Source organism: Actinophytocola sp., from assembly GCF_036555685.1.
Classification (GTDB): domain Bacteria; phylum Actinomycetota; class Actinomycetes; order Mycobacteriales; family Pseudonocardiaceae; genus Actinophytocola.
Window position 1 is genome coordinate 1 of record NZ_DATBKY010000104.1, and the last position, 48,444, is coordinate 48,444.

Sequence of the window (48,444 nt, forward strand, 5' to 3'; positions counted from 1 at the left end):
ATCATCAACGACGGGGTCAACGACGGGCCCGACGACGGGGCCGACGACGGGGCCCCCGCGAACGCCGCGAAGGGCAGCGGCAACGGGATCACGAACCTCTCCGAGCGCGTGGCCGCCATGCACGGCGAGATCTGCGTGGAACGGTTGCCGGGCGACAGGTTCCGCCTGCACGCGAGCATGCCGCTGGCGCACGAGGGCGGCGGCGGCTCGGCTACAACCAGCCAGCGTCCTTGGCGATTCGGATCGCATCGACACGGTTCCGCGCGTTGAGCTTGGACACCACGGACGTCAGGTAGTTGCGCACCGTTCCGGCCGACAGGCACAGGCGGCCGGCGATGTCCCCCGGATCGGCCCCCTGCTCGGTCAGCCGCAGCACCTCCAGCTCCCGGCTGGTGAGCGGGCACGCCTCGGAGTCCCATGCCGCGAGGGCGAGCTCGGCGTCGACCACCCGCAGGCCGACCGACACCTCCCGGACGGCCTTCGCCAGCTTGTCGGCGGGCGCGTCCTTGAGCAGGAACCCGTTGACCCGGGCGCTGAGCGCTCGGCGCAGCGTGCCGGGTCGGCCGAGGCTGGTCAGGATCAGCGTGCGGCAGCTCGGCACCCGCTCGTGCACCTCCGCGGCGGCCGTGAGCCCGTCCATGCCGGGCAGGTCGATGTCGATGACGGCGACGTCCGGCCGGTGCTCGAGCACGGCCGGCACGATCGCGGTGCCCGACGCCACCTCCGCGACGACCTTGATGTCGGGCTCGTACGCGAGCAGAGCGACCAGCGCCCCCCGGACCATGTGCATGTCCTCGGCCAGCAGAACCTTGATCACGCCGAGCCTTCCGGCCACCGGCGTCCAAGGTGAAGATCCCAGGCAGTGTGGCTCAACTCGTGGATCACCTCCGCGTACGAACCGTCCCCGCTGGCCTGAGGATCTCAAAGACCGGGGCGAAGCGCCGCCGCCGCGACGCCTCGCCCGAGCGAGGTGCGAGTGCCGCCCGACGCGGGTGCGCGGTGCCGCACGGCGCCCGCCGGTCCCGGGCTCGGGTGCCCGGGAGCCGGCGGCGGTTCACGCGGCCGGCACTACTTCGCGGGCTTGCGCAGCAGGAACATGTAGCAGCCGAGGTGCTCGCGGAAGAAGGTGCGGACCAACGGCATCACGTAGTCCATCTCACCGACGAGCTCCGGCCCGTACCGGTCGACGATCTCGTCGTGCCGGTCGGCGTAGAGCAGCCCCATCACCTCGCCGCTGAACGCGCAGTTCTGCGTCATGTTGTCGACCTTGACCAGCTCGAACCCGGCGTCGGCCGCCAGCTCCATCGTCTTCGCCGGCGTGGTCGGCGGCATGCAGTGCCAGGTCTGCAGGTACGCGGTGAGCAGCTCTTCGGACGGGGTCCCGCGGAGGGTGAACTCGGTGACCAGGAAGTGGCCACCCGGCCGGAGCACGCGGGCGGCCTCGGCGAAACCCTGCCGGCGGTCGGACAGGTGCGCGAACACCTCGATCGCCATGGCGGCGTCGAACGACTCGTCCGCGAAGTCCAGGGCCATGGCGTTGCCGTAGCCGAAGGACACGCGGTCGGCGACGTCCGCCGACTTGGCCCGCTCGACGGCCTTGTCGAGCTGGACCTGGCTGACGTTGATCCCGGTGACCCGCGCGCCGCTGCGCTGGGCGATCCGGACCGCCGGCGCGCCGGCGCCGCAGCCGATGTCCAGCAGGTGGTCGCCGGCCTGCACCCCGAGGGTCTCGAGGTGGTAGTCGGTCTGCTGCTCCTGCGCCCTGTTGGACAGGTCGAGGAGCGTGGACGCGGGCTCGCGGTCGCCGGGCGGGGACCACAGGCCGATGTGCAGGCTGATGTCGCTGGCGATCAGTTCGTGCAGGTCGGCGAACTGGTCGTAGTTGACACCGATGTCTTCCGGGCTCGGCGCGGTGATTCCTTCGGCGACCTGGTCAGTAGTGTCAGTCACTTTTCGCAGCTCCCTTTGCACGATCCGTAATGTACGAAATGCCAAGTTAACAATTCGGGCATGGACGGCAGAAGGGAGAAATTCACGTCTTGCCCATGACCTCGTCCCTGGCACCACCGGCGTCGAGCACATGGCAGGGACCCCCGGTGCGGAGTCGAGCCGGGTTCCGCACCGGGGGCCGCCGTGGCGTCACGAGCCTCGCGACGTCAGGTGATGTTGCAGACGGAGGCGATGTCGCAGAGCTCGAATCCGGTCTGGACGTAATACGCGTTGCTGTCCAGGAGCCGGACCTCCTTGGTGAACCGGCCGAGGTCGCCGCCCGCGTCCGTGTTCTGCTGGGCCGGAACCGCGGCCCGGCCGCAGATCTCGTTCCAGCTCGGATACGGGTAGTTGTTGTCGATCTCGAGCATCCACGAGCCGTCGGCCTGCTTGTCCGCGTACAGCTGGGCGCAGTACTTGCCCGAGGTGAGCGTCATCCCGCCGCTCTCGCGGGATTTCGCGAACGGGTACTCGTCGCAGCTTTGCCCGTCCGCGTTGGGGTTGGGATGCCATTCGGCCACGGCACGATCGCACATCTTGCCCCGGTTCTCGTCGGCCTTGGCGTCGTCGGCGAGGCGGTGCAGTGGCTTGTCGTACTTCTCGCTGCCCGGGTGCGATGCCAGCTTCTCCATGAGCACCCAGTAGTACGAGGCCGCGGCGGGGTACTTCTCGGTGTTGAGCTGCAGCGTCGGGGTGTACTTCGGGAACACGCAGCCGGTGTTGCCGCCGACCTTGTTGTCGCACCGGACGTCGAACCCGTTGTTCTTCCACTCCGGAAGGGCCTCGGTCGTGGCGTCCGGCGTGGACCAGCTCGTGTTCCAGGTGAAGTCGAGGACCTGCTCACCGCTGGTGATCTTGTTCCAGGTGTAGGTGTTGGTGCGCGTGGCGACGTGCGTGTCGCCCGCCGTCCACGTGGTGCTGCCGGTCCAGGCGCCGTTGCTCTCGGTGCAGCCGGTGGTCGGCCAGCAGTCCTCCAGGAACGACGTCATCGTGGTGGAGCTGATGCCCGTCATGTTGACCAGGGACAGCTCGGTCCACGTGGTGAACTGGTTCGACGTGGGGTTGAGGTTGATCTCCTGGATGACCTTGATGGTCGCGTTGCCGACGGGAACGCCGTCGCGTGTCGCGCTGAGCGGGAGGAGCCCGCGCAGGCAACCCTGCGTCCGCGACTGCATGGCGGCGCCGCTGACGTCCTTGCACCACCCGACCGGGCCCGCCGCGGGGGCGGCCGACGAGGGCTTCGCGTCCTTGCCCTTGAACGGCCGGTACGAGGCGCACAGGGTGATGCCGTCACCGCCGGTCGAGCACGACTCCCTGCCGCTGAGCGGCGCCGGAGAGCTGACCTCCTTCGGCTTCTGCACGGCGACGAAGTCGACGTCGGGTGCGTTCGGGTCCGCCTCGGGGAACGTGATGTCGTTCAGGCCGTCATGGTCGCCGGGCACGAACGCGACGGCGTCGAAGGCGATGTCCGCGGTGCCGTCGCCGCCGTTGAAGTTGTCCAGGCTCACCTGTGGTGTCGTGTCGTTGAACCGGTAGGCGCCCAGCGACACCCACTTGTTGGACTGGTTGTCCGCCTGGGAGATCTTCTTGGTGACGGTGCCGAACGCCGTCTCGATCCGGTAGTCGGCCGCGCTCGTCTGCGCGCCGTGGTCCGGGATGTGCGCGAACACCTCGGCCTGGCCGCCGAACGCGGTGATCTTGCTGCCCAGCTTCCACGTGCCGGTGACCTTCATCCGGTCGCCCGGCGGCGGGTAGGACTCCGGCGAGCGGGTGTGGGTGAACCAGAAGTGGTTGCCGTAGCCGGCACCGATCTGATGGGTGTCGATCTTGCCGGGGTAGGTGGTGATGGTCTGCCCGGTATCGGAGTCGACGATCTCGGAAGGCTGGTACGTCAGCGTGAACGTGCCGTCCGACTGCGCCGCGCCGCATCCTCGCGAGCCGGCGCCCGCCGGCGTCGTCCCGTCCGGGATGTCGTCGACGATCAGCGCGTTCGACGGGAGACCGGTCGAGCAGCGCGGCGGGTAGGAGTTGGCGTCGGCCTGCTCCGGGTAGCTGGTGTTGAAGCGGTGCACCTGGTGGCCGCACTCGGCCTGCTCCTCGCAGTTCTTCCACTGGGCCGACTTGTCCCACCAGCAATGCAACCAGTGCGGGTTGGTGTCGCTGTCGCCGGAGTCGAGGGTGCAGGCGCCCATGCCGGGATCGTTGGAGTCGTCGTCGCCGATCTTGGACGGATCGCAGGAGTTGCTGCTGTCGCAGAACAGGTCGATCGGTGGCTTGACCGCCGTGCGTTCGGCGTTGCTGTTCCACCACGCGGGAAGGTAGCCGGGCTTGAAGTCGCCGGGCCCGAACATGGCCGAGATGGGGCGTGCGGCCCAGCCCATGACCTTCTCCTCGTACGGCCAGTCCTGCGGGTGTGCCGCGTCGCTGTAGTCGTCACCGCCGGCCTCGTCCTCGAGGAACAAGGTGCGGTTGGCCTTCCACAGCGGGTTGGCCGGGTTGTTGGTCCAGCCCAGTCCCTTGTGGCCCGCGGAGTCCGGCGTGTTGTAGAAGCCGGAGTTGTAGGCCCACAGCGCGAAGAACCAGTTCTCGATCCACTGTGGATGGCCGCCGTTGATCTTCATCCCGGCGTAGTACGTGTCGTTCCACTTGTGGGAGAGGATCTGCACGCCGTAGGCGATGTTGGTGGCGTAGTCCAGCGCGACGGCCTCCTGCGTGCCCGCGGGCAGGGCGGTCTCGCCCGGCTTCTCCTTGCCCGCCAGGCGCATGCCGTCGGTGGCCTGGGTGATGCCGTAGCCGCAGTCCGCCTCGGAGAAGTTGATGCGCCAGGGGTCGGCCTGGGTTCCGTCGGAGGCGTACTGGGTGCCGTAGTAGTTGCCGATGAGGCTGTTGGCCGTCACGCCGGGGACGGCGAAGCGGGTGGCCTGCCACATGTTGGACTCCTGCGCGGTGATGCCGAGCATCACCTGCGATGGGATGTGCCACCGGTCGGTGACGTCGGGGTCCTCGTTGTCGAGGGTGCCGTTGGGGTCGCCGGCCAGCACGACCGGCGGGAACAGCCCGTTGGGGCTGTAGCCGTCCATGCCGGTGTTCTTCCAGTTCGCCGGACGGTCGAAGCGCAGCTCACCGACGACGGCCTGGTCCACGGCCCATTCGACCTGGCGTGGGGTCGGCTGGAACGCCTGCTTCTTCACGTCGTTGCGGGCGACCGCGCAGTACCGCTCGTCGGTGCCCTCGCTGGGGCCGCTCGCGGACGCCAGGATGCCGGCCTTCCTGGCGGAGTTCTCCGGCTGGACCACGAGAGCGGGTGACGGCTTCGTGCCGGTGTGGACGTTCTCGCCGGTGGCCGCCGGCTTGGCGTCCAGGGTGACGGATCTGCCGGTGGCCAGCACGCGCAGGGTGGTGCGCGCGGTCCGGGCCGCGTCGTCCGGAGTGGTCGGGCTCGTCCTGCCGTCCGCCCAGGTGGTGGTGACGGCGGCGTGCCCGAGGCTGGACATGCGGGCGCCCATGGGCAGGTGGCCGGGGTTGGCGACGGTCTCGGGCGGTTCGCCCTTGCTGGCGGCCGTTCCGGTGATGAACACCCTTCCCGCGGGGGTGCGCGTCAGGTCCCAGTCGGTCAGTTTTCCGGCGGCCACGGTGACCGCGGTGGTCTTCTTCCCGCCGCGGACGCCGGCCGGGGTGAGGTACTGCGCCCAGCTCGCCGTCTTCTCGGACGACTCCTTGTCGGCCTCGCGGTCGATGAAGGCGACGCCGCCGGCGGCGTCGGCGGTGAGCTGGAACGGCGCGTGGCGGGTCACCGCCAGCTCCGCTTCGCCGCCGTCATCGATGCGGACGAGCTCGTTGCCGTGGGCGGCGACGATGCCGTTCTCCGTGGGGATGGCGGAGGTGACCTCGCCGGGACGCGTGATCGGCTTGCCCTGCTTGCCGGTGCGCGTGTCGACGGTCAGCAGCCGGGTGCGCTGGACCTTGTCGCCCTCGTGGGACAGCTGCGTGAACACGGCCGTCTCGCCGTTGCCGCAGCCGGGGCTGAAGTAGGCGAGCGACGCGGTGAAGGGCAGTTTGGTGACCTTGCCGGAGGTGAGGTCGACGACGGCGGCGAACGCGCCGCGTGCCATCAGCTCGGGCCGGTTGGTGAACGTGCGCGGCGCGTACGCGACGGCCGCGTGGTCGCCGGAGGCGGTCAGGCAGGCGTTGCCGATCCAGGTGTCGGCGTCGAAGCCGTCCTCGCGGAGCGTGGCGGCCGTCCGCCACTCGTACCCGGCCGCCTCGTCGGCGGCCAGCAGGTGGAAACCGGTGGCATCGCCGCTGGTGGTGAACGCGGTGTCGGTCGACGTGTGGTAGCTGGAGCCCAGGGTGCGGGCGCGGTCCGCGACGGGAATCGCGGACGGCATGCCCGAGGCCTTCTCCCGCGTGTTCGTGGGCGGGGCGGGGGCGGCCGCGGCCGGCTGGACGAGGGTCAGTGCGAGCGCCGTGGCGGCTGCCCCTGCCACCACAGCGAACATTCGCTTGCTGTGTCTCATTGTTCCTTCTCGGTTGTCGGTGGGAAGGGGCACCAGTCGGTGCGCGGACGTCGAGTCCCGCACCGCAGCGGGTGCGGGACTCGACGAAAGGGGACGGGGCCTAGTTGCAGGCGCCCACCGTGTGGATGGAGTCGACCAGCACCGTGCCGCTGCTGTTCTCCATGTAGGCGTAGGCCGTGCCGCAGTAACCACGGTTCTGGTAGACCGGGCCGGCGTACGAGGAGTAGGTGCCGAAGTCTTCCTTGGCCGGGTCGGCCGTGTAGTTCGACTTCAGCCGCACCCCCATGTAGCGGCTGACGCCGGTGTCGTTGAAGAAGACCGCGCAGATCGGCTTGTCGTAGTAGCTCGGCCCGCTCGTCTTGCCGTTCGTCCAGGTGTAGAGGCTGCCGTAGTCCGTGGTCGTGGAGGGCAGGCGCCACGCACCGGTGGAGATCGTGTAGCCCGCGCCGCACACGTTCGCCGCGGCCACGGCGGCGCTCGCGTCGTTCTCGATGACGTCGATGGTCTGCTTGTCCGCCTTGGCGTCGACGGACAACCCGTCGGCGCCCTCGACGCGGACGGTCGCCGACTGCGGCACGGGCATGTGCTCCTCGGCGGCGGCCGAGGAAACCGTGCCGAGCACACCGATAGTGGCCGCCGCGGTCGCGACGAGCGGCACTAAGATGATCTTTCGCACCCCTGTGGTCCTCTCGTGAGTTCGAGCGCCTGTTGCGCGCCCGTGATCACGAGAGTCACGCCGGGGTATGTAGCCGTTCTGTAGGTAACCTGTACTGCGGGTGGGTGGGGCATGCCTCCACCGGACCCGACCGGTCCTGGGGGTGGGCATGCGGTTCCGGGTCCTCGGCCCGATGGAGTTCCTCGACACCACAGGATGGCGCCGGATCGGGGCGGCCAAGTGGCGAACCCTGCTGGCCGTGCTGCTCATCGAGGCGGACCGGGTGGTGTCCGGCGACCACCTCGCCGCGGAGCTGTGGGGAGACAGCCCGCCGAAGACGGTGGAGAACCAGATTCACGGCTACGTGGCCCGGCTGCGCCGGCTGCTCGGCGCCGGGCGCGGACAGCTGCTGGTGACGCAGGCGCCCGGCTACCGGCTGCGGGTGGGCCCCGAGGACAGCGACCTGGGCCGGTTCACCACGTTGGCCGATCGCGGCCGGTCGGCGCTGCGTGCCGGTGACGTGGACGCGGCGGCGCGCGACCTGAACGACGCGCTGGCGCTGTGGCGCGGAGACGCGTTCGAGGACGTGCCGGCCACGCCGACGGTGCAGGCCACGACCGCACGCCTCGCCGAGGCGCGGACAGACGCGACGGAGGACCTGGCCGAGGTCCGGTTGCTGCGCGGCGAGCACGGCGCGGTGGTGGCCGAGCTGGCCGACCTGGTCCCCCGGCACCCGTTCCGGGAGCGGCTTCGCCAACTGCAGATGCTCGCCCTGTACCGGCAGGGCCGGCAGGCCGATGCGCTCACCGCGTACGGCGAACTGCGCACGCTGCTGGCCGACGAGCTCGGCGTGGACCCGAGCCGGGACGTGCAGCAGCTGTACGAGCAGATCCTGCGCGCCGATCCCGCGCTCCTCGTCGCCGGCACCCGGGACGCGGTCCCGGCCGGCCTGGTGTTGCCGGTGCACCAGCTCCCGCCCGACGTGCCGGACTTCACCGACCGCACCGAGGCACTGTCGACCGTGCTCGAGACGCTGGCCGCGCGGTCGGACAGCGGGCCGCCGCCGGTGGCGGTCGTGGTCGGCGGGCCGGGGGTCGGCAAGTCGAGCCTGGCGGTGCACTCCGCCCACACCGCGAACGAGCAGTTCCCGGACGGGCAGCTCTACCTGGACCTGGCCGGAACGACCACGCGGCCGAGAGACCCCGCCGAGCTGCTCGCCGAGATGCTCGCGGCGCTCGGCGTGAGCGGGAGGGGTATTCCCGACGATCTTTCCGCGCGCGCGTCGCTGTACCGCTCGATGCTGGCGGGCCGCCGCATCCTGCTCGTGCTCGACGACGCCGCGCACACGGGCCAGGTGCGCCCGCTGCTGCCGTCCACGGGCAGCTGCGCGGTGGTGATCACCACTCGCCGGCAGGTGACCGACCTCGTCGGTGCGCGGCACATCGAGCTGGACATGCTGGGACCGGCCGCGGCCCGCGAGCTGTTCACCGCCATCGTGGGTGAGCAACGCGTGGCCGCGGAAGCCGACGACGCCGACGCGATCCTGCGATCCTGCGGATATCTGCCGCTGGCGATCCGGATCTCCGGCGGCAAGCTCGCGGGCCGCACCCGGTGGCCGTTACGGGTCATGCGGGAACGCCTGGAGGACGAGTCGCGGCGGCTGAACGAGCTGCGCATCGGGGAGCTGGGCGTGCGCGCGAGCTTCGACCTGAGCCTGCAGATGCTGCCCGACGTGGCGGTCGAGGCGTTCGCGTTCCTGGGCCTGCTCGGTGCGCAGCCGGTGCCGGCCTGGGTGCTGAACCCGTTGCTCGACCGGCACGACGCCGACGAGGTCCTCGACGCCCTGCTGGACGCCAACCTGATCCAGGTGACGGGCACCGACGCGATCGGCCAGCCCCGGTACCGGCTGCACGACCTGCTGCGCACCTATGCCGTCGAGGCCACCGGCGGCTATCCGCGGGACTCGCGCCGGGCAGCCGTCGAGCGGCTCCTCGCGACCTGGCTGCACCTCGCGGAACACGCGTCGAAGCTCCTGCCGCCCAGCCTCTTCCGGCCGACTCCGGGCGGCGCACCCCGCCGGCCACTACCGCCCGACCTCGTCCCACGGGTCGCCGCGGATCCCCTGGCGTGGTTCGACGCCGAACGCGCCACCCTGCAGGGCGCCGTGGCCCTGGCCGCCGAGTGGGACATGGACGAGCTGGCATGGGAGCTCGCCGCCACGCTGGTCCCCTACTACGACCTGCGCAGCCTGCACCACGAGTGGCAACGCAGCCACCACATAGCACTCGGACCCAACCGCGGCGCGGGCAACGAACGCGGCGAGGCCGTCCTGCTGAACGGGCTCGCGCAGGTGCAGGTCTACCGCGACGACTTCGACAGCGCCCGCCCGAACCTGCAGCGGTCCTTGCAGCTGTACCGCCAGATCGGCGACAAGCGCGGAGAAGCACTCGCCACCGCCAGCCTCGCCACCATCGAACACGTTCTCGGTGACTTCGACCAGGCCCTCGCGCACGCCATGAACGCGCTCGACCTGGTGACCGTGACCGGTGACCGGCACATCGAAGCCCAGCTACGCAACGGCGTCGCCGCGATCCACCTCGCACAGCACCAACTGGACGAAGCGCAGACGCGGTTCCACGAGGCGCTCGAGCTGTCCCGGCAACTGGGCGACATCCACCGCGAAGCGGTCGTACTCCGCGAAATGAGCCAACTGCACTGGAAACGCGGCGAAACGGCGGAGGCACTCGAGCACCTCCGCCGCGCCCTGACGATCTTCGACACGCTGCACGACGAACGGTGCATGGCCTACACGCTCCTGCGCATGGGCCGCGCACACGCGACCCGGCAGGAGAAAGCGCAGGCCTCGACCGCCCTGACCCGTGCCGCCGAACTGTTCAAGCGGTACGGCGACCGCATGGAGGAGGCAACCTGCTGGCAACTTCTCGGCGAGCTGAATTCCGAACACCAGGACCACCCCGCGGCACGCGTCTACCTGACGCACGCACTCAACATCTGGCAAATGTTCGGCGCGGAACAACAGGCCAGCGCGATAACGGCCAAACTCCAGCAGCTGACCAACTGATCGGCTCGGTCGCGGCCGGGTGATCACCCGGCTGGCGGCTGCCTTCGCCTGATACCGGCAGGCATGGTGGCGGGGAGAGGCTGTCGGCGTGCAGTTCCGGACCGAAAGACAACCGTCATCCCGGATTCGTCCGGAGGTCCGCGCTTTTGTCGAGGCAGCGTTTTGTGCGACACTCCCTGACGACCGAGGTCGTCTGTTCCTGGTTCGGTGATCGCGGAGGCTTCGTCTCCGGATTGGCCGTGGAGGCACAGGCGCTCCTTCTTCGCTGCGCGGAGGAGATATGCGCATGGCTGCGTTGGCTGAATTCGCCGCGCTCGTCCCGGCAAGTGGCGTCATCATCTTTCTCATCATCGGATACGCCCGCACGAAATTCCAGCTGTCGGCGGTCCCGTGGCACACAGGACGATACGAACACGACGCCACAATGCCGGTCCTGGCCGGCGCGGCATACCGGGCCGCCGCGAATCAGTCGGATGCGGGAATACCGCCGGCAAGCCCGGTCCACCGGGCGCTGTTCGTCGTCGACATCGAGAACTCGACAGCCAAGCCCGACCCCGTGAAAGCACGGCTGCGCCGCGTTCTCTATCACCTGCTGGGGGAGGCCTTGCGCACGAGCGGAATATCTCCGGACGACTGCGACCGCCTCGTCGACCGAGGCGATGGTGTCCTGATACTCATCAAGCCGGCCGACCACATACCGAAGCTGACTCTGTTCACGGTCCTCGTCCCGACGCTGGAAGATCTCGTCGAGCGACACAACAGGGACAATCCCGAACTGGTCCTCCGGCTGAGGATGGCGGTGCACGCCGGCGAGGTCCACCATGACGAGCAAGGACCATTCGGCGAAGCGGTCGATCTGACCTGCCGCCTGCTCGACGCACCGGAGCTCAAAGCCGCACTCAAGCATGCGAGCTCATCAACCGTCCTCGCGGTGTCTCAGCATCTCTACGAGGTGATCATCGTCCATCACTACGACGGGATCGACGCGACGATGTATTCGCCGCTCATCCGCGTCGAGCTGGTCGGCACGCCGCGGCAGGGCTGGCTGCGCACGACGGCCGGTCCGAGCTGACCGCCTGCGTCCCCACACGCGCTGACGCCCGCCCCGCGGTTCGGCGAGACCTCCAGCCCGCGGTCGAGCCCCGCCGTGCAGGGCGACCACGCGCTGCCGACCGACTCGCTCGCCCGCTCATCCCCACGACGAACACACGGAGGCCCGATCCGACAGGGCTCTGCGCTCGCAACTCATCACCCGTCGTCATGTTCCGCCGTGATGTTCCACCGTCATGTTCCACCGTCATGTTCCAACGCCATGTTTAGCACCCCGGCGAAACAGCAACCCTTGTCGACAAAGGCACCGAGCGAGAGCGAGGTCGTTGTGGCATCCGGGGCTCAGGCGCGCACGCATCACACGGTCGGTGCGAGCTGGGGATGCCGGAAGGCTCGACGCCCCGGCGTGCCAGGTCGGAAGGCCACGACATGACCGAGGAGGGGCAGCTGCTCGCTGGGCGTTACCGGCTGATCCGGCGGATCGGGACGGGCGCGATGGGCGTCGTCTGGCAGGGCCACGACGAGCGGCTGCACCGGTCGGTCGCGATCAAGAAGCTGCTGCTGCGGCCCGATCTCCCGCAAGACAAGGCCGCTGAGGCCCTGGCTCGCTGCCTGCGTGAGGGCCGCATCGCCGCACGGCTGCAGCATCCCAACGCGATCACGGTGTTCGACGTGGTCGACGAGGACGGCGTGCCCAACCTCGTCATGGAGTACGTACCGTCGCGCAGCATGGCGACGGCCATCGCCGAGGACGGGCCGCTGGCGCCGGGTGACGCGGCCGCCATCGGCGCCCACGTAGCCACCGCGCTCGCCGCCGCGCACGACGCCGGCATCGTGCACCGCGACATCACGCCGGGAAACGTCCTCCTCGGCGAGGACGGCTCGGTGAAGCTGACCGACTTCGGCATCTCCCAGGCCGCCGACGACGCCGCGATGACCAAGACGGGCCTGGTCGCCGGCACCCCCGCGTACCTGGCGCCCGAGGTGGCGCACGGCGGTGCCCCCACGCCGGCCTCGGACGTCTTCTCGCTGGGCGCGACGCTCTACACCGCGGTCGAGGGCGCACCCCCGTTCGGCAAGGCCCCGAACGTTCTCGCTCTGCTACACGCGGTGGCCGGCGGCGAGATCAACCCGCCGCGGCGGTCCGGCCCGCTCACCGACGTACTGCTCGCCCTGCTCGCGGCCGACCCGCAAGCCCGGCCCACCGCGGCGCAGGCGCACGACCTCCTCGACGCCGCCGCCCGGCGCGCGGCCTCGGACGAGCAGGTGCCGGCCCCTGTCGTCGCGACCACAGCGGACGCCGAGGAAGCAGCGGACGTGGACGCCGCCCTCATCGCCGCGCCCACCGAGCTGGTCCGCCCGCAGCCCGCCCCGCCACGGACCAAGCCCGCTGCCACCGGCCGTTCGCACAAGGCGATGGCGGCAGCGGGAGTCCTCGTCGTCGCGCTGGCCGCGGTGGGCCTCTGGCTCCTGGGTGGCCACAACAGCGTGACGCCGGCCCAGGACCGGACCCCGGCGGAAGGGAACGAGCACAGCCACACCACGCGGACCTCGGGTCCCGCCCCGGTGGCGCCGGCCGGAGAGCCCGTCAAGGCCGACCAGACGCGTTCGACCACCACGACACCGACATCCCGCGGGGAGGCACCGGCGGCACCGACCTCCGAGGCGGTGGCGCCGGCGGCGGACAACACGACAACGGCACCACCGGCACCACCGACGACGACGGACAACGCCGAGGAGCCGACGCCGAGCGTCCCGACAACCACGCCACCGCCCACCAGCGAGGCCGCGACCACGGCACCGGACTCGGTCGAAGGACCCTGATGAGAAAAGCGGCGCTCGAGACCTGACGCGGGCGCCGCGAACCATGCGCGCCGAGCACCACCGCGGCCCGGTTCGACCGGCTCGACCTGCCGACCGTGCTCTACGCCGTGCTCAGCCTCACCGTCGTGCGCATGGTCCCGTCGCGCTGGCCACGCTGGGCTCCGGCCTTGGACCGCGGCACGGTCCTGTTCGTCGGCTGGTTCGGTCCACGCGGCCTCGCCTCACTCTTGTTCGCCCTGCTCGCCCTCGAGGAGCTCGGCACGCCGGCCGACGAAGCCGTCGCCGTCGTCGCGCGGACCGTCCTGCTGAGCGTCGTCGCGCACGGGCTCACCGCGGCCCCGCTCGCCACACGCTACGGCCGGCTCGAGGGTCACCGGGGACCCGAACCCGGCCGCCCAGTCACGGAGATCCCGATCCGCGGCCTGCCACGCAGGCGGCCGGCGGAGTCCCCGTAGCCGCCCCGGCAGGTCCACAAAGGCCGATGCTCAACGTGTTCCCGGGCCGGCTTCTCGTGACCTCGCCGCCAGGTGGCGGCGCTCGGCCGGGCTGGTCGCCAGGTTCGCCGCTTCCTCGTACGCGACGGCCGCCTCGCCGGTTCGGCCGAGGCGGTGGAGCAGATCGGCGCGGGTGGCGTGGAAGGCGTGATAGCCCGCCAGGTCGAGGCGGTCGAGGAGGTCGAGGGCCGCCTGGGGGCCGTGTACCTCACCGACCACGACCGCGCGGTTGAGTGCCACGACCGGGGTGGGAGCCACCGCGAGGAGCTGGTCGTACAGCGCGAGGATCTGGTGCCAGTCGGTCGTCGCCACGGAGTCCGCGTCGGTGTGCACGGCGTTGATCGCGGCCTGCAGCTGGTACGGCCCGGGCTCGTCGCGGCGCAGGCAGGCGCGGACGAGCCGGCGGCCCTCGGCGATGAGCTCACTGTCCCAGGCAGACCGGTCTTGGTCCCGGAGGAGCACGAGGGTGCCGTCGCCTCCGGTGCGGGTGGCGAAGCGGGCCTCGGTGAGCAGCAGCAACGCGAGCAGGCCGGTCACCTCGGGCTCGTCGGGCAGTAGGCCGGTGAGCAGGCGGGCGAGGCGGATCGCCTCGGCGCGAAGCTCAGCGGTGGAAGGCGGGGCACCTGGCTCCGCACCCGCGTTGTAGATCAGGTAGAGCACGGCGAGCACCGCACGTAACCGCCCGGGCAGCTCGGTCGCCCCCGGCACCCGGTACGGGATGCGGGCCAGCCGGACCTTCCGCTTCGCGCGCACCAGCCGCTGGGCCATCGTCGGCTCGGCGACGAGGAACGCGCGGGCCACCTCGTCGGTGCGCAGCCCACCGAGCAGCCGCAACGTGAGCGCCACCCGCGCCTCGGGAGCAAGAGCCGGATGACAGCACGTGAAGATCAGCCGCAGCCGGTCGTCGGGCACCGCGCCCACCCCCTCTCGCGCCGGTTCGTGCTCGAGTAGCGCGACCTCGCCGAGCAGCTGACGACCGCGGACGTCACGACGCAACCGGTCGATCGCGCAGCGCCGCGCGGTCGTGGTGATCCAGCCACCCGGGTTCGGCGGCAGCCCGTCGCGCGCCCACACCGTCAGGGCGAGCTCGAACGCGTCCTGGACGGCGTCCTCGGCGAGGTCCAGCTGCCCGAAGACGCGGACCAGGGTGGCCACCGACCGGCCGGACTCCGCGCGGAAGACCCGGCCGATCGCGGCCTCCGCCGGACCTGTCACGCGCTGGTGTCCCAGAACGGGCGTACCTCGATGGGCTGCCCGATGATCGCCGAGGTGCGGGCCGCCCAGCGCAGCGCGTCGTCCAGGTCGTCGGCCTCGACGACGTAGAAGCCGCCGAGATGCTCCTTGGACTCCACGAACGGCCCGTCCGTGGTCAGCGTCTCGCCCTCGGTCGCGCGGACCACGGTGGCCACCTCGGGACCGGTCAGCCGGCCGGAGAACAGCCACGCCCCGGTCTCCTTCATCTCCTGCTCCATCGCCTGCATCTCGGCGATCCGGTCGGGTGTCATGGCGTTGCCGGTCGTGTCGGGACTGGTGTGTACGGACAGCAGGTACTGAGCCATGACGACGCTCCTTCCGGGCGAGTACCTCTCGCCTGCCCTACTACGAACGGGCCCGGCCCGGATCGACACCTCGCGCCGGCTTCTTCCTGACCTTGGGCGGCAGGGCACCGACGTATGTCAGTGCCTTCAGCGTCCACTGCTGACAATCCGCGGCGGACAGGCCGGCCGGCAGCGTCGCGTAGCCGCCCATCGGACGTTCGGCGGGCCCGAACGGTCCCGCACCCGGCTGTGCGAGCAGTTCCGCGAGGTCGCCGTCGGGAAGCTTCACGCCGACGTCGGCGCCGAACAGGCCCATGAACATGTTGCCGTTGACGAACGCGCCGAGGTTGCCGAACATCGGCTTCACCTCCACCCGCGAGTCGTCGGGCACCAGGGCGGTGAACCGCTCCTTGTCGGCCTCGGTCGGCTTGGGCATCCTCATCGCGCTCTCCTCACGCGTTCGGGTCCGGTCCGGGGTCGCCACCGCCGACCACCACACCGAGCCGGTCCAGGTAGAGCTCCCAGCCCTTGCGGTGGTGCACCTGCTGCTCGTCGTCGGGCAGGCCGTGGTGGCGCAGCAGAACCCGCGTGCCGCCCTCCTCCTCGGCCAGGGTCACCTCGACGCGGGTCGATCCGGGCGCGACGGCGTGGTCGTGGGTCCAGCCCCAGGTGAAGACGACCCGCCGCGGCGCGTCGATCTCGACGAACCGGCCGGACGCCTGCACACCGCCGCGCAGGCTGACGCGGTACCGGCCGCCCGGCATCGGCTCGAGCTCCGCGACGCTGCCCATCCACTGGGCGTAGCGCCCCGGGTCCACGAAGTACGGGAACACCGTCTCGGGAGTCGCCGCGATGAAGACGCTGACCTCGAGGGCAGCGGAGTCCGTCATGTTCGGTCCTTGCGCTTCTGCTCGTTCTCGGCCAGATCCTTGACCCGCCCCAGCCCCCCGCGCCAGTGCTCCTCGACAACCGACCGCAGCGAGCCCAGTGCCGCCTGGTCGGCTCGGTAGTACCGGCTGGTGCCCTCCCGCCGCTCGCGGACGAACCCCGCTTCCTTGAGCACGGTCAGGTGCTGGCTGATCGCCGACCAGGTCACGTCGAACTCGGCGGCGATCTCCCGGGCGGCGAGCTCCCGGTCCCAGACCAGCTGGAGGATGCGCAGCCGGCGCGGCGCGGCGATGACTCGCAACGGATCCACGATCGACCTCCCTTGCCCAGCGGCCCGGTCGTAGTGTAGACCTATCTTAATTTAGAAAGTTCTAAATAAGGAGGAGAACCCGATGACCCGATCCATCACCCTCGCCGTCGACGTGCCCGCCGATCCGGCGGCCGTGTTCGCGACCCTGTCCACCACCGAGGGCCAGCGCGCGTTCTGGACCGCCGACTGCGACGTCACGCCCGACCGCGCCCGGTTCGGCTTCGCGGCGGCGCCGGTCGACCTCGAGGTCGAGGTGAGCACCGAGCCGGGCAAGCTGGTCCGCATGCACGTCACGTCCGGCTTCCCGTTCTGGGACGGCTCGACCTGGGAGTGGGAGCTCGGCGCCCCGGCCCGCGCCGAGACGGGGACCGGCGTGCTGTTCCGGCACTACGGCTTCGGCGAGGGCTACCCGGAGACCGACCTCGGCCAGACCGCGCACACCTGGTCCTCGATCCTCGACCGGCTCGTCGCCTACCACGCCACCGGCACCGCGCAGCCGTTCTTCCCCACGCCGGCCTGACTCGACAAGAGGGAGCACGGCTCATGGCAGTCGACGTCAAACCGTGCGTGCTCGTGCACCGCGCCCCCGGTGAGGTCGCCGAGTTCATGTTCGATCCCGCCAACGACCTGCGCTGGACCGGCGGCATAACGTCGAGCACGCCGGCGCGGCCCGGCCCGCTCGTGACGGGCGCGACCGTCGAGCGCACCGCGAAGTTCCTCGGCCGCGCCTTCACCTACGGCTACGTCGTCACCAGGCACGAACCCGACCGCCTCCTGGAGATGAAGGTCGACCGCCCCTTCCCGATGACGGTCCGCTACGAGCTCACCGGACACCCGGACGGCACGACGGTGGCCATCCACGCCACCGGCACGCCGGGCCGGTTCTTCTGGTGGGCCACCCCGCTGCTGGCCCGCCAGGTCCGCGCCAGCATCACCGGCGACCTGCACAGGCTGCGCAACTGCCTGGAGGCGAACTGAGCACTGACCGCGTAGGCTCGTCCGAACCGGACACGAGGTCATGACGCATGTACCGAAACCCAGACGTGGACCGCTGGTTCGACGAAGCCGAACATCCGATGGACGCCACGATGCGGCGGGCCCGTGACATCATCCTCGGCGCCGACGACCGCGTCACCGAGTCCATCAAGTGGAAGACGCCCACGTTCGCCTACCGGGGCAACATCGCGAGCTTCAACCCGTCGAAGCGCTTCGTGAGCCTGCTGTTCCACCGTGGCGCCGAGATTCCCGGCGACCATCCGCGACTCGTCGGCGACGGCAAGCTCACCCGCACGATGCGCTTCGCCGACGTCGACGAGCTGGAGAACGGCCGCGCCGATCTCGAGGCGGTGATCCGCGCCTGGTGTGACAGCAGGCAGCCCTGACCCGTGCCCCTCGTCATCACGAGGAGACGTCGGGTGTCCGGGATGTCGAGGCTGCCTCAGGCGGGTGCCCGGGTGGGCGTCGCGCGGTCGCGCGTGCGCAGGCGGAGCAGCGGCACGAGGGTCACCGCGAGGTAGAGGCAGCCGGCGAGCAGGATCGCGGGGTCGAGACCGAGAGCGGCGACCGCGAGGCCGCCGAGGACGCCGCCGACCGGCAGGCCGGCGTAGCAGATGGCGGTCGCCAACCCGAAGACCCTGGTCTGCAGGTCGGTGGGGATCCGTTCGTATTGGAGCGCACCGAGAATCGGGTTGAGCGATGCCATCGCCACGCCACAGCAGAACGTCACCACGAGCACCAGCGGCAGGTTGTGGCTGAGCAGCACCAGGAGTTGCGGGGATCCGCCGACGGCGAGCGCGATCACGAACGTCGCTCGTTGCGGGAGTGCGGGCGCGAGCGCCGTGAACAGGATGCTGCCCAGCACCGCGCCGCCGGCGAACGCGCCGAGGACCGTGCCGAGCAAGGCGGGGGTGCCGACCACATCGGACACCCAGATCGGCACGAACACCGCCGTGCCGGCCTGAGCGAAGACGTTGGCGAGGAAGACCATCGCCAGCAGGCCGAGCAACACCCGATCGTGCCGCAGGTAGCGGGCGCCCCCGCGCAGCGCCCGCAGGTACGGCTCCGCCACGGGTGCCACGTCCGGTCCCGCCGGCGGCCGCACCAGCGCGGCGACGATCGCCGCACACACGCCGAACGACACGGCGTCCACCCAGATCGCGCCCTGCGCGCCGAACCAGTAGATCAGCAACCCGCCGAGCGGGGCGCCGACCAGCATCGCGCCGCGGGCCGACCCTTCGTACGCGGCGGTCACCCGCACCATCCGTGCGCCGGCGGCCTCCGCCAGCGGGCGCAGCAGCACATGCTTGGCCCGATCGCCGACGCCGCGCAACGCGCCCGCGACCGCCGCCAAACCGACGATCGCGGGAAACCCGATCCCCGGGATAGCGGCGATCGCCGCCATCGCCAGCGCGCTGCCGACATCGGTGGCGATCGACGCGGTCCGCAGCCCGAACCGGTCGGCGAGCGGGGTCGCGAGCACCCCGGCCAGCAGGTAGGGCAGCAACTGGCCGACCGCGACCAGCCCCATCCTGGCCGGGCTCCCGGTGGTCACCAGCACCAGCCAGGGAATGGCCACAATGGACATACGGTTGCCGAGCGCGGAGACGATCTCCGCGACGAACAGTGCGATGAACCCGACGCGCGGCCTCACACCGAGGTGCCGATCGGGTCGGCCGCCGCGCCGTGCTCGGCGGCGTACCTGGCCCGCAACGCCTTCGTGTTGACCTTGCCGATACCGGTCAGCGGGAGGGAGTCGACGAACTGGATACGGTGTGGCACCCACACCGGGGTCAGCTCCTGGCGCACCAGCTCGGTGAGCTCGCCGGCGGTGACCGTCGCATCCGGATCCGGCACCACGAACGCGTGCACCGCCTCGCCGAGCTCGGTGTCCGGCACGCCGATGACCGCCGCGGCGCGCACCTTCGGGTGGGTGACGAGCACGTCCTCGATCGGCCTGGGGTAGATGCACCGGGAACCGGGCCCGGTGATGATCGTGTCCTGCACGCGGCCGACGAGGTGGAGGTATCCGTCGGCGTCGACGTACCCGAGGTCGCGGGTGCGGAGCCAGCCGTCGACGAGGGTCTCGGCGGTCAGCTCCGGCTGACCCCAGTAGCCGGCGAAGTTCATCCGGCTGGCCACCCACACCTCGCCGACCTGACCGGTGCCGAGCACGCTGCCGGTCTCGCCGCGGATCTCCACCCGCACGTCGCCGTACGGCTTGCCGCACGAGCGAAGGCGTTGCGGGTGCTCGGGCTCGTCGCCGACGCCGGGCAGAGCCGAGATGAACGGGCATTCGCTGAGCCCGTAGGTGATGCGCAGGATCGGACCGAACCGCGCGACGCCTTGGCGCAGCCGGTCCGGCGCGGCCGCGGAACTGCCGACGGAGAGCAGGTTCAGGCTGCTCAGGTCCGCGCCGTCCAGGGCGGGATGATCGAGCAGCTGGTAGAGCATCGGCGGCGAGATGAACACCGAGCTCACCCGTTCCCGCTCGATGGTGGCGCAGAATTCTCCGACGTCGAACTTCTCCATGATCACCAGCAGCCCGCCGCTGAACAGGTAGAGCAGCGCGGAGATCTGGCCGGCCGGATGCCACAGCGGGGTCTGGGTGAGGTGGTGGACGTTCCGCTCCCCCGCGTCGAGCAGTTCCTGGGCGAGGACGTCCAGTTGCCGGTAGAGAGCCTGCCGATGATGCACGGATTTCGGCACCCCGGTCGTGCCGCTGGTCTGGAACACCGACTGCGGCTCGTCCGCGCCGAGGAGATCGGCGATGCTCGGCGCGTCCGGCTGCGGCGTGAGGAGGTTCGGTCCCTGCCCGCCGGCGCCGAGGCACAGCAGCGGCACGCCGAGCCGGGCACCGAGCTGCGCGGCCTGCTCCTCGTGCGTGCTCGGGTCGTAGATCAGCACGTCCGGCGGCACCAGGCGCAGGTAGTCGTCGACCTCCCGGCGCAGCGCGGCGGGATCGATCCACACCGAACGGCTGCCGATAAGGTGCATCGCGAGCTGGAGGGTGGGCGCCTCCGGCGGGTGCGCGACGAGCACCCCGACCGCCATGCCGGACCGGACTCCGTTCGCCCGCAGAGCCGCGGCGACCGACAGCACGCCGGCCGCGAGGTCCGCGTAGGTCAATCGGCGACCCCGGCCGACGATCGCTTCCCGGTCACCGTATTCAGCGAAGCGTTCCAGCGCCCGTAACACGTAATTCCGCTGGCTCGGCGACTGGTTTTCCACTGCGCCCTCCACATTGGCCCGTCGCGAGGTCGGCAACAACCTACTCGCGGCCGGGCGGCAAACCAAGACTCTCCGGCTCGATCGGTGCGACGCCGAGGATCGCCCATCCGTCGGCAAGATCGGCAAGCTCGGCCGAGCCCAAGGCCGGCTGATCGAACCTGGTCGACCCCGGTCAGTCCCGCCTCCCGGCGATCTCCGCCAGAGGCGTGCCCTTGGTTGGCGGGACTGTCTCGCCCTGCCGTAACAGGATCGTGTTCGTAAACGTCAGTACGAATTGAATAAGTAGTGGGATAATTACTCACCGTACCGGAAAGGAGTCAATATGAGCCGACCACATGCCAGCCCGTCGCGACGACGCCGGGGCCCACTGAGCGCCATCGCCCTGTTGCTCGCGACGATCATGGCTACGGCGATGTTCACGTTCGTCGAGACCCCGACCGCCAGCGCCTGCTGCGTCGTGCCCGAGCATGCGATCATCGTGTGCCAGAGCGCCAGCTTCTACGGCAACTACAACTCCTCGACCGGACCGGTCGACTTCAAGCGCACGCTCTACTACGGGGACAAGGTCGGCCACACCCGTGGCGCGCATCCGGTCTACAACGGCTGGGCCGCGACGTTCGACTTCGGACCCAACGACTGGGGTTACGTCCGCTACGAGTGTCTGGGCGGGTGGGGATCGTGGTAGCCCGCCGGCTCCTGACCGCCGGCCTCAGCGCGCTCGCCCTCGCCGCCGCGGTGGTCGTCGCTCCTTCGTCCGCGCAGGCGGACGTGACCGTAGCCGCCTGCAGCAATGCCGTCGTGGGGTACCGCCAGGTGGTCTGCGCGCAAACGCTCGCGGTCCGCACGGCGCCCGGAGGCGCCTGGATGGGCGAGCTGACCCAGGGCCAGAGCTTCCAGGTCGAGCAGGTCAGCGGGAGCTGGGTCTACGGCTTCGCCTACGGCCACATCAACCGGCACGGCTGGGTGCAGAACGGCTGGTTCTACGCGCCCTGACATGGCCATGACCACGCTGCCCGGCGCCGGCGGCGCCGGGCAGCGCCGTCCCAGGGTGGAGTCAAACCCGGCACGCAGAAAGAAGTGCCGGTGGGCCGGTCGCGGCAGACTGAGCAGCGAATGCCGGCAAGAAGGGTGACGCATCTTGACCAGCGCGTTCAAACGCCTGCAGCTCTCCGCCGTGTGCGCCAACTTCGCCGACGGCATGTCGTTGGTCGCGTTTCCGCTTCTCGCCGCGGCCTTCACCTCTTCGCCGCTGGTCATCGGGTCGATCGCGGCGGCGCGGAGCCTGCCGTGGCTGCTGACGTCCATCCACGTCGGGGTGCTGATCGATCGCCGGGGCGCGGACCGGCTGCTCCTCGGGTCGAACACCATCAGGGTGGGCATCTTCCTCGCCCTGGCCATTCTCCTGCTGCTCCCGGCAAACGCGTTCCTGGTCGCCCTCGCGGTGGTCGCGTTCGCCGCCGGGGTGCTCGAGGTCGTGGCGGACAACAGCACGCAGACACTCCTGCCGAGCATCGTGCCGCAGGAACAACTGCCGGCGGCGAACGCGCGCATCCAGCTCATCGAGAACGCCGGGCTCAACCTGGCCGGGGCACCGGTGGCGAGCGCGTTGATGGGTGTGCACCCGGCCGCGCCATTGATCGCCATCGCCACGAAGTACTCGCTCGCGGCCGCGAGCCTGCGCAAGCTGCTCAGCGGAACCAGGACGCGGGTCAGGCCGGGCGAAGCCGTCGCCGTGCTGGCCGGCTGGACGCATATCCGCCGCTCCCGAGCGCTCTTCACGCTCGCCATGACCACCGCGCTGATCAACCTCGCGATGGCCGGCAGCGCGGCCATTCTGGTGCTGTACGTCGAGCAGCGGCTGCGGACGCCGACCTGGACCTACGGCCTGCTGCTCACCGCGTTCGCGCTGGGCACCTTCCTCGGCGCCGCCATCGTCCCCCGGATACTCGGCCGGACCTCCGAGACCTTCGTGCTGCGGTCCGTGCTGCTCGCGCTGCCGGCACCGATGTTGTTGATCGCATTGACCACGGACTTCTGGCCATCGGCGGCCGGCCAGCTCGGCTTCGGTGTCCTCGAGATCGCCTGGGGCATCGTCGCGGTGTCCTACCGGCAGGAGGTCGTCCCGGCCGGCCTGCTGGGCAGGGTCAACGCGATGTACCGCATGATGGCCTGGGGATCCGTCCCGATCGGCGCATTCCTCGCCGGCGTTTTCGCCGAGCTGATGGGGATCATGGGCGCATACCTCGCGCTCACCGCGATTCTGTGCACGGGATGGCTTGTGTCGCTGACGATCCGCCCGGAGATCCTGGACCGGGAACGGCGGCCGGCGCAGCCGGAGGGACAACCGGAACCGGAGCAGGAAGCGGCCTGAGCCGTCGCCCGTGGCGCGGCCACCATCGACGCGTGCCGGACGCCAACGACGACGACAACGACGACAACGACAACCGATAACGACGGCGGCGAGGTGACACGCTCTGCGCGCACCTCGCCGCCGGTATACCTGGGCCCCTAAGGTTGCTCGACTACCACCTGCTCGGCGAACCAGCCGGCGAATCGCCGCATGTCGTCGGACAGCGCGGCCTCGGTCTCGCCGGTCATGACCACCCGCGCCGCGCGGAAGTGCGACGCCGCCGTCGAGTCCGGAACGATCTGGCCGGGCGTCACCGACACCTGTGCGGCCACCACACCCGGCTGCCGCAGGAGATCCTCCAGCCCGGGGGCGGACACCACCCGGCCCGGGCGAGCCGGCAGCTGCACCCAGCCGTGCGGACGCGGGTCATGGGCCCGGTCCGGTTCGAGCCCGGACGGCCGGCCCAGGACCGCGCGCGCCCACTCGTCGTACAGGTCGACCGCGAACTTGGCGCGGGTCGTCTCCCACACCATCCCGCCACCGATACGTCCCGCGCACTCGCTGAACACGAGCTGGTCGCTCTGCTCGAACGCCTCCAGGTGGAACACCCCGTCGGCGTGTCCGAAAGCCTTGAGCGCGGCCGAGGTCAGCGCGTGCGCCCGGGCGTAGAGCGCCGGGCTCGTCCCGGGCTCGACGACGACCGAACCGACCAACGCGCCGTGCCGGATCTCGATGACGTTCTGCAGATACCGGGACACGGCGAGGAACGTGACCGCGCCGTCCCGCACGACACCGTCGACGTGCAGCTCGGCTCCGTCCACGAACTCCTCGACCAGCCACGGTCCGTCCTTGCCGGACTCGGTGATGGCCGTCCGCGCGCGGTCGAGCGACGCCTGGTCACGTACGCCGTAGGTCAGCGCCGTGCCCGCGCCGGCAAGTGGCTTCACCACAAAGGGAGCGCGCGTCGCGGCCAGGTCGAGCTCGGCGATGTCGACGACGGTGTGGCAGCGAGCCACAGCCAGCCCGGCATCCCTGACCAGTCCCTTTTGGACGAACTTGTCGCGCAGCGCCACAGCCGCCGGCACCGGGAAGCCCGCCTTGCCGTAGGCGTTCGCGACTACGGCAGCCGGGACGATGCACTCCTCGTACTCCGTGGACACGACATCGAACTCGGCGACGTCGATGCCGGCCCGCATGAGGCCGGCGACCACGTCGTCGACCCGCGTCGCGTCCGGGACGACGACCACCCGGCCGGTGAACCCGTGCTTGGCCGGAGCTTCCGCATCGTGCGCGCCGACCACGAACGTGGTGTCGCAGTCGTGCCGGGCGAGCGAGTCCGCCGCCTCGTTCCACCAGCCCAGGTACAGCACGGGTGTCCGGTGCTCAGTTCCCATCGGAGACCAGCTTCCGTAGCGCCGCGCGATCCGGCTCGCCCGCATGGCCGAGCGAGCGCCACACCGTGGCGGCGACGTCCGGCACGACCGCAGCGGCGATGACCGCGAAGCAGGCGAGGCTCGTGTGCTGGCCGGCACCGGGCGTCACCGCCTGGTCGAGCCACCGCTCGGTGCTCTGCCAGACCTTCGGCAGATCGATGTGGTCGAGCTCGAGCGCCTTCGCCTGGCTGTCCAGTGCCTCCTCGGCACGGCCGACCACCACCCCGTCGACCGTCCTGTCCACAGTAGACCTTGCGGTCGCCACGACCCGGTCGGCCTGGGCCGTCAAGGACTTCATGAACGCGGCCAGGTCCGAAAGGGACACGTCGACCTCGACATCCGGGGTGGCGATCGACGCCATGTACGCCCGCAGCCCGTCGCGGCTGAACCCGTCCAGGGCGGCCGCATCCTCCACCCAGATGCAATGCGGCCGGCTCGTCGACTGCTTCTGCCCGTCGAGCGTGTAGAACTCGCTCACCAGGTGGTGATCGAACGGCCGGTACCGCTCGGTGGCCAGCGCCAGCGCGGAGTTCTCGACGAGGAAGCCGCCCAGGTTGTCCGTGCCGTAGGCGAGGACCGTCACCACGTCGGAACCCTCTTCGAACGGATTCTGGTGAAGCCCCAGCTTCTCCTTGGTGATCTCGCCGAACGCGACCTGCTCGGCCAGCGTGATCAGCATCCGGTTGAAATACACCTGGCCGGGGACGCCGGTGCCGATGCCCCACGGCTCCGACGCCGTCCACCTGGCGAGGAAGTGCTCATCGGCAAGGAGCGCGGCGGCGATGTTGTCGACCCGGCCGCGCACGACATCGGGGAGCACGACCCCAGCCAGATACTCCCGCACCTCGCGGCTGCTCGTCCGGATGAAGTAGTTCGTGACCTCACGCCAGTCGAGGACGTCCGCCGGATCTGCCGCCCGCGCGTTGCGGATGTCGTCGGCCGACAGGTAAAGCCCGCAGGGGTCGCACGAGTACCCATGCATCTTCCGGCCGCACGCCGGACACTCACCGATCAGGAACCGCCCGGTGACCGGGCTGCCCGCGCGCCGGCTGTACGGGATCTTCTCGGTCACCGCCACCTTTCGCCCGGCCAGCACCGCGTCGAGCTCCATGGCGGTCTTCTCGATCAGATCCCGCCCTTCGCCGACGGAGGTGTCGAGGAAGACGTCGTAGTCGACGGCGACGTGTTCGAGATCCCGCTCGAGACCGTCGTAGTAGACCCGGCAGATCTCCTCCTCGCGCAGCCCCGCCTGCCGCGCGGCGTAGGTGATCGGGTTGTCGAAGGCGTCCACACTGAACAGCAGCGTGGCATCCGCACCGGCTCGCCGCGCGTGCCGCTTCAACACGTCGAGCTTCAGGAACTGGGCTCCCACGTGCCCGAGATGCAGCCGCCCGTTCGGCGTGGGAGCCGCCCCCGTCAGGAGATACCTCCCTCCGGCGCTCATTCGGTCCCAGCTTCCGCCCGCACCTCACCCAGCAGCTTCTCGGCCTCGTTGGCCCGCTCCTCGAGCGTGTCCGTCAGGTCCGCATACCTGCTCGCCAGCAGCCCGTCCGCGCCGATCAGCGGCCCCTCGGCCGTGCCCAGCCCGCTGAACAGGCGCGACGCGAACCGCTGCGTCGCCGTCCGCCGGTGCCCCAACGCGTCCAGGATCTTGTCGATCGTCACCGCGTGATCCCGCGGGTGCCACACGTACCGCTTCAACCGGAACCGCAGGTCCACCGGCCCGTTCTCCCACCACGCCGACCGGATCCCCAGCTCGTCCTCGGTGATCCCCGAGTAGTCCAGGGTGTTCTGCGTGTGCAGCCGCTCGTACCTCGTCAACAGCTCGCCCAGCGTCTCGTGCGTGCCCACCGGCTCACCATGCTGGGCGACGGTGTCGGTCGCCGGCATGACCTCCGGGTCCAGCCCCTGGCGTCCACGGTCGAGCGCGTGCAGGATCTGCGGCCGGTACGCCCACCACTCGGCCAGAATCACGTGTGCCAGGTTCTCCCGGATCGACCGCTCCCACGGCAACGGGGTCTCGTCCAGCACCGCGTCCGGCACCCCGACGAACAGCGACTGGAACTCCCGGTACGCGAACCGGTGCTGCGCCAGCAACCGGTGCGTGCTCGTCTGCACCGGCCCGTGCAGGGCCCGCTCCCGCTCGGCCTCCACACCGAAGTCGCACAGCTCCTGATACGCCTGCAGCACAACCTCACGCAGACAGTCGGAGTACCAGTGCCAGTCCCCCGGCCCCGGCCTGCCGATCCAGTCGCGCATCAGCACCGAGTCGGGCAGCTTCGCCACCACCTGGGCCAGCCGCTCGACGGCCCGCGCCAGGGGGCTCACCGTGGTCAGCAGCTGCCCGTCGAACGAGTCCGGGATCGCGCCACCCGACTTCGCCACCCCGAGCCACCGCGCCGCCTCGGCCACCGCGATCTTGTCGTTGGGGTGCTGCTCGACCGTCGCCGCGAACAACCCCATGGCCTCGCGGTACTTCTGCTTCCGCAGCGCCGCCTTCCCCCGCGCCACCAGCAACTGCGCCTCGAACAGCTCCGGCGTCAACCAGCCCGCCGTGTCATGGAACACCGACTGGTACCCCACCGACAGCCTCGTCCGCCGCGGCGCGCCGTTCCACTCGTGATACCGCGTGCCATCCGGGGCCAGCAGCTGAATCGTCGGCGACCAGATAAAGATGTGGTTGTTGATGATATCCGTGCTCGTCCGGTCCGGATTGGTCGTCTCCACCCGCACGGGCAATGTGTACTTCTCGATCTGCTCTGCTATCGCCGGATTCGAATAGATGCTCTGATCGTGATTGCCGCACCCCGAGCATTCGGGCGAATGAAGGTCCAGCAGGACCGGCTTGCCCTCGTCAGCCGATCGGGACAGCAACTGGGAAAACTCGTGCGCGCCATGCCACCGCACTGCCTGCGCCATCATGCACCCCTATGTCGATGAAAGCCAAGGTACGAGGAAGACGCTGCGGCACCGATTGTCCCGGCCGGATCTCCAGTACCCCCGCCATCGACAATGTCAGCCGAGCGCTCCCGCGATCGCAGCTCACTATTATCGCCGTCCACCACACCGGCATCTCCCAAAATGCCGAGATGTAGTCCGCGATGATCCCCGGCGGCGATCCCGGTCGACGATCCCCGCTCGACGATCTTCGTGCCGTCCCGGTCTGAGCATGTCCGGAGAAGACGAATATCCGCCGATGCGGTGTGCTTGGCGTGCGCGCGCATTGGTGATCGCGCATTGGTGGTGAGGGACGATGACGAAGGTCCGGGGCAACGACGGCGTCGGCAGGCAGCACCGGCCCAGCTACGTGGTCTTCGACGAACTCGACGAGAACGTCCTCCGGTTCCGCCCGGGAGCGAAGTGGCGTGTTCCCGGTCCCGGCGTGCTGCCGGCATGGATCGCCGACATGGATTTCCCGGTCGCGGAACCGGTCGTGGCGTCGTTGCGGCGGTATATCGAAATCGGCGACTTCGGTTACCCGGACTGGCCCGATGGCGCGAGCCCGCTGCGCGCGGCGTTCGCCTACCGCATGAAGGAACGCTACGGCTGGTGGCCCGAACCGGATCACGTCCGGGAGTTCACCGACGCCACGTACGCGATGCGCGCGATGCTGGAGCTGAGCACCACGCCCGGTGACGGTGTCGCCGTGCACACCCCGGGCTTCGGGCCGTTCGCCAGGACGATCGAGCGGCTCGGCCTGCGGCTGGTGCCTCTGCCGATGGTCGACACCAGGGACGGCTGGGTGTTCGACGCCGACGACTGCGCCCGGCGCATCGCCGAGGGCGACTGCCGGGTGCTGGTCCTCGTCAACCCGCACAACCCCACCGGCCGGGTGTTCACCCGGCCGGAACTGCTGGCGCTCGCCGAGGTCGCCGAGCGGCACGACCTGCTCGTGATCTCCGACGATCTGCACGCGGACCTCACCTACGCACCGCACCGCCACGTGCCGTTCGCCTCGCTCGATCCGGCCCTCGAAGCCCGGACGGTGACCATGTACGCGGCGAGCAAGGCGTTCAACCTGGCCGGCCTTCGCTGTGTGGTCGGGCACGTCGGCGACGCGACGCTGCGCCAGAAGCTGGCCGCGCAGCCCCCGGGGCCGAACGTCAACGTTCTCGGCATGCTGGCGAGCCTCGCCGCCTGGACCGAGGCGACCGGCTGGCTGGACAACGTCATCGACTACCTCGACACCAACCGGCGGATCGTCGCCAAGGCCGTCGCCGAGGGCCTGCCGCAGGTTCGCCACCACATGCCGGAGGCGACGTACCTGTCCTGGCTCGACTGCCGGGGGCTGGACTGCGGCCCGGATCCCGCGGCGTACTTCCGGGAGCAGGCCCAGGTCGAGCTCAATCCCGGCAGCAGCTACAACCCCGGCGGCGACGGCTTCGTGCGGCTCAACTTCGCCACCCCGACGCCGCTGCTGCGCGAAATCCTGGACCGCATGGCCGACGCGGTCGCGGCCTCGCTCCGGGCGGCGGGCTGACGATGCCGGATGACGACTCGAGCAGAAAGGAACCAGACATGACCGGCCCGTCCTTCAAACAGTTCTGCGGTATCGCGCGGGCATTCGAGATCATCGGCACACCGTGGGCGGCGATCATCGTCCGGGACCTGCTGCTGGGGCCGAAGCGACTCACCGACCTGGCGGAGACGCTGCCCCGGATGACCGCCGACGACCTGGACGCGCGGCTGGGCGAGCTCGAGGCGGCCGGTGTGGTCCGGCGGAGCGACCCGGGCCCCGACGCCGAGGTCGGCTACGAGCTGACCGACTACGGCAAGGACCTCGAGCCGATCCTGCTCCAGCTGGGCCGGTGGGGGGCGCGGTCGCTCGGCGACCCGCGCCCCGGCGACCTCTTCTCCCGGGACATGGCGATCCTGGCGCTGCGCTCGACCTTCCGGCCGGAGCGCGCACGCAACGTGCGGGCGAGTTTCGAAGTACGGTTCGGTGAGATGGTGGTCGGCGCCCGGGTCGACGACGGCGCCCTCACTGTCGAGGAGGGCGAGCTCCCCGACGCCGACCTGATCATCGATACGCCGGTGCTCAAGCACCTGATGGCCGCCGAGGTCACCCCGACCGACGCGCTGTGGCTCGGCCTGATCGAGCCGAAGGGCGATCCCAGCCGGCTCAGCACCTTCGTCGAGCTCTTCCACATCCCGGAGGCTCCGGAACTGCCGTCTCCCACGGGATGACGGCTGTCGACCGGCGGCCTGTCTGTCTCAAGTGGATTGACAGGCACCGGCGCGCCAACCCGGGATCCGGTCGGCGTTGGCGAGCCATGCCACGCCCTCGGGCGGACTTGGTTACCGAACCAGTTGGTAGAAGCGCCAGTAGTCGGTGTCGATCGGCAGTTCCCGTACTTCGGCGAAGCCGGCCTCGGTGGCGTAGCGGCGCAGCGTGGCCGGGCGCATGACTGTGCCCGTTGCCGCGGTGTCGGGGTCGCCCATCGCGCCCGGAAGGCAGCTGACCACGCTCCAGCCGTACTCGTAGCGCTCACGCTCCGATGCCGGCGCGGTGAACTCCTCAGCGCTCCGGGTGTCCGCGACGAGCACCGTGCCGGTGTCGGTCAGCAGGTCCCGCGCGGTGCGGAGCGTGGCCACCGGCCGGCTCATGTCGTGCAGCGCCTCGAAGATCGTCACCAGGTCGTACCGGTTCGCCGACGGGAGCAGCGCGGCGTCGGTGGCCGCGTAGTGCACCCGGTCGGCGACACCGGCCTGCTCGGCGCTGTGCCGCGCGGCGGCGATGGCGTCCTCGTCGAGGTCGAGGCCGTCGACGACGATCTTCGGGTAGGCCTGTGCCAGCGCGATGCTCGACCAGCCCATGCCGCACGCGAGGTCGGCGACCCTCGCCGGCGGGTCTGCCCGCAGCCGGGCGTCGACCTCGGGCACCGCCGGGAGCCAGTGGGAACCGAGCAGGTTGATGAACCGTGCGCGGTTCAGGTCCGCCCGCCCCTCCGGTTCCCACGGGATCGGCGGTGGCGCACCACCGTTCCGGTAGGCGTCGACCAGCGCCGCGAGCCCGCGTGCGATCCGCACCAGGTCGATGCTCACCGGGGTGCCGTACCGCAGGTCGTCCGCGTCGACGAGTACCGCACCGTGCTCTGCCGGCAACCGATAGCGCCGCGTGAGCGCGTCGGCTCGCGGGTCCTCGACCTCGACCATCTCGGTCGCCGCCTGGTGCTCGAGCCACTCCCGCACATACCGCTCGGCGACCCCGGCGCGCGCGGCCAGCTCGCCGGAGGTCACCGCCTCCCCGCCGGCGAGCGCGCGGTAGAGCCCCAGCCGTTCACCGAGATAGACCGCATACAGCTCAAGCGTCCCTGTCGCATTCCGGAACAGCCGGTCGGCCAGCGCATCTGTGTCCATGTCCGCCGGATCCTAATAAGGGCCGGGATGCCCGGGCCCGTTCGTATCCGGCCCGGCCGCCACGCCGAAGACGGACGGCGCCAGGGCGCTGCCGGAAAATCACCAATCGCTACCGCCACGTTGTGCGGTCGAGAGCGGAAGCCGGGACGATGGTGATCGTGAGCCGGCGAGCACGCACTGCCTGGGCCGTGGCCGCGGCGGTGGCCCTCATCGCGGTGGCCGGGATCCTCGTCGCGTTCGACGGAAGCGACGAGCCGAAGCCCGCCGCCCGCCGGTCCGCACCACCACCCACGACGACCACGTCCGCCGCACCACCCACGACGCCCACGCCGCGACCGGCGCCGGTGCCGCGGGGCACGCCGGTCCTGGCTATCAAGATCGACAACGTGGCGGACGCGCGTCCACAGACCGGTGTCGGCTCGGCGGACGTGGTCTACGTCGAGCCGGTCGAGGGCGGGCTGACCAGGCTGTTGGCGATCTACGCCGGTCGCCCGCCGCGGGTGGTCGGTCCGGTCCGCAGCGCCCGGCGAACCGACATCCAGCTCCTCGCCCAGTACGGCCGGCCGGTACTCGCCTACTCCGGCGCGGCGCCCGAGCTGCTGCCGTCCCTGCACCGGGCCCACCTCGTCAACGCCCCACCCGTACGGGCGCGTTCGGCGTTCCACCGCAACGGTGCCCGGCCCGCGCCGCACAACATGTACGTGCGGCCGGCGAACCTGCCGCGGGGCGCGCGGGCCCCGGCATGGCCGCCGCTGGCGATGGGCACCGCGCCCGGTGGTGGCCGGCCGACCTCGCGGCAGGACGTCGGTTTCCGGGCCGCCCACTACACGTTCACCTGGTCCGCCCACCGCCACCGCTGGCTCGTGTCGCTGGATGGCAGGCCGCTGATCTCCACCGAGTCCGGGCGGGTCACCGCGGCCACCGTGGTGATCCAGCGGGTCAAGCTGACCGCGCGCGAGCGGATCGAGGACGCCCGCGGTGCCGTCTCCCCGGTCGCCGCCACCGTCGGTCACGGCCGGGCGTTCGTGCTGCGCGACGGCCGCCGGTTCACCGGCACCTGGTCACGGCCGCGCCCGCGGGCACCCACGCGGTTCCACACGGTCGCCGGCCTCGACCTCCCGCTCGCCCGCGGGCCCGCCTGGGTGCTCCTCGTGCCGGCGTAGATCGCCCCGCCGGCCGCGCACCGCGAAGTCCCCCCGGTCGGGTGTGGGTGGCCGACGGCGAGTAGCGCGGAGCTACAGGGTGAAGGCGACCCCGCGCAGGATCAGCGCCAGGACGAACACCGCGGTGAACGCCAGGTCGATCGACAGCCCGCCGGCTCGCACCGGTCGCAGCACCCGTCGCACCGGTGCGATCACCGGTTCCGTGCCCGCATTGGCGATCACGCGGGCACGGCGCACCCACGGCGAGCCGCTGGACAGCAGTCCCGCCCAATCCAGCACCATTCGCGCGATCAACAACAGGATGAAGACGGTCAGCACGAATCCGAGCAGCGTTCCGATGATGCTCATGGCGAACTCCTCCGCAGCGGCGGCGTCGGCCGCTCTACCCCGCTCAACGATGCCGATCAGGTCGGAAGTGTCGCCTTCGCCGGGATTCTCAGCCGACTATCAGGGTCTGGCGCTTCCGCACCGGCCCGGCGGCGAGCGAGCCCCGAGCGACGGATGAGTCCGGCGAAAACCACCCGGTACAAATCCCGTGACCCTGCCCCTCGCGCATGCGTTCGCCCGCCTGATCCAAGTGGGAATGGTGCAGGCGCGGGCGACCATGGTGCACAGCGCCGACATCGCCGACGTGATGGTGCAGCTGCGCAGGCACCGGCCGACGTTCATCCTCGCCGTGCCGCGAGTATTCGAGAAGATGCACAGCCAGGCCCGGCAGCTGGCCGCCGCGGCGCGCCGCGGGTGGCTGTTCACCGTTGCCGACCGGGTGGCCGTGCGCTACAGCCATGCCCTCGATACCCCGCGCGGACCGAACGTGCTGTTGCGGCTGGCCCACGCCGCATGCGACCTGGTGGCGTACCGCAAGCTTCGGGCGGCGCTCGGCGGGCGGTGCCGGACGGCGATCGTCGGCGGAGCGCCGCTGGGCGCGCGCCTGGGACACTTCTTCCGCGGCGCGGGGATCACCGTCCTGGAGGGCTACGGACTGACCGAGACCTCACCGGCGCTGACGGTGAACCTGCCGGCGGCGCAACGCGTCGGCACCGTCGGCCGCCCCCTGCCCGGGGTGGAGATTCGCATCGCCGACGACGGCGAGATACAGGCGCGCGGCGACGTGGTCTTCCCGGGCTACTGGAACAACCCGGACGCCACCCGCGCGACATTCACCGCTGACGGCTGGTTGCGCACCGGTGACCTCGGCAGCCTCGACCCCGACGGGTTCATTCGGATCACGGGCCGCATGAAGGAGGTTCTCATCACCGCAGCGGGCAAGAACGTCACGCCCGCGCCCATCGAGGAGGCCATCCGGGAGCACCCGCTGGTCAGCCAATGCATGCTCGTCGGTGACGGCCGCCCGTACGTGGCTGCTCTGGTCACCATCGACCCGGACGCCTGGAACCGCTGGCGTTCCACCCACGGCCAGGCCGGGGCCCCGCTCACCGAGCAGCGAGACAACCCCGACCTGCGCAGCGAGATCGACTCCGCCATCAACCGGGCCAACCGGGCGGTATCGAGAGCGGAACAGGTCAAGACCTTCCGGATCCTGCCTCGCGACTTCACCGAGGCCGGCGGAGAACTCACCCCCACCCTCAAGATAAAGCGCAACGTCGTGGCCGAGCGATACACCGCCGACGTCGAGGCCCTCTACGCCGGCCGCTGACCCCGATCACCCCACGGAGGGTGCAGCCGCCGCACGACCACATCCTGCCCTTGGGCGAGATCTCTGCACTAGCGTGGACCGCGTGTCGTTGGCGATGACGGTTGAGGAACGCCAGGCCTTCCTGGCCCAGGTGCACGTCGCGGTCGTGGCGGTGGCCGGCGAGGGCGGCCGCGCGCCGCTGGCCGTCCCGGTCTGGTACGGCTACCACCCCGGCGGCGAGGTCAGCCTGATCACCGAGCGGGACAGCCGCAAGACCGCGCTGTTCCGGCGTGCCGGCCGGATCACCCTGTGCGTCCAGGGCACCGCACTCCCCTATCAGTACGCGTCAGCCGAGGGCCCGATCACCGCGATCGAGGACACCGTCACCGTCGAGCAACGCTGGGCCCTCGCCAGCCGCTACCTGGGCTCCGAGGGCGCCGACGCCTATATCGAAAGCGCCCCCGGCGCCACCGAACGCATGGTCCGCATCCTCATGCGTCCCGAGCACTGGCTGACCCGCGACTACACCAAGCTGTCCCGCTAGCCGTCAATGGCCCTGTAGTGCCCGCATCAGGCCTTTGCGCGTGCTGGAGTGCGAGCCAAAACCGAGACAATACTGGCCCGCGAGTACCGATACCACAATGTAGTCGAGTGTCGCGGGCACGCTACGAGCAGCGGACAGGAAGACGATTGGAAGAATACTCACAACGGCGGTAGACAAAGCGGCAGCCGCATCGCGCGACAACCGCCTACTATACCAAACAACCGTGCTCCGAAGCTCATCCGAATACCATCCTCCGTTGATGACGCTGCGCGCACGGAGAATGGAGAGCGCGGCGAAGACACCAAAACAAGAAGACACCACGTACCAGGAAGTTACCGTGGCCTGCGGGCTGGCCACGGCACTCACCTGATGCGCGAGCACGCCGAACAGAAAGAACTCGGTTACCGCGAGCAGCAACGGAAGCATGAGATCTGGCATCGCGGGCAGCCGCGCGGGAAGAAACGGCGCTCCGGTCACCGTGCCGGCGTAAGCAACAGCAATGGCGAGGAGACTCGTGCCCAGCATCATCCAGAGCAATACCGCGAAGGCGTGAAACGGCGAGGGCAGTCCCAGCAAACTGGCGGCAGCTACGCCCGCTACGGCGAGCGCCACGCTGACCACCATGTTGTGCAAGCCGACGTAATGATCAGTCAGATACGACTCGTGCTTGCCACGTAACCGAGCCACGTCCGTTTCAGTTACCACCAACGCGCTTCCCTCAGTGAAATGAGCACAGGGCAGGAACAACTCTTCCGGCTACCTTGTCGGTGACTCGGATACCGCCGTTACCCGCCCTCGAGAAGCCGTACCGCCGCGCAGGCCCGCAGCGTCACCCGCCGCCACGGCGTGGTGGCTCGAGACGCAGTGCTGCGCAAGCCGGCCGTCAGCTGTCCGGTCCATCTCCCGAGCCGCCCTGCCCATCAGCTTCGTCCTGGCCGTCGGCTACGACCGGCGGTGGGTTCCGGCGAGCACGCGGCTTCACACGATCGACGACCTGCGGACCGCCTGTCCGGCCTACCCGGAACGCCTCCAGCAGCCCGATGGCCAGCACCACGACCACGCCGACAATCCACACCCAGGCGGGAATCCCGCCCGAGTCGCTTGTGGACACCGGGTTCGGCTCCGCACCGGGCAACACCACACCGGGCAACACATGGGACCCCCCATGGGGCGCCGCGGGGTACGCCGTGGACGATGCGGAACTCGGCGACTTCGGCGTGCCATTCGACGGCGGCTTCGCCGCCGAGTTGGTGTCGGCGCTGATGAGCGTGAACGAGACGGTGCCGGTGACCGGGTCGCCGTCGCCGGAGATCATCTGGTAGGCGATCGTGTAGGGGCCGAGCGGTCCGCGTTGCCGCACCGGGGCGGTCACCACCGGCCCGGTGACCTTGGCCTTTCCCACGGTCCACGACGTGCCGTTCACGCCGGTGACCTTGATCGGGTTCGCGGAGAGCGTCACGGGCCTGTCGAACGCGAGCATGATCAGCTGAGGCGCGGCGAGTGATGCGCCCTCTCTGGGTGAGCTCCCGATCAGTTGGGGGGACGAGCTCCCGACCGGCTCGGCGCGCGCGAACGCGGGGGGCGCCGTGGCCACCACCGCCACCCCGCTGAGCAGCAGCGCGGCGGCGGCTCGTCGAATGCTCATCGCGGTGTCCTCCACAGTCGTCCGCGGTTGTGTGAGTTTCCGCCATCATGCCTCATGCGACCGCGCGGCTCGGACGGTCTGGCCAGCGCGGCCGCCACTGCCGCGGCCGCCGGTCGGCATGCTGATCGCCGTGCGCGTGCCGCGGGCGGGCCCGCTGTGGGAGCCGTGCCGCTCGACGTTACCCGGCCGGCGCGGGATCCTCCTGGTGTGCCGGTGTGGGGTGAGGTCGAGGGTCACCGCGCCTCGGCGTCGTGCGAGGCCATGAACTCCTCCATCTGGGTGAACGTGAGCAGCCGATCGACCACCGCCGCCGTGGACTCGCCCGCCAACTCCTCGAAGGCCTCGGTGATCGCGTGCGCGGCCGCGAGGAGGCCGGTCACCGGAGAGACGATCACCCCGAAGCCCAGCTCCACCAGCTCCGAGCGGGTCAGGTGTGGCGTCACCCCGCGCTCGACGATGTTGACGACGAGCGCGTGCCCGGCGAGCTCGTCCGCGACCCGCGCCAGCTCGTCCCTGCTCGACGGCGCCTCCACCCACAGGGCGTCGGCGCCGGCCTGCGCGTACACGCGAGCGCGCTCGATCGCCTTGCCCACCCCCTCGACCGGGCAGGCGTCCGTGCGCGCGATGACGAACAGGCCGCGACGCCGCGCCTGGCAGGCGACCCGGATCCGCTCGGCATGCTCCGCCACCGACACGATCGGTTCCTGGCCGGGGCGTGGCGGCCACGCCTTGTCCTCCAGGAGGATGCCCGCGGCGCCGGCACCCTCGAGCTCGCTCACCGCACGGCGCAGGTTGAGCGGCCCACCGTAGCCGGTATCCGCGTCCGCGATCACCGGGAGACCGGATGCCGTGCCCACTCGCGTGACCGCGTCCCGCATCTCGGTGTGACCGAGCAGGCCCAGGTCACGCAGACCGAGCTGGGTGGCGCTGACGCTGGCGCCGGACAGGAACAGGGCCTCGAAGCCGGCCCGCTTGGCGATGAGCGCCGACAGGGCGTCGTACACGCCCGGCACCACCAGCGCCCCGGCGGCGACGCGCGCACGCAGCCGCTCGCCGGGCGTCTCTTTCGGCTCCATGGTGTTCACGTCTGTTGAGCGAGGTCGCTCAGGCTGGGGTTTCCGAGTGCGGCCGCGACCGCGGCACGCAGGCGTTCGGGTTGTGGCTCGACGACGGCGTCCACGTAGCCATCCGGGCGCAGAACGACAGCCGAGCCCTCGATACCCAGCGCGGCGGACACCGGATCACCCGGCGGGCAGTGGACCGGCTCGACCGGCAGGTCGGCCAACTCGTCCACCAGCCGGTCGAAGCCTTCCTGGCCGGACGTCGCCACCAGCGCGACCAGCCGCGGTCCGTGGTCCGCTTGTGGGCGCTGCGCCGCCGGGCGCCCGACCAGCGGATGGCCACCACGGTGATAGTCGCCCTGCGTGGTGAAGCGGACGTCGTTGACATAGCGGCGCGCCCGCGAGCTGTAGACAGCGGCGCGGAGTGCCAGCGCCTTCCATGCGCGCTGCAGGGGCGTCGGCGGCATGATGAAGTCGGCGGTGCTCTGCGTCATCCGGAGGTTCACGAGGGCGGCGCCGCGGCGCTCCTCGTCGTAGGTGTCGAGCAGAGCGTCCGGCGCCTCGCCTGCCAGCACGAGCGCCAGCTTCCAGGTCAGGTTCACCACGTCCTCGACACCGGAGTTGAGCCCCCGTGCCCCGAAGGGCGCCATCAGATGCGCGGCGTCGCCGGCCAGGAACACGCGGCCGGCGCGGAAGTTTCCGACGATCTTCTGATGGAACCGCCAGTTGCTGAGGCACACCACCTCGTAGTCCTGGTCCTCCGCGAGCAGCGCCCGGATGCGGCGGTCGAGCTTCCCGGACGCCTCCTCCTCCTTGTAGTCGGTTCCCACGGGCACGTGATAGTCCATGCGCCATACGCCGTCCGGCTGGGGGTGCAGCCAGATGTGGTACCCCCGATTGCTCGGCGGGTCGAACCAGAACGACCGGCGTTTGGGCCCGGGAATATCGACCCGGACGTCCGCGAGAAGGAACTGACCGCTGCACGTCGTCCCCTCGAACGGCATGCCCAGCAGCTCGCGCACGGTGCTGTGGGCGCCATCGGTGGCGATCACGTACTCGGCATCGAACGTCCCGCGGGTCGTCGTGACGCGAACTCCACGATCGCTCTGATCGATCCCGGTGACCTCGGCCCCGAACTCGACCGCGGCGTGCGGCGAAGCGGAGATGCGATCCAGCAGGATGCGCTCGGTGTAAACCTGCTGCAGGTTCAGGAGCCTGGGAGTTCCTTCTTCCAGCGGGAAGTCCATGCGCCCGATCTCCCGGGTGCGGTAGTACGTACGCGAGCCCTCGAGACGGATGCCGCGATCGAGGATCTCCGTGCAGCCGAGGCGCGAGAAGGTCTCCAGGGTGTGGCGCGCGAGCACGACCGCTCGCGAGCCGTCGGGACGGAGCGCAGGCAGCTGCTCCAGTACCACCGACGAAACGCCATGGCGCGCCAACTCGAGGGCCGCTGTCATCCCGATCGGCCCCGCGCCGACGATCAGTACTCGCGGGCCGCGGCGGAGCGCTGCCTTACCTGGCTGCATGGCGTCGTCCTCCCTGAAGACCGGTGGCGCCGGCAGGGCCGGCGCCCGGGTGAACTTTCCTTTGTTGATCGACGCCCCCGGGGATTTCGAGGGCGATGCCGCCCCGCGCGCCTGCGGCGGCGGGAGTCAGAGGCGTTCGCCGGCTTTGGGCTCCGTTCACCGACAAGCCCGGCGGACTCGGTCCGTTCGCGGACCGGTTCGGGTTCGGCCTCGCGGCGCAGCGGTGTCCGCCGCGCGGCCTGTGTGGACTGCGCCAAGTGGTCGCCGTAGAACGGGACCGGTGAAGGACACATCGCGGCATGACCGAGAACGCTCACCGTGGATCCACCGCCGAGATCGCGACCCGTAATGTGCCGTTGGTCGTGAAATTCCCCTTTGGACTGGGAAGCTCGCGGTTGTCGCTCCGGAAACCCATGATCGAAAGGTCATCTCTCAGGTGCGTTCGTTCCATGTCGCGGCGCCCGCGGCTGCACCATCTGCCCTCCAGCGCGTTCGAAGTCAACGCCGTCGCCTGGCCGCAGTCGGCAGCCACCACACAGACACCAACCCGGGCTGTCGACACAAAGCCTCAGCCCCTCACGCAGTGGCGCGCGGCGCCACCATCCGCGTCGAGCTGATCCAGGTCGCGGGCCGCCTCACCCGCGCGGGTGGTGGACCGTGCTCAGCGCTGTCGGGGAGACTACCTGCGGGTTCGCGATCCCTCCTTGCGCATTCGCGCACGCATCTTGCGAATCGGCGCAACCCGGCCTGCGCGAAGTCAAATTAGTTAGCCTAACGTAAGATGCCTGTACTTTTCCGTACGAATGGCCGATCCGTAGCCGTCTGATGACTGCTAGTGTCGACATAGCTCTGTGAGTACTCACGAGTAGTTCTCGTATCCATAGGAGAACCCAGATGTCTCGTGCGGTGATCGAGCCGGCAGCGGTAGAGGTCGTCAGTACGGCGACGACCTCACCGGCCAACGGATTCGACCAGTGGGAACACCATACGCAGGAGACTTGTGGGACGTTGCAGGTTCTCCATGACTCCGATGGTTTCGCCTGCGGTCGCATCGTCACCGCCACGCTCGTCGACCTGCATGTCTCGGTGATCTCGGCCGACCCGCACACCGTCGTGCGGCAGCCGCGCGCGACCGGCGGCGAGCCGGGCCATGTCTACGTCACGACGCCGCTGCGTGGCTTCGCCGTGGTGAGCCAGGACGACCGCCAGGTAGCGGTGCCGCCCGGCGAGATCGTCACCTTCGACAGCAGCCGGCCGTACACGCTCACGATGCCGGAGCCCTTTCGGATGGTCACGGTTCGCGCCCAACACCAGTCGCTCGGCCTGACATCGGACTCCACTCGCGGCCTCGAGACCAACTCCTGGTCGAGCCTGACCGGAATCGGTGCGCTGGCCAGGCAAACGCTGGCCGCGCTCGGACAGCACCTCACGGTGTTCGACAAGGTGTCTCTCGCGCCGCTGCAGTCCACCGTCGTCGGTCTCGGCGCCACGCTGGGCGCCGAACAGCTGCGTGCCGCCGGCGATCCGCGACCCGACAGACGGACACTCATCGCGAACATCTGCCGAACCGCGCGGGAATGTCTCGCCGACAGCGAGCTCGACTCGGCCATGCTCGCCCGGCGGCACAGCATCTCGTTGCGCTCCCTGCAGCTGCTTTTCGCCGAACACGGCACAAGTCCGGCAAAATGGATCCGCGACGAACGGCTGCACCGGATACGCGCCGACCTGAGCGACCCGCGCCTCGCCCACCTCACCATCGCCATGATCGGAAAGCGGTGGGGCCTGGCCGACGCGTCCCAGGTCAGCCGGCTGTTCCGAGCGAAGTACGGCGTATCGCCGAGCCAGTACCGCAGGAACCCGGTCGCCGCCAGGACGTGAGCGGCCGGTGTCGGGCCGCGCCGCCGTGAGAACGAGCGCGACCACCGGCAAGCCGGTGGTCGCGTGCGGCACGATGCCGGCGTTCACCACCGCGACGCTCGGGCCGCCGTCCGCGTGGTGACCAGTACCGCCGGCCAGTCCTGAGTGACGGCCGGTTCGGCTGTTCGGCGTAAGCCGCCTTCGGTCGACTTCACCTGTCCACTCCTCCGTTGCGCAAATTCGCAATACCCATGCGCTTTTCGACCAGGACCGACACGTTCGAATGGATACTATCGGGCTGTCCGAATTGGAGCAGCGGGACCGGAAAACCGAAATCGCCAGTCGGGGAGATGACGGTGACCGTCGATCTGCGCGAGGCAACGCGCTCTTCGTCACCGGGGTACGCGTGATGACCACCTACCTCGATGAAGCGACGTGCTGCCGGCACGACGACCTCATGATCAATTCCCTGGCTTCGGTCTCGCTTGATTCTCCGCTGGTATCCGGGTGTCTTCGGCACCACTCGGCTTTTCTTGCCGATCTCCCGATCGGTGATCATGGCGTCGCCATCGGGGACCTGCCGGCCACCGGGGCCCAGCAACACGCTCGACCAGCTCGCCGTCGTCGTGGTGCTGCTCGCGGCAGGCTGAACCGACGCGGCACCAGCACCTCCAACGGTCGCAGCGTGGCGACGGGCCAACCGTCGTTGATCACCACTCGATGCAAGGAGCACACGTGAATCCATCGCACGACAGCGCCATTGCGGTCACCGAGGCCGGACCGACCGCGCGGCCGCTCGACATGGACGGGCTGTCCTGGATCCTGTTCGGACACGCGGCGTTCCAGTACCTCAACGCGGCTTCTGAGCTGAACCTGTTCGAGTTGCTCGAAGGGGGCCCGCTGACCAAGGAGGAGATTCGCACCGGGCTCGGCCTCGCTGAACGCGCCACCGACATCCTGCTGCTCGGCTGCACCTCGCTCGGGCTGCTGGAGAAGGAAGATGGCAGGTATCGGCTGGCGCAGGTGCTGTCGACGTTGCTGGCCACCCCTGACTGGAAGCGGTTCAAGGACGTCGTCGCCCTTGAGCAGTACGTGGTCTACGAGGGGCAGCTGGACTTCACGGAGTCGTTGCGTACCAACAAGAACGCCGGACTCCGCCGGGTTCGCGGCTCCGGCAGGGACCTCTACCACCGGCTGTCCGAGAACCCGCACATGGAGCAGGTGTTCTACCGCTACATGCGGTCGTGGTCGGAGATGGCCAACCCGCACCTGGTCGCCAACCTCGATCTCAGCCAGACCAAGCGGCTGCTCGACTGCGGAGGTGGTGACGCGGTCAACTCCATCGCGCTCGCCAAGGCGAACTCGCACCTCGAGGTCACGGTGTTCGAGATTCCCGCGACCCAGGTGATCGCCGAGAAGACGATCCGCGAAGCCGGCCTGTCCGAGCGGGTCTCCGTCCTCGCCGGCGACATGTTCGCCGACCCGTTCCCGACCGGGTTCGACTGCGTGTTGTTCGCACACCAGCTCGTGATCTGGACGCCGGAGGAGAACACCAAGCTGCTGCGCAAGGCATACGACGTGTTGCCGAAGGGTGGTCGAGTGGCGGTGTTCAACTCGATGTCCAACGACGAGGGTGACGGCCCCGTGGTCGCCGCGCTGGACAGCGTCTACTTCGCCGCGCTTCCCGCTGAGGGCGGGATGATCTACCCGTGGTCGGTGCACGAGCGCTGCATGCGCGATGCCGGCTTCCATTCGGTGGAGCGCATCGACTGGACCGAAGGCTGGACTCCGCACGGGTTGATCGTCGGAACCAAGTAACCAGGCCACGCGTGCGTGCTTCGCCCAGTCCCCGCGAAGCACCCACCGGCCCCCGGTCGGCCTGCCGATCTGGATACGTTGGGCCACCAGGACAGTGCGAGCCGTCTCCATGGGTGAACCACGGCGAGTGAAGTGTGCGCCTCTCGGCTGTTGTTCCGGGCCGCCCCTCTCGGTACTGTCGGGCGCTGCGACACAGAAGCAGGAATCCGTAGGAGGTATAAGGGATGTCGGGGCAACTTGACCCTTCACACATCATGCAAATCGGTATGGGCTTCTGGGCGTCGAAAACGCTCCTGTCCGCGGTCGAGCTCGAGCTGTTCACCAAGCTGGGCGATGGAATGACCGCCGCGGAGCTGACCGAGGCGCTCGGGCTGCACGAAAACGCGGTGCCCGACTTCCCCGATGCGCTCGTCGCCCTCCAGCTACTCGACCGCGACGGTGACGGACCCGATGCCGTCTACCGCAACACCGAGGCGGGCGCGGTCTTCCTCGACAAGGCGAGCCCCGCCTACGTCGGCGGGATGCTCGAGATGTCCAACGCGCGGCTGTACCCGTTCTGGGCCGACCTCACCGAAGCTCTGCAGACCGCCAAGCCGCAGAACGAGGTCAAGCACAACGGCAAGCCGCTGTTCCACGAGCTCTACAACGACGAGGCCAGGCTCGAGCAGTTCATGAACGCGATGACCGGGCTCTCCGCGGGGCCGTTCAACGCGCTGGCGGAGAAGTTCGACTTCTCCCGGTACGGAAGCCTCTGCGACGTGGGCGGCGCGACCGGCCAGCTCTCGATCATCGTCGCCAACCGGCACCCCCACATGAAGTGCACCACCTTCGACCTGCCGGCCGTCGAGCCGATCGCCAACCGAACGATCGAAGCAGCCGGAGTGAGCGACCGGGTGCAGACGGCGGCTGGCGACTTCCTCGTCGACCCCCTTCCCCAGGCCGACGTCGTCACGATGGGGATGATCCTCCACGACTGGAACCTCGAGCGGAAGAAGCAGCTGATCAAGGCGGCCTACGACGCGCTGCCGGAGGGCGGGGCCTACATCGTCATCGAGAACATCATCGACGACGCCCGCCGCGAGAACGCGTTCGGCCTCCTCATGTCGCTCAACATGTTGCTCGAGTTCGGCGATGCGTTCGACTTCACGGGCGCGGACTTGGCCTCGTGGTGCAAGGAGGTGGGCTTCAAGGAGGTCGAGGTCCTTCCGCTCGCCGGTCCGGTAAGCGCCGGTATCGCGTACAAGTAGCGCGGGATCGCGCGCTCGTCGCGCAGACCTCCCGGTGATACGAGCGGGCGTCGCCACACATCCGGGCGGCGCCCGCATTCGTGCGGCGCGGGCGTTCCGGACCGTCCACACGCGAAGACCGCCGGGCTGTTCTACGACTACGTCCGGCGCGCGGGCGGTGTGGGACTCGGCTCGGCAGGCAGCCGCACGGTGTGGCCGACGGCGAACAGGCGGAGCCGGCCGCGGCTGACCGCACCCCACAGGCCCTGCGGAACGAACAACGTGATGGCGATGGCGACGGCGCCGAGCACGACGAGGTAGATGACGCCGAACTGCGCGAGCCATTCGCGGAGCACGTAGAACAGGACCGCCCCGACGATCGGGCCTTCGAGGGTGCCGACACCGCCGATGATGACCATGAAGATCATGTAGGCCGTCCATTGGACACTGTAGATACTGTCCGGCTGCACCCCGAGGGAACTGAGCGCGAGGATCGCACCGGCCGCGCCGCAGCCCGCGGCACTGACCACGAACACGATCCGCTTCACGCGGGTGACCTCGACGCCGTTGCTCGCCGCGGCGGTCGGCTCGTCGCGAATCGCCGTCAGTGCGATCCCCAGGCGGGAGCGGATCAGCAGGTACGTGGCGACCACCGCGACGGTCGCGAGGCCGAGCGCGAACCAGTACGTGTAGGCGATGCGCAGGTCGCGGTCGATGTCACTGAGGCTGCGGAGTGAGGTGCCCGCACCTGCTCCCAGGTCGTCCACCTGCACCGTGAGCAGCCGGACGACCTCGGCGATCACCCAGGTGCCGATCGCGAAGTACCCGCCCACCAACCGGAACGCGAGAAAGGACACCGGGATGGCGACCGCGGCGGCGACGACGGCGACGAGGGGTACCGCGAGGAACGCGTCGACGCCCAGCTGGTCGGCGAGGTAGACAAGGCCGTACGCGCCGATTCCGATGTACGCCTGCTGCCCGACGGAGACCATGCCGCCGTACCCGGCGAGCAGGTTCCACATGGTCGCCAGCACGACGAACACCAGCAGGTCGATGAACCGGAAGACCTGGCTGGGCACGATGACGTAGGGCAGCATCGCCAGCGCGACGACGCCCAGCGCGAGAAGCCCGCCACCCACTCTGGTCGACGTGGTGGCCCGCCGAATGGTCACGAGCTCGGTCATGCCGGGGCTCCCTTCGCGAGCAGCCCCCGCGGGCGGAGCGCCAGCACCAGGAGGAAGACGAGGTGCCCGGCCAGCACCTGCTGCGCGGGCTCGATCCAGGCGCCGACGTTTTGCGCCACGCCGAGCACGATTCCGCCGAGCAGGGTGCCCCACAGGCTCCCGAGCCCGCCGATGATCACCGCCTCGAACGCGAAGATGAGCAGGGTCGGGCCCGACGCCGGACTGAAGTTCGTCTGCACGCCGTTCAGGACGCCGGCCAGCCCGACCGTGGCGAACGCGATCGCGGCGGCGAGGGCGTACATGTTCCGGTTGTCCACGCCCATCAACCGTGCCGTCTCCTGGTCGTCGCTGGTGGCGCGCATCAGCCGGCCGAGCTGGGTACGGCGCAGGAACAGCGACAGCCCGACCAGCAGCGCCACCGCGATCGCGAACACCACCGCGGGAAAGTAGCCGATCGCGAGGTCGTACGTGAGCTGGAAGCTGCCGGTCTCGAAGCTGCCGATCTGCAGCCGGCGCTGGTCGGCGGAGAAGAGCTCCAGCAACAGGTTCTGCACCACGATCGACAACCCGAAGGTGACGAGCAGCGCGGGCAGCGGGCTCGCCACCACGGCGCGCTGCAGCAGGCCGCGCTGCAGCAGGTACCCGAACGCGGCCATACCGGGAACGACGATGAGCAGCGTGACCAACGGGGAGAGCGACGCGGAGTCGACGAGGACCAGGGCGAAGAAGGCGCCGAACACCGCGAAGTCGCCGTGCGCGAGGTTGACGATGCGCATCACCCCGAACATGAGCGAGAGCCCGGTGGCGAACAGCGCGTACATCCCGCCCAGCAAGACTCCTTGCACGACCGCGTTGACCAATGTCATGACACGACGCTCGGGAGCATTCCGAAGTACGCGTTCGCGACCTGGTCCCCGGTGACCTCCGAGACGGGCGCCTCGAGGGCCGTGCGGCCCTCGAGCAGACAGTGCACCCGGTCGGCGACGGCCATCGCCTGGTGCATGTCCTGCTCCACGACCAGGACGGTGGCGCCCGACGCGGTGATGGCCGGCAACGCCGCGTAGAGCTGCTTGACGACGATCGGAGCCAGCCCGAGAGAGACCTCGTCGAGCAGCAGCAGCCGCGGGTTGCTCATCAGCGCCCGGCCGATGGCCACCGCCTGCTGCTCACCACCGGAGAGCACGCTCGCCGGTCGCTTCCGCAGGGGGCGGAGCAAGGGGAACAGCTCGTACACGGACCGCCGGTTCCAGGGCCCCGGCCGCGCTCGGTGACCTCCGACGAGCAGGTTCTCCTCGACGGTGAGGGAGGCGAAGAGCCGGCGTCCCTCGGGCACGAGAGCGATGCCCATGCCGGCCCGCCGGTGCGCGGGGGCGCCGCGCAGGGACCTGCCGTCGTAGCGAACGTCGCCGGCGGTGATGGGCAGCATCCCGGTGATGGCCTTGAGCAACGTCGACTTGCCCGCGCCGTTGGCGCCGAGCACCGCCACGGTCTCGCCCTCGGCCACCGCGAGGCTGACGCCGAAGATCGCCTGGAGGTCGCCGTAGTGCACGTCGACACCGGCGAGGTCCAGCAGAGCCCCACCCGGCGCCTGGCCGGTCACCGAGCCACTTCCAGGTCCGGGTCGGTGCCGAGGTACACCTCGCGCACCGGCAGGCTGGTCATCACCTCGTGCGGGCCGCCCATCGCGAGCACGCGCCCCTCCGACAGGCACATCAGCCGGTCGACACCCGACAGCAGCGCGTGGACGACGTGCTCGATCCAGATCACGGCGATGCCCTCGTCCCGCAGTTCCCGCACGATGTCGATGAGTTCGGGGACCTCGTGCTCGGCCAACCCGCCCGCGATCTCGTCGAGCAGCATCAGGGCGGGCCGGCTGGCGAGCGCCCGGGCCAGTTCGAGCCGTTTGCGGTCGAGCAGTCGCAGCGTCCCGGCAGGTGCGTTGGCGTGTGCCAGCAGCCCGGTCCGCCGCAGAGCGGCCAGGGCGAAAGCGGCCGCCTCCCTGCGGCGCCGGCCGGCGAACGTGGCGCCGACCAGCGCGTTCTCGAACACGGTCATCTTCGCGAACGGCCGAGGGATCTGGTACGTACGGCCGATCCCGGCGCGGGCGCGGGCCGCCGCGCCCTGCCGGGTCACGTCGTGCCCACCCAGCCGGATGCCGCCCCGGTCAGGGGCGAGGACGCCGCTGATCAGGTCGAGCAGGGTGGACTTCCCGGCGCCGTTGGGTCCCACCACACCGAGAACCTCGCCGCCGGCCACGGAAAAGGACACGTCCTCGGCCACGACGACACTACCGAAACGTTTGCCCAGACCGACCACGTCCAGCAATGGTGTTCTCACCGAAGTGGCTCGACCTTACCGCCCAACGGGATCTCGGGATTCTGCTTGTTGCTGACGACGACCAACGAGTACGACTTGTCGACGTTCTGCCGCCACTGGCCGCCGACCAGCGGGGTCTTCGCGACGTTGGGCACCGGACCGCTCGTCCAGTCCAGCGGTCCGACCACGGTGTCGGTCTTCAGGTGGGACAGGGTCTTGATGAAGCCTTCCTTCGTCCCGTCAGACCGAGACAGGGTCGTTGCCGCGACCTCGAAGAGCGCGTGGACGAAGCCGACGAACTGGGTCCACTGCCTGCCGGTCTTCGCCGTGTACGCGTCGGCGAGCTGCTGCGCGGTCTGGCCGGTGAGCGAGCTGCTGTAGGGGTGCGACGGAGACCACCAGATCTCCATGCCGAGGTTGTTCCCGAGGTCGCCGAGCGCGTTGATGTTGGACGGGGTCAGCAAGGCCTTGCCGATGGTGACGAACTTCGGGCGGAAGCCCTGCTGGGCGGCCTGCTTCCAGAACGTCGTGAAGTCCGGCGGGATCGGGACCCCGGCGAGGATGTCCACCCCCTGCTCCTTGAAGGTGGAAATCTGCGCGGAGAAGTCCTGGGTGCCGTTTGCGTACCGACCCGCGTCGACGACCTTGTAGTTGTTCTTGGCGGCGACGGCCGGGAAGCCGGTCTTGGCGTCACTGAAGGCTTTGCCGTCGGGGTCGTTCGGGAACAGCTCGCCAACCTTCTTGTTGGTGTCGATCTCGTTCCACATGTCCGTGTAGACGGTCTCGAGGTCCTCCAGCCCGAAGAAGAAGTGGTACGTCCACTTGAAGGGCTTGTCCGGATTGCCCTTCCGCCCGAAGAAGTACGGCTGCCAGGGGGCGAGCGTCGAGATGACCGGGACGCCGTTGGCCTCGCCCTGGTCCGCGACGGGATTGGCGGTGTCTGGAGTGTGCCCGGTGAGAATCAGGTCGACGTGTTCGTTCAGGATCAGGTCGGCGGCGACGTCCGCGGCCCGCTTGGAGTCGGACTGGGTGTCCCGCACGAGGATCTCGACGGGACGCTGCTTCCCGGCGACGGTGATTCCGCCGACGGACTTGAAGTGCTCCCTGACCTGTTCGACCACGAAGTTGTCGCTCTCCCCGAACGACGCGAGCGCTCCGGTCTCCGGGCTCACGTACCCGATCTTGATCGGGCCACTGTCGGGACCGCCCTCCTCGCCTTTGACCTCGCCGCAGGCGGAGAGCACGAACGCGAGGACGGTGAGGAGGACAAGAGGTCGAAACCGTATGCGGGACAAGACATTCTCCAGGTAGGTGGATCAGGGGACCACGCCGACGATCAGCCGGCGCGGGCGGACATCCGCTGGTGCATCGCGTGCTCGACCAGCTTGATGAGAGTTTCCGTGGTGGACTCGCGGTTGCGTGCGTCGCAGGTGACGATCGGGACCGTCGGATCGATGGTGAGCGCGTCGCGCACGGCCTCGATCCGGTGGTGCAGCACCTGGTCGAAGCAGTTGATCGCCACGACGTAGGGCAGCTGGCGGTCCTCGAAGAAGTCGATCGACGCGAAGGCGTCCGCCAGGCGGCGGGTGTCGACGAGCACCACGGCGCCGATCGCGCCGCGCACGAGGTCGTCCCACATGAACCAGAAGCGGTGCTGACCCGGCGTACCGAACAGGTACAGGATCAGGTCGCTGTCCAGGGAGACGCGCCCGAAGTCCATCGCCACGGTGGTGGTGACCTTGTTCGGGGTG

45 protein-coding genes and 1 pseudogene are annotated in these 48,444 nt (G+C 69.7%); 19 read left to right on the forward strand and 27 right to left on the reverse strand.

Annotation, left to right across the window (positions count from 1 at the left end; translation table 11 throughout):
- Positions 1-270: pseudogene (locus VH969_RS10515) on the forward strand (hypothetical protein); the annotation flags it as partial.
- On the opposite strand, the gene VH969_RS10520 reads toward VH969_RS10515, so the two are convergent.
- From VH969_RS10520 to VH969_RS10535, 4 genes are all read right to left on the reverse strand, one after another.
- Positions 212-817, reverse strand: a complete 606-nt coding sequence (locus tag VH969_RS10520; protein WP_331973534.1) for a response regulator transcription factor — start codon at positions 815-817, stop codon at positions 212-214. The pseudogene VH969_RS10515 and the gene VH969_RS10520 overlap by 59 nt on opposite strands.
- Before the next feature lie 251 nt (positions 818-1,068).
- Positions 1,069-1,950, reverse strand: coding sequence for an SAM-dependent methyltransferase (locus tag VH969_RS10525; protein ID WP_331973490.1), 882 nt, complete (start codon positions 1,948-1,950; stop codon positions 1,069-1,071).
- A 206-nt stretch (positions 1,951-2,156) separates the two neighbouring features.
- A complete protein-coding gene (locus VH969_RS10530; protein ID WP_331973491.1) occupies positions 2,157-6,476 on the reverse strand; it encodes a golvesin C-terminal-like domain-containing protein in 4,320 nt (1,439 codons plus the stop codon).
- A gap of 130 nt (positions 6,477-6,606) precedes the next feature.
- Complete coding sequence (locus tag VH969_RS10535) at positions 6,607-7,182, reverse strand: hypothetical protein (protein ID WP_331973492.1); 576 nt, start codon at positions 7,180-7,182, stop codon at positions 6,607-6,609.
- A gap of 148 nt (positions 7,183-7,330) precedes the next feature.
- Between VH969_RS10535 and VH969_RS10540 the strand changes: the two genes are divergently transcribed.
- The 4 genes from VH969_RS10540 to VH969_RS10555 all read left to right on the forward strand — a co-directional run bounded on the left by VH969_RS10540 (position 7,331) and on the right by VH969_RS10555 (position 13,572).
- Entirely contained in the window at positions 7,331-10,243 is a 2,913-nt protein-coding gene (locus VH969_RS10540) for an AfsR/SARP family transcriptional regulator (protein WP_331973493.1), read from the forward strand.
- Positions 10,244-10,529: 286 nt separating this feature from the next.
- A complete protein-coding gene (locus VH969_RS10545; RefSeq protein ID WP_331973494.1) occupies positions 10,530-11,315 on the forward strand; it encodes a hypothetical protein in 786 nt (261 codons plus the stop codon).
- Positions 11,316-11,722: 407 nt separating this feature from the next.
- A complete protein-coding gene (locus VH969_RS10550; RefSeq protein ID WP_331973495.1) occupies positions 11,723-13,117 on the forward strand; it encodes a serine/threonine-protein kinase in 1,395 nt (464 codons plus the stop codon).
- Between the two features lie 95 nt (positions 13,118-13,212).
- Positions 13,213-13,572, forward strand: coding sequence for a cation:proton antiporter domain-containing protein (locus tag VH969_RS10555; RefSeq protein WP_331973496.1), 360 nt, complete (start codon positions 13,213-13,215; stop codon positions 13,570-13,572).
- 30 nt (positions 13,573-13,602) lie between these two features.
- On the opposite strand, the gene VH969_RS10560 is transcribed toward VH969_RS10555, so the two are convergent.
- From VH969_RS10560 to VH969_RS10580, 5 genes are read right to left on the reverse strand one after another with little or no spacing between them, the layout of a single operon-like run.
- Positions 13,603-14,826 carry an RNA polymerase sigma factor gene (locus tag VH969_RS10560; RefSeq protein ID WP_331973497.1) on the reverse strand — a complete coding sequence of 408 codons (1,224 nt, stop codon included), beginning with the start codon at positions 14,824-14,826 and terminating at the stop codon, positions 13,603-13,605.
- A complete protein-coding gene (locus VH969_RS10565) occupies positions 14,823-15,170 on the reverse strand; it encodes a YciI family protein (protein WP_331973498.1) in 348 nt (115 codons plus the stop codon). Before VH969_RS10565 ends, VH969_RS10560 begins: the two co-directional genes overlap by 4 nt.
- Before the next feature lie 40 nt (positions 15,171-15,210).
- The gene (locus VH969_RS10570; protein ID WP_331973499.1) at positions 15,211-15,591 is read right to left on the reverse strand and encodes a TfoX/Sxy family protein; all 381 of its coding nucleotides are present in this window, start codon (positions 15,589-15,591) and stop codon (positions 15,211-15,213) included.
- A 10-nt stretch (positions 15,592-15,601) separates the two neighbouring features.
- Positions 15,602-16,039, reverse strand: a complete 438-nt coding sequence (locus VH969_RS10575; RefSeq protein WP_331973500.1) for an SRPBCC family protein — start codon at positions 16,037-16,039, stop codon at positions 15,602-15,604.
- Positions 16,036-16,347 carry an ArsR/SmtB family transcription factor gene (locus VH969_RS10580; RefSeq protein ID WP_331973501.1) on the reverse strand — a complete coding sequence of 104 codons (312 nt, stop codon included), beginning with the start codon at positions 16,345-16,347 and terminating at the stop codon, positions 16,036-16,038. The genes VH969_RS10575 and VH969_RS10580 overlap by 4 nt, the downstream gene beginning before the upstream one ends.
- Before the next feature lie 82 nt (positions 16,348-16,429).
- Here VH969_RS10580 and VH969_RS10585 point away from each other — a divergent pair, with 82 nt between their 5' ends.
- Genes VH969_RS10585 through VH969_RS10595 form a run of 3 tightly spaced genes read left to right on the forward strand, consistent with a single transcriptional unit; the run spans position 16,430 to position 17,729 of the window.
- Entirely contained in the window at positions 16,430-16,867 is a 438-nt protein-coding gene (locus VH969_RS10585) for an SRPBCC family protein (RefSeq protein WP_331973502.1), read from the forward strand.
- Between the two features lie 23 nt (positions 16,868-16,890).
- The gene (locus VH969_RS10590) at positions 16,891-17,325 is read left to right on the forward strand and encodes an SRPBCC family protein (RefSeq protein ID WP_331973503.1); all 435 of its coding nucleotides are present in this window, start codon (positions 16,891-16,893) and stop codon (positions 17,323-17,325) included.
- A gap of 47 nt (positions 17,326-17,372) precedes the next feature.
- The gene (locus tag VH969_RS10595; protein WP_331973504.1) at positions 17,373-17,729 is read left to right on the forward strand and encodes a DUF1801 domain-containing protein; all 357 of its coding nucleotides are present in this window, start codon (positions 17,373-17,375) and stop codon (positions 17,727-17,729) included.
- Between the two features lie 56 nt (positions 17,730-17,785).
- Here the strand turns inward: VH969_RS10595 and VH969_RS10600 are convergent, their stop codons facing one another.
- Entirely contained in the window at positions 17,786-18,997 is a 1,212-nt protein-coding gene (locus VH969_RS10600) for an MFS transporter (RefSeq protein WP_331973505.1), read from the reverse strand.
- Positions 18,994-20,586, reverse strand: coding sequence for an AMP-binding protein (locus tag VH969_RS10605; RefSeq protein WP_331973506.1), 1,593 nt, complete (start codon positions 20,584-20,586; stop codon positions 18,994-18,996). Before VH969_RS10605 ends, VH969_RS10600 begins: the two co-directional genes overlap by 4 nt.
- A gap of 310 nt (positions 20,587-20,896) precedes the next feature.
- Here VH969_RS10605 and VH969_RS10610 point away from each other — a divergent pair, with 310 nt between their 5' ends.
- From VH969_RS10610 to VH969_RS10620, 3 genes are all read left to right on the forward strand, one after another.
- A complete protein-coding gene (locus tag VH969_RS10610) occupies positions 20,897-21,259 on the forward strand; it encodes a hypothetical protein (RefSeq protein ID WP_331973507.1) in 363 nt (120 codons plus the stop codon).
- The gene (locus VH969_RS10615) at positions 21,244-21,567 is read left to right on the forward strand and encodes a hypothetical protein (RefSeq protein WP_331973508.1); all 324 of its coding nucleotides are present in this window, start codon (positions 21,244-21,246) and stop codon (positions 21,565-21,567) included. Before VH969_RS10610 ends, VH969_RS10615 begins: the two co-directional genes overlap by 16 nt.
- Positions 21,568-21,712: 145 nt before the next feature.
- Positions 21,713-22,945 carry an MFS transporter gene (locus VH969_RS10620; RefSeq protein WP_331973509.1) on the forward strand — a complete coding sequence of 411 codons (1,233 nt, stop codon included), beginning with the start codon at positions 21,713-21,715 and terminating at the stop codon, positions 22,943-22,945.
- 137 nt (positions 22,946-23,082) lie between these two features.
- Here the strand turns inward: VH969_RS10620 and VH969_RS10625 are convergent, their stop codons facing one another.
- Genes VH969_RS10625 through VH969_RS10635 form a run of 3 tightly spaced genes read right to left on the reverse strand, consistent with a single transcriptional unit; the run spans position 23,083 to position 27,090 of the window.
- Positions 23,083-24,318: an ATP-grasp domain-containing protein gene (locus VH969_RS10625; protein WP_331973510.1), complete on the reverse strand. Its 1,236-nt coding sequence runs from the start codon at positions 24,316-24,318 to the stop codon at positions 23,083-23,085.
- Positions 24,308-25,801, reverse strand: coding sequence for a class I tRNA ligase family protein (locus tag VH969_RS10630; RefSeq protein ID WP_331973511.1), 1,494 nt, complete (start codon positions 25,799-25,801; stop codon positions 24,308-24,310). The genes VH969_RS10625 and VH969_RS10630 overlap by 11 nt, the downstream gene beginning before the upstream one ends.
- Complete coding sequence (locus VH969_RS10635; protein ID WP_331973512.1) at positions 25,798-27,090, reverse strand: DinB family protein; 1,293 nt, start codon at positions 27,088-27,090, stop codon at positions 25,798-25,800. The genes VH969_RS10630 and VH969_RS10635 overlap by 4 nt, the downstream gene beginning before the upstream one ends.
- A gap of 520 nt (positions 27,091-27,610) precedes the next feature.
- On the opposite strand from VH969_RS10635, the gene VH969_RS10640 reads away from it, so the two are divergent.
- Together VH969_RS10640 and VH969_RS10645 are read left to right on the forward strand one after the other, a co-directional pair.
- Positions 27,611-28,837, forward strand: a complete 1,227-nt coding sequence (locus VH969_RS10640) for a MalY/PatB family protein (RefSeq protein WP_331973513.1) — start codon at positions 27,611-27,613, stop codon at positions 28,835-28,837.
- 38 nt (positions 28,838-28,875) lie between these two features.
- Positions 28,876-29,544 (forward strand): winged helix-turn-helix transcriptional regulator, encoded by a 669-nt coding sequence (locus tag VH969_RS10645; protein WP_331973514.1) that lies wholly within the window; start codon positions 28,876-28,878, stop codon positions 29,542-29,544.
- A gap of 111 nt (positions 29,545-29,655) precedes the next feature.
- Here VH969_RS10645 and VH969_RS10650 read toward each other — a convergent pair whose 3' ends face one another.
- Entirely contained in the window at positions 29,656-30,717 is a 1,062-nt protein-coding gene (locus VH969_RS10650; RefSeq protein WP_331973515.1) for a methyltransferase domain-containing protein, read from the reverse strand.
- A 149-nt stretch (positions 30,718-30,866) separates the two neighbouring features.
- On the opposite strand from VH969_RS10650, the gene VH969_RS10655 reads away from it, so the two are divergent.
- Entirely contained in the window at positions 30,867-31,880 is a 1,014-nt protein-coding gene (locus VH969_RS10655; protein ID WP_414638465.1) for a DUF3048 domain-containing protein, read from the forward strand.
- 72 nt (positions 31,881-31,952) lie between these two features.
- Here the strand turns inward: VH969_RS10655 and VH969_RS10660 are convergent, their stop codons facing one another.
- Positions 31,953-32,228: a YggT family protein gene (locus VH969_RS10660; RefSeq protein ID WP_331973517.1), complete on the reverse strand. Its 276-nt coding sequence runs from the start codon at positions 32,226-32,228 to the stop codon at positions 31,953-31,955.
- 187 nt (positions 32,229-32,415) lie between these two features.
- Here VH969_RS10660 and VH969_RS10665 point away from each other — a divergent pair, with 187 nt between their 5' ends.
- A complete protein-coding gene (locus VH969_RS10665; RefSeq protein WP_331973518.1) occupies positions 32,416-33,537 on the forward strand; it encodes an AMP-dependent synthetase/ligase in 1,122 nt (373 codons plus the stop codon).
- An 82-nt stretch (positions 33,538-33,619) separates the two neighbouring features.
- The gene (locus VH969_RS10670) at positions 33,620-34,060 is read left to right on the forward strand and encodes a pyridoxamine 5'-phosphate oxidase family protein (RefSeq protein WP_331973519.1); all 441 of its coding nucleotides are present in this window, start codon (positions 33,620-33,622) and stop codon (positions 34,058-34,060) included.
- A 3-nt stretch (positions 34,061-34,063) separates the two neighbouring features.
- Here the strand turns inward: VH969_RS10670 and VH969_RS10675 are convergent, their stop codons facing one another.
- From VH969_RS10675 to VH969_RS10690, 4 genes are all read right to left on the reverse strand, one after another.
- On the reverse strand, positions 34,064-34,765 hold the full coding sequence (locus tag VH969_RS10675; protein WP_331973520.1) for a hypothetical protein: 702 nt from the start codon (positions 34,763-34,765) through the stop codon (positions 34,064-34,066).
- A gap of 178 nt (positions 34,766-34,943) precedes the next feature.
- Complete coding sequence (locus VH969_RS10680) at positions 34,944-35,705, reverse strand: copper resistance CopC family protein (RefSeq protein ID WP_331973521.1); 762 nt, start codon at positions 35,703-35,705, stop codon at positions 34,944-34,946.
- 233 nt (positions 35,706-35,938) lie between these two features.
- Positions 35,939-36,781: an isocitrate lyase/PEP mutase family protein gene (locus VH969_RS10685; RefSeq protein WP_331973522.1), complete on the reverse strand. Its 843-nt coding sequence runs from the start codon at positions 36,779-36,781 to the stop codon at positions 35,939-35,941.
- Between the two features lie 5 nt (positions 36,782-36,786).
- Positions 36,787-38,292, reverse strand: a complete 1,506-nt coding sequence (locus VH969_RS10690; protein WP_331973523.1) for an FAD-dependent monooxygenase — start codon at positions 38,290-38,292, stop codon at positions 36,787-36,789.
- Between the two features lie 894 nt (positions 38,293-39,186).
- Between VH969_RS10690 and VH969_RS10695 the strand changes: the two genes are divergently transcribed.
- Positions 39,187-40,170, forward strand: coding sequence for a helix-turn-helix domain-containing protein (locus tag VH969_RS10695; RefSeq protein WP_331973524.1), 984 nt, complete (start codon positions 39,187-39,189; stop codon positions 40,168-40,170).
- A 190-nt stretch (positions 40,171-40,360) separates the two neighbouring features.
- Here VH969_RS10695 and VH969_RS10700 read toward each other — a convergent pair whose 3' ends face one another.
- Complete coding sequence (locus VH969_RS10700) at positions 40,361-40,708, reverse strand: hypothetical protein (protein WP_331973525.1); 348 nt, start codon at positions 40,706-40,708, stop codon at positions 40,361-40,363.
- Positions 40,709-40,884: 176 nt separating this feature from the next.
- Between VH969_RS10700 and VH969_RS10705 the strand changes: the two genes are divergently transcribed.
- Together VH969_RS10705 and VH969_RS10710 are read left to right on the forward strand one after the other, a co-directional pair.
- Positions 40,885-41,967 carry a methyltransferase gene (locus VH969_RS10705; protein WP_331973526.1) on the forward strand — a complete coding sequence of 361 codons (1,083 nt, stop codon included), beginning with the start codon at positions 40,885-40,887 and terminating at the stop codon, positions 41,965-41,967.
- 254 nt (positions 41,968-42,221) lie between these two features.
- Positions 42,222-43,214, forward strand: a complete 993-nt coding sequence (locus tag VH969_RS10710) for a methyltransferase (protein ID WP_331973527.1) — start codon at positions 42,222-42,224, stop codon at positions 43,212-43,214.
- A 137-nt stretch (positions 43,215-43,351) separates the two neighbouring features.
- On the opposite strand, the gene VH969_RS10715 is transcribed toward VH969_RS10710, so the two are convergent.
- The 6 genes from VH969_RS10715 to VH969_RS10740 form a co-directional block, all read right to left on the reverse strand.
- Positions 43,352-44,377 (reverse strand): branched-chain amino acid ABC transporter permease, encoded by a 1,026-nt coding sequence (locus tag VH969_RS10715; protein WP_331973528.1) that lies wholly within the window; start codon positions 44,375-44,377, stop codon positions 43,352-43,354.
- A complete protein-coding gene (locus tag VH969_RS10720; RefSeq protein WP_331973529.1) occupies positions 44,374-45,243 on the reverse strand; it encodes a branched-chain amino acid ABC transporter permease in 870 nt (289 codons plus the stop codon). Before VH969_RS10720 ends, VH969_RS10715 begins: the two co-directional genes overlap by 4 nt.
- A complete protein-coding gene (locus VH969_RS10725) occupies positions 45,240-45,977 on the reverse strand; it encodes an ABC transporter ATP-binding protein (protein WP_331973530.1) in 738 nt (245 codons plus the stop codon). The genes VH969_RS10720 and VH969_RS10725 overlap by 4 nt, the downstream gene beginning before the upstream one ends.
- A complete protein-coding gene (locus VH969_RS10730) occupies positions 45,974-46,714 on the reverse strand; it encodes an ABC transporter ATP-binding protein (RefSeq protein WP_331973531.1) in 741 nt (246 codons plus the stop codon). The genes VH969_RS10725 and VH969_RS10730 overlap by 4 nt, the downstream gene beginning before the upstream one ends.
- Positions 46,711-47,988 (reverse strand): ABC transporter substrate-binding protein, encoded by a 1,278-nt coding sequence (locus VH969_RS10735; RefSeq protein WP_331973532.1) that lies wholly within the window; start codon positions 47,986-47,988, stop codon positions 46,711-46,713. Before VH969_RS10735 ends, VH969_RS10730 begins: the two co-directional genes overlap by 4 nt.
- A 41-nt stretch (positions 47,989-48,029) precedes the next feature.
- Positions 48,030-48,444 (reverse strand): GTP-binding protein (locus tag VH969_RS10740; RefSeq protein WP_331973533.1); only part of this gene is annotated, 415 nt, incomplete at its 5' end.

What these genes read in the sequence shown, in the direction of transcription:
- VH969_RS10715 (WP_331973528.1), bottom strand. Translation starts at nt 44,377, where the DNA reads ATGACCGAGCTCGTGACCATTCGGCGGGCCACCACGTCGACCAGAGTG.
- VH969_RS10595 (WP_331973504.1), top strand. Translation starts at nt 17,373, where the DNA reads ATGTACCGAAACCCAGACGTGGACCGCTGGTTCGACGAAGCCGAACAT.
- VH969_RS10685 (WP_331973522.1), bottom strand. Translation starts at nt 36,781, where the DNA reads ATGGAGCCGAAAGAGACGCCCGGCGAGCGGCTGCGTGCGCGCGTCGCC.
- VH969_RS10640 (WP_331973513.1), top strand. Translation starts at nt 27,611, where the DNA reads ATGACGAAGGTCCGGGGCAACGACGGCGTCGGCAGGCAGCACCGGCCC.
- VH969_RS10660 (WP_331973517.1), bottom strand. Translation starts at nt 32,228, where the DNA reads ATGAGCATCATCGGAACGCTGCTCGGATTCGTGCTGACCGTCTTCATC.
- VH969_RS10690 (WP_331973523.1), bottom strand. Translation starts at nt 38,292, where the DNA reads ATGCAGCCAGGTAAGGCAGCGCTCCGCCGCGGCCCGCGAGTACTGATC.
- VH969_RS10710 (WP_331973527.1), top strand. Translation starts at nt 42,222, where the DNA reads ATGCAAATCGGTATGGGCTTCTGGGCGTCGAAAACGCTCCTGTCCGCG.
- VH969_RS10680 (WP_331973521.1), bottom strand. Translation starts at nt 35,705, where the DNA reads ATGAGCATTCGACGAGCCGCCGCCGCGCTGCTGCTCAGCGGGGTGGCG.
- VH969_RS10720 (WP_331973529.1), bottom strand. Translation starts at nt 45,243, where the DNA reads ATGACATTGGTCAACGCGGTCGTGCAAGGAGTCTTGCTGGGCGGGATG.
- VH969_RS10585 (WP_331973502.1), top strand. Translation starts at nt 16,430, where the DNA reads ATGACCCGATCCATCACCCTCGCCGTCGACGTGCCCGCCGATCCGGCG.
- VH969_RS10590 (WP_331973503.1), top strand. Translation starts at nt 16,891, where the DNA reads ATGGCAGTCGACGTCAAACCGTGCGTGCTCGTGCACCGCGCCCCCGGT.
- VH969_RS10610 (WP_331973507.1), top strand. Translation starts at nt 20,897, where the DNA reads ATGAGCCGACCACATGCCAGCCCGTCGCGACGACGCCGGGGCCCACTG.
- VH969_RS10695 (WP_331973524.1), top strand. Translation starts at nt 39,187, where the DNA reads ATGTCTCGTGCGGTGATCGAGCCGGCAGCGGTAGAGGTCGTCAGTACG.
- VH969_RS10540 (WP_331973493.1), top strand. Translation starts at nt 7,331, where the DNA reads ATGCGGTTCCGGGTCCTCGGCCCGATGGAGTTCCTCGACACCACAGGA.
- VH969_RS10650 (WP_331973515.1), bottom strand. Translation starts at nt 30,717, where the DNA reads ATGGACACAGATGCGCTGGCCGACCGGCTGTTCCGGAATGCGACAGGG.
- VH969_RS10570 (WP_331973499.1), bottom strand. Translation starts at nt 15,591, where the DNA reads ATGAGGATGCCCAAGCCGACCGAGGCCGACAAGGAGCGGTTCACCGCC.
- VH969_RS10565 (WP_331973498.1), bottom strand. Translation starts at nt 15,170, where the DNA reads ATGGCTCAGTACCTGCTGTCCGTACACACCAGTCCCGACACGACCGGC.
- VH969_RS10545 (WP_331973494.1), top strand. Translation starts at nt 10,530, where the DNA reads ATGGCTGCGTTGGCTGAATTCGCCGCGCTCGTCCCGGCAAGTGGCGTC.
- VH969_RS10575 (WP_331973500.1), bottom strand. Translation starts at nt 16,039, where the DNA reads ATGACGGACTCCGCTGCCCTCGAGGTCAGCGTCTTCATCGCGGCGACT.
- VH969_RS10630 (WP_331973511.1), bottom strand. Translation starts at nt 25,801, where the DNA reads ATGAGCGCCGGAGGGAGGTATCTCCTGACGGGGGCGGCTCCCACGCCG.
- VH969_RS10550 (WP_331973495.1), top strand. Translation starts at nt 11,723, where the DNA reads ATGACCGAGGAGGGGCAGCTGCTCGCTGGGCGTTACCGGCTGATCCGG.
- VH969_RS10625 (WP_331973510.1), bottom strand. Translation starts at nt 24,318, where the DNA reads ATGGGAACTGAGCACCGGACACCCGTGCTGTACCTGGGCTGGTGGAAC.
- VH969_RS10655 (WP_414638465.1), top strand. Translation starts at nt 30,867, where the DNA reads ATGGTGATCGTGAGCCGGCGAGCACGCACTGCCTGGGCCGTGGCCGCG.
- VH969_RS10700 (WP_331973525.1), bottom strand. Translation starts at nt 40,708, where the DNA reads ATGATCACCGATCGGGAGATCGGCAAGAAAAGCCGAGTGGTGCCGAAG.
- VH969_RS10645 (WP_331973514.1), top strand. Translation starts at nt 28,876, where the DNA reads ATGACCGGCCCGTCCTTCAAACAGTTCTGCGGTATCGCGCGGGCATTC.